A 57,671-nucleotide genomic window follows, 5' to 3' on the forward strand; every position below is an offset into this window, starting at 1 on the left:
GTATAAAGACTATTTCAGATACGAGGCTATTACTCCCTTTGGCTTACCTTCCCAGGTAATTCTCCTATAATCTTTAAGTCCACGTTGCAGTCCTACAACCCCGAGGAGTAAACTCCTCGGTTTGCCCTCCTGCCGTTTCGCTCGCCGCTACTAAGGCAATCGCTTTTGCTTTCTCTTCCTGCAGCTACTTAGATGTTTCAGTTCACTGCGTCTTCCTTCTCATATCCTTAACAGATATGGATACTAACCATTAGTTAGTGGGTTCCCCCATTCGGACATCTCTGGATCTGCGCTTACTTACAACTCCCCAAAGCATTTCGTCGTTAGTCACGTCCTTCATCGGCTTCTAGTGCCAAGGCATCCACCGTGCGCCCTTATTAACTTAACCTTATTAACCTAATTCTTTCAAATTAGAAAACTCATTAATTCACAGCGTTTTCGGTTTATTTTCTTGTTACTATTCTTACAATTCAATTTCTTGAATCGTGGAATTTGATATAGATATTCAATTTTCAATGGACAATCCTTAACATCTCTTCGATGTTAATGGAGCCTAGCGGGATCGAACCGCTGACCTCCTGCGTGCAAAGCAGGCGCTCTCCCAGCTGAGCTAAGGCCCCACATCTGTCTCTTCCTGAGACCACTCAAAACTAAACAAGACGCTACAAGTGCTTCCATTTCCTTAGAAAGGAGGTGATCCAGCCGCACCTTCCGATACGGCTACCTTGTTACGACTTCACCCCAATCATCTATCCCACCTTAGGCGGCTGGCTCCTAAAAGGTTACCTCACCGACTTCGGGTGTTACAAACTCTCGTGGTGTGACGGGCGGTGTGTACAAGGCCCGGGAACGTATTCACCGCGGCGTGCTGATCCGCGATTACTAGCGATTCCGACTTCATGTAGGCGAGTTGCAGCCTACAATCCGAACTGAGATTGGCTTTAAGAGATTTGCTTACTGTCACCAGCTTGCCACTCGTTGTACCAACCATTGTAGCACGTGTGTAGCCCAGGTCATAAGGGGCATGATGATTTGACGTCATCCCCACCTTCCTCCGGTTTATTACCGGCAGTCTCGCTAGAGTGCCCAACTTAATGATGGCAACTAACAATAGGGGTTGCGCTCGTTGCGGGACTTAACCCAACATCTCACGACACGAGCTGACGACAACCATGCACCACCTGTCACCTCTGCTCCGAAGAGAAGTCCTATCTCTAGGACGGTCAGAGGGATGTCAAGACCTGGTAAGGTTCTTCGCGTTGCTTCGAATTAAACCACATGCTCCACCGCTTGTGCGGGCCCCCGTCAATTCCTTTGAGTTTCAACCTTGCGGTCGTACTCCCCAGGCGGAGTGCTTAATGCGTTAGCTGCGGCACTAAGCCCCGGAAAGGGCCTAACACCTAGCACTCATCGTTTACGGCGTGGACTACCAGGGTATCTAATCCTGTTCGCTACCCACGCTTTCGAGCCTCAGCGTCAGTTACAGACCAGAGAGCCGCTTTCGCCACCGGTGTTCCTCCATATATCTACGCATTTCACCGCTACACATGGAATTCCACTCTCCCCTTCTGCACTCAAGTTCCGCAGTTTCCAAGGCGTACATTGGTTGAGCCAATGCCTTTGACCTCAGACTTACGAAACCGCCTGCGCTCGCTTTACGCCCAATAAATCCGGACAACGCTCGGGACCTACGTATTACCGCGGCTGCTGGCACGTAGTTAGCCGTCCCTTTCTGGTAAGATACCGTCATAGTGTTAACTTTCCACTCTAACACCCGTTCTTCTCTTACAACAGAGCTTTACGATCCGAAAACCTTCTTCACTCACGCGGCGTTGCTCGGTCAGGGTTCCCCCCATTGCCGAAGATTCCCTACTGCTGCCTCCCGTAGGAGTCTGGGCCGTGTCTCAGTCCCAGTGTGGCCGATCACCCTCTCAGGTCGGCTATGTATCGTCGCCTTGGTGAGCCGTTACCTCACCAACTAGCTAATACAACGCAGGTCCATCTTATAGTGAGACAGTTGTCCCTTTCAAGATATTAACATGTGTTAACACCTGTTATGCGGTATTAGCTATCGTTTCCAATAGTTATCCCCCGCTATAAGGTAGGTTACCTACGCGTTACTCACCCGTTCGCAACTCATCCGTCTAGTGCAAGCACCAGACTTCAGCGTTCTACTTGCATGTATTAGGCACGCCGCCAGCGTTCGTCCTGAGCCAGGATCAAACTCTCATTAAAAGTTTGAGTTCTTAACTCACTGTTTTGTCATCGCTGACTTATTGTTTTTCTTGACAGGTTATTTTCATAACCCGCACTTGCTTCGTCTTGTTCAGTTTTCAATGGACTTCTCCTATGAGACAACTTCTATATTCTAGCAAATCTTTAGTAACTTGTCAACTACTTTTTTAAAGTTTTTTTCAAGTCATCTTTGCCAGCGTCCCTCGCGAGACAACTTATATATCTTACCAAATCTTCCCTAAATCTGTCAACTACTTTTTCAAACTTTTTTTCTTTTTTCTAAAAAGGTAATTTCCCAAAGTAATTTCCACTTTAGCTTTCGAAGCGGAAGTTAGTCTAAAACGGATTTTTATGGTGGAATTAAGTCTGAGACGTTTGCGTTAGAAATGAGTCCTTACTATGACAAAATATAAACACCTTACCCTCTCAGACCGCAATGACATCCAACTTGGCTTAGAACGTGGAGAAACCTTCAAAGTCATTGGACAAACTATCCTAAAAGATCCTACTACCGTTTCCAAAGAGGTCAAACGTAACAGACAGGTCAAACCTCTACCAATGATGGGCTTCCTTGCCCTCTCCTTGATAAATCCCCATTTGTCTGTAACGGATGTCCTAAGAGAAGACAAAATTGTGGCTACAAGAAAATCTTCTACCTCGCTAAACAGGCTCAAAAACAATACGAACAAACCCTCGTTGAGGCTCGAGAAGGAACACCTCTCAACTCTCAAACGTTCTGGGACATGGATAAAGTCATCTCCGATGGTGTGAAAAAGGGACAGCACATCTATCACATCCTTAAAACTCATAACCTTGATGTCAGTTCCTCAACCGTCTATCGACACATCCGTAAAGGATACCTTTCTATCGCTCCTATTGATCTGGCTAGAGCTGTAAAATTCAAACCTAGACGAAAGGCTACACTACCTGCTATCCCTAAAGAAGCTAAAAAAGGGCGTTCTTATGAGGACTTCCAAAACTTCCTGACACATAGACAGCTGACCTCTTGGCTTGAAATGGACACCGTTATTGGACGGGTTGGTGGAAAAGTATTACTCACCTTCAATGTCTCTTTCTGTAACTTTATCTTCGCTAGACTTCTGGACAATAAAACCGCTCTTGAGGTCGCTAAACACTTCTATGTTATCAAGAACACGCTTTATGAGGCTGACCGAGATTTCTTCGATGTTTTCCCTGTCATTCTAACTGACAATGGTGGAGAGTTTGCCAAAGTTGATGACATTGAGATGGATATCAGAGGTGAGATTAAACTATTCTTTTGCGACCCTAAGCGCTCTGACCAGAAAGGAAGAATTGAGAAAAATCATACACTTATTCGCGATATTTTACCCAAGGGAACTTCTTTTGACAACTTAACTCAGAACGATATCAACCTAGTCTGTTCTCATGTGAATAGCGTGAAACGCGCTGCTCTGAATGGGAAATCAGCTTATGAGCTCTTTACCTTTACCTATGACGAAGAACTGGCTAAACTACTCGGCATTTCCTTAATTCCAGCAGAAGACGTCTGTCAGTCTCCAAAATTACTCCAACACAAATTCTAAAAACAACCTAATATAAGCCACTCAAACGTCTCACACTAACTTCCACCATAGCGGAACTTAATCTGAAACGCTTTCAGATGAGGGGATTTTGTGTACCCTTTTTGTCAACTAAATTAGCCTAAAAATGCAATAAATCAACCTTTATAAAAACCAGTGGAACTTACCCTGACACGGATTTCCACTGGTTGTTAGAGGTTTTATCAGATTAACTTCCACTTTAACAGACGGTGGAAGTTAGTTTGGGAATTTAGCAGTTTTTTTCATTAACTTCTTCGAGCTGATTTAGCACCTCATCATTCTAGCAAACCTTATCTTGTCTGTCAACCTGTTTTTAATATCTTTGATAAAAACAATCAGGGGGATCTTGACTAAGATTTTCACTGACATGGCGAGTCTTTGTCTAAGGTTATGCCCCCTAATAAAGAAAATGAAGTGGTAGATGTTTTTAGCTTTTCCACTTCTCTCAACTATTTCGGGCTATTTTTCTGTTTACGGCGAGTTCGGAAAAAAGTTTGCATAATAGCAGCACACTCTTTTTCTAGGATACCAGTCTCTACAGTAACACGATGATTAAGACGTTCATCCGTCAAAATATCATACAATGATCCTGCTCCTCCAAATTTTGCATTTTTTGCACCGTAGATAACTTGTGGAATCCGTGCTAGCCCGATTGCTCCGCTGCACATGACACAGGGTTCAATCGTCACAAACAATGTGCAATCAAGAAGTCTCCAATTCCCTACTCTTTGATTTGCTTCAGTGATAGCCATTATTTCAGCATGCATAATAGCTTGGTTGCGTTCTTCTCGTGCATTATGACCTCTACCAATAATTTGTCCATCTTTAACAATGACACAGCCTATTGGAATTTCTTCTTTCTCGAGCGACTTTTGAGCTTCTTTTATGGCTTCCTGCATGAAATAAGATTTTTCTTCTTCTGTAAACACTAACATTCTCCAATTTCCCAAGATTGATGTGGACTCGCTAACTCAACTGGGATATTTCCCGCATATTTTTGGGTTTCATTTTTGAGATACTCCAAGTGATTTTCTGATGGAATTCCTTGTGGAGGTAGGGGTGGCATATGAGTCAAGACTAATTTTTTGACTCCTGTTTTTTGTGCCAATAGCCCTGCTTCTTTGCTTGTCAAGTGAGCGATATGGTTTTCATTACCTTCATAAAGATAAACATCTGCCAGTAGTAAATCTGCGCCTGCGGCAAATGTTTCCAAATCTTCAAAATAACCCGTATCTGCCGTAAAGACAAAAACCTATCCTGTTGCTTCTTCAACAATACGAAAAGCATAACAAACCACTGGGTGAACTGTCTTAATAAATGTCACTGAAAACGGGCCAATTGTCTCGGTTCCCGACGTATTGTAAGCAATTCCTTGTGAAACACCTGGTAAGGTTAATTTTTCAAATTCTGATACATCTTCGTCATGAGCATAAATCGGTAACACCTTTGGCTCCCAGAGATGTTTCGGGTATAGTTGGAAATAATGGCGTAAAACACCCAAATCTGCCACATGATCAGGATGATAATGGCTAATAATAACCGCATCTAAGTCCAAGGGGCTGATTTCTTTTTCGAGTTCATTGACCGCACGGCTACCACAATCTATAAGAAGTTGAAAGCCATCATGTCCAGTCAATAAGTAAGCAGTTGTACCTTCATCTTTATAGGGATATGCTCCCCAACATCCTAAGGTTGTTAATTTCATTTTCTGTCCTTTCTTAATCTCCTATTCATAGTGCAGTTGCGGCCACTTCTCATGCCACTTCTTTTTCACTCGACGCTTACGATAAACGTCCATTCGCTCCTCCTCTGCTAAAAAATGTGGCGTCGGTGATACACGATAGTTAATAATATCATCCAAACCATAAGGAGCATATAACTCTAGCTTATCATTCTTTAGTCGCACCGCAATTGCCGTACACTTTTCTGGATATTTACTGATGGCATCACAGGCTGATTGATACGGCGCTGTATTTGGGCTGTGCTGGTGCATATCAACCTGATTTTTGACTTCCCAACGATAGTTAGGATAGCGGTTTGCTAATTGTTTTTGGATAACTAGAGTATCTTCATAACTTTTATTGGCATCGAAATAAACGACATCAATATCCGTCTCTTTATCAAAAGCAGGGCGGTTACTGAGGTCATTCCAAATAGCATTTCTCACTGAACCAGCAGCTAGCCAACAATCGGAAAGATTCAGCTCTGCTATTGCCCTTAAAACAGTCATCATGTCGGTATCAGCTTGAAGCAACTGCAATACATCGTCGTTTGTCATAATACCATTATAGCAAAAAGGGCTGGAAAACCAACCCTTTAGAATGATTATAGACTGTTCACTGTTGCGACAACATTGTCTACTGTAAAGCCATAGCGTTCGATAACTTCTGCTGCTGGAGCAGAGGCACCAAAGGTATCAATACCGATAACTTTACCATCGAGACCAACATATTTGTACCAGCTTTGTGTCGCTGCCATTTCAAGTGCTACACGACGGCGAATCGCATTTGGCAACACTTCTTCCTTATAAGCAGCATCTTGAGCATCAAAGAGTTCCATTGATGGTACTGAGACCACTCGAACTTTTGTTCCTTCTGCTTCCAAGACTTTAGCAGCTTTGACTGCCAAGTTAACTTCTGAACCAGATGCCAATAAGATAGTGTCAAAATCTTCGCTCGTTTGGTAAGTGACATAAGCTCCTTTTGCAACTTTAGCAAAATCAGAACCAGCTTCTACTTCAAGATTTTGACGTGTCAACACAAGCGCTGTTGGTGTTGTTGTACTTGTCAATGCATAGTGCCAAGCCGCTTGTGTCTCGCGTGCGTCTGCCGGACGAAGAACTGTCAAGTTTGGCATTGCACGAAGACCCGCAAGGTGTTCAATCGGCTCATGTGTTGGACCATCTTCACCAACCGCAATTGAATCATGTGTAAAGACATAAGTAACTGGCAATCCTTGAAGGGCTGACAAACGAATGGCAGCTTTGACGTAGTCTGAGAAGACGAAGAAAGTACCGCCATAAACACGGAGACCACCATGAAGTGCCATACCATTTAAAACGGTACCCATAGCAAATTCACGAACACCAAACTGAATGTTACGGTTCAGCGGATTTTCGGCGTCTTGCAAACCATCTGCCTTGATATAAGTCATGTTAGAGTGAGCAAGGTCCGCAGAACCTCCAAGGAAGGTTGGAAGCACTTCTGCTGCCGCATTGATGGCATCTTGTGAAGAGTTACGCGTTGCTTGTGAGAAGCCATCTTCATAAACTGGGAAATCTTTTTCTGTCACTGTAACTGGCGCTTGTCCAGCAACAATGGCATCAATTTCATCAGCAACTTCTGGATAGGCTACTTTATAATCCGCTACTAATTTGCTCCAAGCCTCATAAACAGCTTGACCACGATCAGCAACATTTTCTTTAAAATCCGCATAAACTTCTTCCGGTACTTCAAACGGAGCATAAGACCAACCAAGGTTTTCACGAGTTGCTGCAGTTTCTTCTGCACCAAGAGGAGCTCCGTGAACAGCATTTGTACCACCTTTTGTTGGAGCACCGTGACCGATAACTGTTTTCACTTCAATCAAGCTTGGTTTGCCAGATGTTTTTGCTTCTTCAATCGCTGCGCTGATGGCTTCAAGGTCTGTTCCATCTTCAACAAGGCTTGTATGCCAACCATAAGCGTCATAGCGAGCACGGATATTTTCTGAGAAAGCATCACTTGTCTCTCCATCCAAACAGATATCATTTGAATCGTAAAGAACAATCAATTTGTCAAGGCTTTGTTTTGCTGCATAAGACGCAGATTCTCCTGACACACCCTCCATAAAGTCACCGTCACCTGCAATAACATAGGTATAGTGGTCAAAGAGTGGGAAACCTTCTTTATTATACTTAGCTGCAAGGAAACGCTCTGCTTGAGCAAATCCAACTGCCGTTGAAATGCCTTGACCTAGAGGACCAGAGGTGGCATCAACACCTGCTGTATGACCAAATTCTGGGTGACCAGGCGTTTTTGATCCCCATTGACGGAAATTTTTAATCTCATCAAGAGAAACATCTTCATAGCCAATTAAATGCAAAAGCGCATATAGCAACATTGACCCATGACCTGCAGATAACACAAAGCGATCGCGGTTAATCCAATTTGGCACTTTTGGTGTTACACGGATGTGTTTTGTATAAAGGCTGTAGGCCATTGGAGCTGCACCCATCACCACTCCTGGGTGACCAGATTTCGATTTTTCAATGGCGTCAATACCAAGAAATCTTATCGCATTGACAGATAGATTTGACATAAATACCTCCTAGAGCGTCGAAAGAATTTGTTTACGTTTTCATTATATCATGAAATTCTCTCCATTTCCAACAAATATTGACATCTACACGACAAACGCATGAAGAAAATATGGCTTACAGAAAAGACTTTCATGGATGAATTCAAAATCCTTCGCTATAATAAAAGTGGAGGATTTTGTTATGGAAGACCTTTTAAATTTCTTGATTACTGTTAGAGACGACCGTTCCCCATGGAAAATTAAACACTTATTGTCAGATATCGTTCTTCTCATCTTCTTTGCTCGCTTATCAGGCGCAGAACACTGGGATGAGATAGAGGAGTTTGGTATTGCCTATGAGAAATCCTTACGCACCGTTCTCAAATTAGAAAATGGCATTCCCTCTCATGACACTCTACAACGTGTTTTTGCGACCTTAGATTCACAAGTTCTTGTAGAACTCACACAGATATGGACTTCTCTTCTTGAAGCGTGTGACTCATCATCTAAAACCTTACCACAACTTTCAAAACGTTTAGTAGCCATTGACGGGAAGACTATCCGTGGTAATGGCAGTCAAACTCAAAAAGCCCTACATATTGTCTCAGCCTATGCGACAGATTTAGGGATTTCGTATGGCCAGGTAGCGACTGATGAAAAAAGCAATGAGATTACAGCGATTCCACGATTATTAGACATGATTTCAGTAAAAGGGTGCATGATTAGTATTGACGCCATGGGCACACAAAAGGCTATTGCGGATAAGATTATCATGAAGAAAGCAGATTATTGTCTAGCAGTCAAAGAGAATCAAAAGAGCCTTCTAGAAGATATTCGTCCCTATTTTGAACTCTCTCAGAATTTTGACGATAGCTATGAAACGCTTGAGAAAGCGCACGGTCAGATTGAATTGAGACAGTATGAAGTCATTACTGATACAGAGTGGATACGTCAAGAGCATCCTGATTGGGGACATATCCAAAGCATTGGACGGGCGCGTATTCAGATAACAAAGAATGGTCAAGAGAGCGAAGAAACCCGCTACTTTATTTTAAGTTGTCAGGTTAGCGCTAAAGAGTTGTGTGACTATGTGAGAGGTCATTGGCAAATAGAGAGTATGCACTGGCTACTAGATGTTGTTTTTCGTGAAGATGCCAATAAGACTTTGAATAAACAACTCGCATTTAATTTAAATGTCATGGATAAATTCTGTTTAGCGGTATTAAAACAGTTAGATTTTGGAAAGAAGATGAGTCTGCGTCGTAAGAAATATGCCCTAAGTCTGTCCTTTGACAAGTATTTAAAACAATTGCTTTAGGGCAAAAAACTTTCAACACTTGCAAAATGGAAATAGAAGATTTCATGCGTTTGTCGTGTGACATCTACACTTCTTGAAAACATCCAAGTATCACACATCCAAATGTTCAAAACTGTTCTGATATTAAATCGCCAAAAAAGCTAGACGAATCTAGCTCTTCTAATTTATAAAGATTTACGGTAAGTTTCCATTTCTGATTTATTACCCCAAACAAAGTGTCCTGGTTTGATTTCAACCATTTCTGGTTTATCAACAGAATAATCGTGCATTTCTGGGTCGTAAGTAACCAATTCTTTTTGACGTTCCAAAATAGGATCTGGAATAGGGACCGCCGACAAGAGTGATTTTGTATAAGGGTGAATTGGATTCGTAAACAACTCCTCAGTTTCAGCCACTTCGACAATAATACCCTTATGGATAACAGCAATACGGTCAGAAATAAAACGAACCACCGATAGGTCATGAGCGATAAAGAGGTAAGTCAAACCTAACTCACGCTGGAATTGTTTCAGAAGATTCAAAACCTGCGCGCGCACCGATACATCAAGTGCAGAGATTGGTTCATCCGCAATAACAAACTCAGGTTGCATAACCAAAGCACGTGCAATACCAATACGTTGACGTTGTCCACCCGAGAATTCATGTGGATAACGTGTTAAGTGTTCAGGTAAAAGTCCAACATGGGTAATCATGTCACGAACCTTCTGCTGACGCTCTTCTTCATTTGCAAAAAGGTTAAAGTTATAAAGACCTTCCGAAATGATGTAATCTACCGTCGCACGTTCATTCAAACTTGCCGCTGGATCTTGGAAAATCATCTGAATACGCTTAATCACTTCTTTTTTATCAGAACGAGAAAGTTTTCCGTTGATTTTTTTACCATCGAAGATAATATCTCCGCTACTTGTATCGTTTAAACCAATGATGGCACGTCCAATTGTGGTTTTTCCTGAACCTGATTCACCAACAAGAGAGAACGTTTCCCCTTTATTGATAAAGAAGTTGGCATTTTTAACAGCTACAAATTTCTTTTTCCCTTCACCGAAGGAAATTTCTAAATCTTTAATTTCAACTAATTTTTCAGTCATTTCCTTCTCCTATTTCAACATTTTACGAGAAATTTTCTCATGAAGATTTTGGATAACTTCTGGTTTTTCAACTTTGGGAGCCTCTGGATGGAGCAACCAAGTTTTAGCCCAGTGGTGATCCGAAACTTTAAATTTAGGTGCCGGTTCTTCAAAGTCAATCTGCATTGCATATTCAGAACGAAGAGCAAATGCATCTCCTTTTATAGGCGCGTAGAGTGACGGAGGAGTTCCCGGGATAGAGAATAACTCACCAGACTCTGTTGCCAACTGAGGTAGCGAAGATAAAAGGCTCCATGTATAAGGATGACGTGGGTCATAAAAAATATCTTCAACTGTACCAAACTCAACAATTTCACCAGCATACATTACCGCAACCTTGTCAGCGATAGAGGCAACGACACCGAGGTCATGCGTGATAAAGATAGTTGTGAAATTATATTCTTTTTGAAGAGACTTCAAAAGATCAATAATTTGAGCCTGAATCGTCACATCAAGAGCCGTTGTCGGTTCATCACAGATAAGCACATCTGGACGACAGGCAAGAGCAATTGCGATAACGATACGTTGACGCATCCCTCCTGAATACTGGAACGGATAATCATTGAAACGTTTTTCCGCATTTGGGATACCAACTTTATTCATGTAGTCTATGGAGAGTTCGCGAGCTTCTTCTTTCGAAACTCCTTGATGCTTGATGATGACTTCTGAAATTTGAGCACCGATTGTTTTAATCGGATTAAGACTGGTCATTGGATCTTGGAAAATCGTCGCAATTTTTGAACCACGAATTTTTTCCCAGTCCGAATGTGAATTAATACTTGTTAAATCTTGACCACGATAAGTGATTTTTCCAGAAGCAACACGACCATTTGACTCTAGCATACCTGTAAAAGTTTTCGTTAAAACAGATTTCCCCGAACCTGATTCACCAACAAGAGCGAGAACTTCACCTTCTACAAGCTCTAAAGATACACTACGGATTGCTGTCAAAACACGGTCACGGACATCAAATTCCACGACCACATCTTCGGCTGATAAAATTACATTTTTAGTTTCTGTCATGTTATCTCCTTATCTGTGAGTACGTGGGTCACTGGCATCCGCCAAGTTTTGCCCAACAATGTAAAGCGGTAAGGACACCAATACTAAAGCTGTAAGTGGAATCCAGAATAAATAGGCATTGTTAGTCAAGTATTTTGAGTAGTTTGAAATTAAACGACCTAACGACGGTGTTGAAATTGGCAAACCAATACCAAAATAAGACAAGAAAGCCTCAGACGAAATATATCCTGGTAAACTTTGAGAAACCATAGTCATGATAATTGATACCAATTGTGGCAAAAGATTTTTCACCGCAATTTTCATAGGAGGTGTCCCCAAGGTCTGACTGGCAAGGTTATATTCAAGGTCACGATAACGCAAAATTTGAGTACGCATAGTAAATGCAGGTCCAATCCAACCCGTCAAAGTGAAGGCTAAAATAAGATTCCAGAAACCAGCCCCCAAAGCATAGGTTAAAACAATTGTAATCAGCATACTTGGAATGTTTGAGATAACATTATATATCTCAAGCATAATCTTATCAAAACTTTTAGAAACACCCCAAAAGGCACCTACAACAATACCGATAGCCATATTGATAACCGTTGCCAATACCGAAATCAAGAGCGAGTTTCTAGCACCATACCAGACCCCATCAAAAAGTGACTGACCATTTTTATCAGTACCAAACCAATATTGAGCATTTGGCCAAATGTAGCGTTTTGAGAAGTCATTAATGTCACTAACATCTCGGAAATCATAGCTAGAAAACATTGGATAAATAAAACTCATCAAAAGAACTGCAATCAAGATAATCAACATTGGTAATGTTGATTTCTTCGCAAAAAACTGTCGAAATACAGATTTCCAGTAAGAATAGGCCGGTGTATTAATAACCTCGGAGGCATTATCATCACGAGCCACAAATTGGAACTTAGATTTATCAATAGTTGACATTATTTGCCTCCTTTCTTAGTCGATAACTTAATACGTGGGTCAACAAGAGCCATTAACAAATCTCCTGCAAAGAGTGAGAAGATAGACAATGTAGTAAAGATGAAAGTCAATCCAACTACCATAGCATTATTTGAAGCACGGATAGAATCAATCAACATTTTACCCATACCAGGGACGATAAATACTGTTTCAGTTAGTGTCGCACCTGCAATTGTCAACACGATTGCCCCTGGAATGCCATGAACAACAGGAACCATGGCATTTTTAAATAAATGTGAACGATAAATTTCACCTTCCGATAAGCCTTTGGCACGAGCAAAACGCATCCAATCAGAATTTTGCAAATCCACTAGATAACGACGGAACCAAATAGCAAGTCCTGGAACACTCAAAAGCCCCAATACAATACTTGGCAAGAGGTATGAACGTACATCAGACGCCCCCAACAATGGGAAATTATCCGGAAGCCCGAGATGACCTCCAACAAAGCGAATAACATAAATCAAAGCAATCGATGGCACCGCTAAAACAAAAGTCATCAAAGAAGTAGACATAGAATCAAACCAAGTTGACTTGAAACGAGCCATGAAAAGTCCTAGAGGTAGACCTAATACGTAAGCAATAAAAATACCTGTCAAACCAATGCGAGCAGAGTTCGCAATCATTGATGGATCAGTATAACGAACTTTTGTAGCAGTATAATTATCCCCCTTACCAAAGTTTGCAACAGCTATATCATCTGCCTTGCTAGGATTTTGGTAAGTGCGGCTATAAATATCAACAGAAGACTTTTTAGTTACTCCTGTCGGGAAAGTAACATCTTGAGTTAGGGCTTTACCTTGTCCTTGTGTGATAACCTGAAGAACAGGGATACCACTAAAGGTCGGATAAGAATTACCAAGGTTAAAAGTGATAAAGTTTTGATGAATATATGGGAACTGGTTATTCACATAAACAAGATATTTATGCTTAGTACCAGAGCCAACAACTGACCAGCCAATCGCTGGATCATTTTCAACACGGATATAACGTTCTAAATCTGGATTTTCCTTATCTTTAATTTTCCAAGGATGGTCAATCACAACAAGGTTTGAGAAGAAATTCCATAGACGTTCATAAATCGGAATTTTACGAGTGGCATAAGCCTTACCGCTCTCTGTGAAGTTATGAAGCTCCCAACCATTTCCTACAGAAGCGATATATTCTTCGTAGATTTTCTGATTAGACTCAGTTGCTTCAGAAGTAACTCCCGAATCTATAGTTTTAGCCTTATTAACCAATTCCTTTGTATTATAGTACTGGATATAGCCCATACGTTCAAAAACCGTATTGACATAGTTATCCTTTTTATCTGGTGTTGTCGACATCTTATTATACAAAGGGTCTTGGTTAAAAATAAGTCGTGTCGGAACCAGTGTGTAGACAACCGTATAAGTTACAACCATAACCATAAAAATAGAAAATAACGATCGTAACGTACGAGTAAAGAGATATTTTTTCATTCGTTCCCCCAACAGTTCAAAAGAACTTCCTCAAGAAACGAGAAAGTTCTGATTGAACAACGTTTTATTTAGCTACGTGATCTGCAAGAGCTTTCTGTGCTTCTGCATTTGACTTAGCTTTTTCTTCAAGCCAAGCAGCCTTCGCTTTGTCATATTGTTTAGCTGTTACAGGCTCTTCTTGGAGCTTGATGCCTTTATAAACATCTGAACCTTTAACACCTGATACAGAGTAGCGACCTGAGAATGGTACTGCTTTAGATACACGTGGTGTACCACCAAGTGAGATTAGTGGAATAACGACAGCTTGATCAAGTAATTTCGCTTCTGCTTTTGCTTGTGCTGTAAAACGAGCATCAAGATCATCAATAATAGCATTTGCCGCTGTAAGATCAGCAGTAAAGGTATCAAGTCCAAGAGCTTTAGCGATATCTTGGTTCTTACCTGGCATTACACCAATTTTTTGAGCATTTGCTCCATTTTCAACATTGAAAATGTCTAGGTATGAACGTGGGTCAGCATAGTCTGGTCCCCAACCTGAGATTGTCAAGTCATAGTCTTGTTGTGAAACATCCTCAGCATAGTAAGTTGAGTTAAGGTATGTGTCATTATCAAGTTCAATAATATTAAGTTGCACATTCTCTTTTCCAAGTGATGCCTCAATAGATTGTTTCATTGATTGTGCACGTTGTACAGCAACAGTATCTGCTTGGTCCACTGGGAAATCAAGTTGGATTGGGTAAGTGACCTCGCTGCCAAGAGCCTCTTTTGCTTTAGCAAACTCAGCTTTAGCTTTGTCAGCATTGTAAAGACCATCTTGCGCATCATCTAATTTAACATCTTTCCATTCATCGCCGATAGATGCTAATTCTTTTTGAACGACTTGTCCGTAAGATTCTTCACCAATAGACACAAATGTTGGTGCTGTCAACATGCTACGAAGAGCTTTTTCTCTAGCATCTTCACCCGCACGTTGGGCATTCCATGAACCACGGTCAAAGGCAAATGTAATTGCTTGACGGAAATCTTGGTTAAGAAGAGCCTTCTTAGTTGACTCTTGAGCAGCTGCATCTTTCTTAGAATTCGTGAAGTTAGAACGATTTGTGTTGATTGATGCAAAGTAAGTGGTTGCATCCTGCATACCATAAGTGATAGCATCCGGATATTTCTTCTTAGCATCCGCATAAGTCGGATCGTTAGGGTTAAGGGTCGCTACGTTATAGGCACCCTTATCAAAGTTAGTATAAAGGGAACCGATATCTTCACCATCAAAATATGTCAATTTCACTTCGTCAAGAGTAAGGTTATCTACATCCCAGTAAGCATCATTTTTCGTAAATGACATTGAGGTTTTAGCTGTATATTCACTTAAGAAATATGCACCATTGACAAGGATTGATGATGGGTCAGTTGAACCAAAATCTTTACCTTTTGACTCAAGGAACTTAGCATTAACCGGGAACATGATTGAGTAAGTTGTCTTTGAATTCCAGTATGGTTCTGGAGCGTTCAAAGTGTACTGAACGGTACGTTCATCAAGGGCTTTGATACCAACTTCTTCAAATTTTACTTTACCTTCTTTGTACTCATTCAAATTTTTGATTGAATCTTGGATGACGTAAAGTGATTCTGAATCTTTATCAATCGCGTGTTTAAGACCTGTTACAAAGTCTTCGGCAACAACTGGTGCGTACTCTTCACCATCTGAAGTGTACCATGACACACCTTCACGCAATGTGTAAGTATATGTCAAACCATCTTCCGATACTTTCCAGTCTTCTGCAAGAGATGGTACCAAGTTACCATATTTATCATTTTCCAAAAGACCATCAACCATTTGTGTTATAAGCGCTGAAGTCGCAGATTGGTTAGTCAAAATATAGTCCAAAGATTTTGGATCTGATGCATATACATAGTTATAAACTTTTGAAGCTCCCTCAGATTTAGGTGCCGAAGAGTTTCCTCCACAAGCTGCAAGCACTGCTGCTGATACAAGAGTTACTCCAGCAAGGGCTAATAATTTACCTTTATTTTTCATAAAAGCTACCTCTATAAATTTCTTTTCTTAACCGACCGTCTCGTCGTGTTATTAGAAACCATTATATCATAAATTTTTCTTAAATAAAGCAATTTGTCAGAAAATTTGGTATATTTTTTTATTTTTTTGTGCTTAGGTTTGAATTTTCAGATATTTTCACAAATATTTCATCTTTTTTCTATATTTGTTAGGACAATTTTTGGTCATTTGTCTACAATTTACACAAAAACAGTCTCTTACGAGACTGTCTGTTAATCGGTTTCAACAATAAAGTTCGTTAAAATACCATTAATGAATTTTGCAGATGTATGGTCTGAATATTTTTTAGCAATATCAATGATTTCATTTACCACAACACGACCCGGCGTGTCTTCATATTGCATTTCATAGAGGGCTAAACGCAGTAAAATTTTGTCATTAAGCGTCAATCTCTCCAAACTCCATCCTTTTTTGAGGTGCTCTGCTATTTTTTCATCCAAATCCTTTTGATGATCCCAAACTCCTTTAATCAAATTAAGGAGAAATACTGGTACATCTTCGTCAGATTCTTCATGTTTGTCATAGCGATAAGCATTTTCACCAGCCTGTAGGAGGTCTCCGCCAAACTCAAGGCTAAAGAGAGCTTGGAAGGCACGCTCACGGATATCTCGACGAGAATGTTTTAATTTATCAGTCATCGAGGAAATCCTCATCAAAAAGAGCTTTTACGTCTGGTTTTGGTGTTTTGGCAGGAACCATTTTAACAACGTGAACATTAACGGTATCAATTGTCACTTCTGCCATATCATAAACTGCAGTTTTTACAGCTTGTTGAATCGCCATAGAAACAGCAGGAACATTAATACCGTATTGTAACTGGACATAGATGTCTGCTGATACAGTACCGTCTTCTGAAGTGTTTAGATAGACACCACGCCCTAGCGATGTTTTACTCAAGGTGTCTGCAACTGCTTTATTATGAAGGGAATGCACCCCCTCAACAGTTGTCGCTGCAATGCCAGTAATCACTTCAAGCACGCGCGGAGAAATAACGATTTCACCAATTGTTGCTGTTGACATATTCTTCTTTCCTTTCTAGGAGTTTTATATTTTTGATATTATTTCTGAAAGGGCACACATTGTAGTGCCACCAACCACTTGAAAACTTGTCTCAAAAAGAGAATTGCTTAAAAGCGTTAAATCCTATCAAAAAGATTAAGCACGTGATACGTAAGTACCTTCTGCTGTATTGATAACTAATTTTTGACCTGCTTCAATAAAGTCTGGAACGTTTACCACAAGTCCTGTTTCCATTGTTGCTGGTTTACCAGATCCTGTCACAGTTGCACCTTTGATTGAAGGTTGTGTTTCAGCAACTGTTAGTTCAACTGTTGTTGGTACAGTAACTCCGATTACTTCTGTTCCGTAGAATTGAATTTTAACATCAGCATTTTCCAAGATGTAAAGCAATTCATTTTCAACGTTTGCCACTGGAATTTCATATTGATCGTAAGTTTCAGTATTCATGAAATAAGCTGTGTCATCCATTTTGTAAAGGTACTGAGCTGGAACTGTCTCAATGATCGCTTGCTCAAATTTTTCATCTGGACGGTAAGTTGTATCAAATGTTGAACCTGTACGAACATCACGAAGCTTCATACGCATGATTGTGTTCCCTTTACCAGGTTTGTGGTGGCTTGCTTCAAGAACTTTAATCAATTTACCTTCTGTTTCAAATGTCATACCTGCTTTAAGCTTACTTGCTTCAATCATTAGTGAATTACCTCTTTATTTTCAATTTTTATCACTTCATTTTAGCATAAAAGCTAGTATTACTCAAGATTTTTATCAGAACTGCACGACAAACGCATGAAATCTTCTATTTCCATTTTGCAAGTGTTGAAAGTTTTTTGCCCTAAAGCAATTGTTTTAAATACTTGTCAAAGGACAGACTTAGGGCATATTTCTTACGACGCAGACTCATCTTCTTTCCAAAATCTAACTGTTTTAATACCGCTAAACAGAATTTATCCATGACATTTAAATTAAATGCGAGTTGTTTATTCAAAGTCTTATTGGCATCTTCACGAAAAACAACATCTAGTAGCCAGTGCATACTCTCTATTTGCCAATGACCTCTCACATAGTCACACAACTCTTTAGCGCTAACCTGACAACTTAAAATAAAGTAGCGGGTTTCTTCGCTCTCTTGACCATTCTTTGTTATCTGAATACGCGCCCGTCCAATGCTTTGGATATGTCCCCAATCAGGATGCTCTTGACGTATCCACTCTGTATCAGTAATGACTTCATACTGTCTCAATTCAATCTGACCGTGCGCTTTCTCAAGCGTTTCATAGCTATCGTCAAAATTCTGAGAGAGTTCAAAATAGGGACGAATATCTTCTAGAAGGCTCTTTTGATTCTCTTTGACTGCTAGACAATAATCTGCTTTCTTCATGATAATCTTATCCGCAATAGCCTTTTGTGTGCCCATGGCGTCAATACTAATCATGCACCCTTTTACTGAAATCATGTCTAATAATCGTGGAATCGCTGTAATCTCATTGCTTTTTTCATCAGTCGCTACCTGGCCATACGAAATCCCTAAATCTGTCGCATAGGCTGAGACAATATGTAGGGCTTTTTGAGTTTGACTGCCATTACCACGGATAGTCTTCCCGTCAATGGCTACTAAACGTTTTGAAAGTTGTGGTAAGGTTTTAGATGATGAGTCACACGCTTCAAGAAGAGAAGTCCATATCTGTGTGAGTTCTACAAGAACTTGTGAATCTAAGGTCGCAAAAACACGTTGTAGAGTGTCATGAGAGGGAATGCCATTTTCTAATTTGAGAACGGTGCGTAAGGATTTCTCATAGGCAATACCAAACTCCTCTATCTCATCCCAGTGTTCTGCGCCTGATAAGCGAGCAAAGAAGATGAGAAGAACGATATCTGACAATAAGTGTTTAATTTTCCATGGGGAACGGTCGTCTCTAACAGTAATCAAGAAATTTAAAAGGTCTTCCATAACAAAATCCTCCACTTTTATTATAGCGAAGGATTTTGAATTCATCCATGAAAGTCTTTTCTGTAAGCCATATTTTCTTCATGCGTTTGTCGTGTTGATATAAGCACACACAAACACCTGCCGTTCTGACAGGTGCCCTTTCTTTATTAAATTCGTGTATTTGTTTTGTTATAAGAATCATCAACTGAGGTTAGCAATCTCCGTTTCTGTACCGAGAACAATTATATCTTAGCATAAGGATACCTCCTACCAAGTTTTTGTTCGTCGAGCTTCAAGTGCTCATCACTAAACGATCATACAATTGATTAGATTAAAGACAAACTTATAAAGCTCTACAGGGTCTCTACCAATTTACGATTATCTTATTCTTGTCTTTTCAGTCTTCTGAGATGCTTCATTCTCCCACCCTACGTTTCAAGGCAGAGATGATAGCAGGCCATTTACTCCTGGAAGACCGTGATAGTCTCTTACCTCTTTAGGAAATCAAGATATATCAAATCATTTTCAATATACGTTAATATTTCTCTATTAATCTCCTTTTGATTTCCCTAAAGAAAATATCATCATTTTATCTTTATAGAGCTTTATCCGAAAAATAATTTAAGCTTAATTGTCACCGTTTTTATATCTTGCTATGCACATGAGACCCTCCTATTTGAGAAACTTACACACTGAGTTACTTTAACAATAAATCTAGGTTTGCATTGGTATCACTCCCTTGTCGCTATTTTATGCAACAAGGAAATTATCTCCATTTTTATATCTTGCTACGCACATAAGACCCTCCTATTTGAGAAACTTACACACTAAGTTACATTAACAATAAATCTAGGTTTGCATTGGTATCACTCCCTCGTCGCTATTTTATGCAACAAGGAAATTATCTCCATTTTTATATCTTGCTACGCACATAAGACCCTCCTATTTGAGAAACTTACACACTGAGTTACATTAACGATAAATCTAAAGTTGCATTGGTATCACTCCCTCGTCGCTATTTTATGCAACAAGGATAGTGTCTCCGTTTTTATACCGATTGAGATTAAATGCCATAAGATCACCTCTCTGACATCTAGATTGTAAAGTTTTCTTGCCTACTGTCTATCGAGGCTTGTCTCCGTTCTTATAGCGTCCAATGTCAAAGGTTAACATAGCGCCACCTCCTATAATTGAAAAACGATTGTTTGAAGACCTTTAGTCTCCATTTTTATACCTGTTGCGATTGAAGATTAGTATTAGAGTGACCTCCTTTCTTCTCTTCTTTCTTTATGGTTTAAGTATACCGTAAGCGCTTTCTTTTGTCAACTTTTAGCTGTTGTTCGTGTTTGTCGAACATTTTTTCTGAAAAAAATAGCTGGCGCTGATTTATCTGAAAATCGTTCCAATCGGACGAACTATAATCTTTTTTACGGGCTAACTCTTAACCTAAAAAAGTTTCAAAAACTTTTCAGAAAGAAAATAAAAACACTTTCTTTTAAAGCTCTGCTATTTCCCAAAAGAAAAAAGCTTTGGTACAATAAACCTATGATAAATTTGACTGATTATGGAATTGAGATGTGGAACGAGGAGAAAATTGCTGATTTCCGTCGTACCTTGCTGGCTTGGTATGACCGTGAAAAGCGTGATTTGCCTTGGCGTCGCACCTTTGACCCTTATAAGATTTGGATTTCTGAGATTATGCTCCAGCAGACACAAGTGGTAACTGTTATTCCTTACTATGAGAGGTTTTTGGACTGGTTTCCCACTGTAAAAGCATTAGCTGACGCTCCAGAAGAAAAACTGCTTAAGGCTTGGGAGGGCTTGGGCTATTATTCGCGCGTTCGTAACATGCAGGCTGCCGCTCAGCAAATCATGACAGATTTTAATGGTAAATTTCCGGAAACCTATGAAGGAATTTCTAGCTTAAAAGGGATTGGTCCTTATACTGCTGGCGCCATTGCCAGCATTGCCTTTGGCCTACCTGAGCCAGCTGTAGATGGTAATGTGATGCGAGTCATGGCACGCTTATTTGAAATCAATTACGATATTGGCGACCCCAAAAATCGTAAAATTTTTCAAGCTGTCATGGAAATATTGATTGATCCTGACCGACCAGGGGATTTCAACCAGGCTTTGATGGACCTGGGAACAGATATTGAATCAGCTAAAACGCCAAGACCTGATGAAAGCCCTATTCGATTTTTCTGCGCAGCTTATTTACATGGCACTTACGACAAATACCCTATCAAGGCTCCAAAGAAAAAGCCCAAACCTCTGCAAATTCAGGCATTCGTCATCCAAAATAAAAAGGGAGAATTCTTGCTTGAAAAAAATAATGACGGTCGCTTACTAGGTAGCTTTTGGTCTTTCCCCATTATGGAGACTAACTTTATCGCTCAGCAATTAAATCTCTTTGAAAAAGAAAACGACGTTTTAGAGACCGTATCTCAAAAGACATTATTTGAAGAGGACTATCAACTCAAGCCAATTTGGTCAGAGAGGACTTTCAGCCCCATCAAACATACCTTTAGCCACCAAAAATGGACGATAGAACTTTTAGAAGGCTTTGTGGAAAAAGCAGAGCTAACTAGCCAAAAAGAATTACAATGGGTATCACCAGACAATTTCGATAACTATCCCATGGCAACCCCACAGAAGAAGATGGTGGCAGAGGTGATGAAGCAACAGAGAAGATGAGTGACGGAAAGACAATTTGTAACTTCCAATACTCTCTCCTAGATAAAAAATAGTTTAAACTCACTGCACTCATCATTTTTTGAATAACCACTACTGACACTAGACAAGCATTTTGATTTGCATTACACACAATTATAGCTTCACCATTAAATACTTTATAGCAATCAAAAACTATTAGACAACGAAATCACAGATAGAACTCAGTTTATCAAGCTGAGTAACAACGTCAGAGTTTGACGAGTAGAAACTTTATTTAAGCTACTTTCAACTGTCTCCCCACGACTAAATACTTGCTCACAATCCTCTGATAAGTTACAATAGGTAGGTATTACTCAGAAAGGTTATTCCTATTTTTATGAATTATCTATTGACGTTTCTTATTTCAATGATTCCTCTCATTGAACTCCGAGGAGCTGTTCCATTTGGTATTGCTTCTGGCATTCCCTTCACTCAGGCATTGGCGATTTCAGTTATTGGTAATATGATACCTGTCCCTATTATCTTCTTCTTTGCTCGTAAAGTCTTAGAATGGGGAACTGATAAACCTTACATTGGTAACTTTTTTACTTGGTGTCTTAAAAAAGGGCACAGCGGTGGCGAAAAACTATCAAAAGTTGCTGGTAGTAAAGGGATTTTTTGGGCGCTCCTTCTATTTGTAGGTATCCCACTTCCAGGAACTGGAGCATGGACAGGAACCCTTGCTGCCTCTATCCTTGACTGGGATTTCAAGCGCAGCGTTTTTGCTGTCATGCTAGGCGTTATCTTGGCTGGCATCATCATGGGCAGCCTATCTCTTATCTTTGGACTAAACACCTTCAGCCATTAAGATTTTTTGGAACATAGCAAAGCAGAAAATATCTCATTACTGACAATCCACATGGAAAGGCAAACCTTTCCATTTTTTTGTTATAAAAAAAGCTGGATAAAAACTTAAATTTCAGCCTTGCTGTTGAAATTTGAACAAAATAAAATAGCTTAGAATCAACGTTTTTTGACGACGTTACTCTAAGCCATTTACTATTTTTAAGACTTTTTACTCAGCCTCAATCCAAGGTATTATACCGACACGGAACATCTTGCTCCTATCATTTTATCTCTTGTTTCCTCTTAACAGTTTATAGCACAATAAACCAATCACCATCATCGCTGAGGTAATGTAAAATGGGGTAATATAGCTTTCAAGAGAAAGGGCGGACACCATTTTCGTTAACAAAACAGGGGTCAGGATGACACCGACATTTCCAGCTGTAATTGCCATACTGGTCACGAAATTGATTTTCTCTGCTGGGTAACTTTTAGCGATGGCGTCAAAGATAGCTGACATACCACCGACAAAACTAAAACCAATCAGAACTGCACCGACATAGAAGAAAATCATATGATTGCTAACAGTAAAGAAGAGATTACCTACTAACATCATAACAAGCATAAAACTCAAGGTCTGCTCTGCCATTTTTTTCGCTAAAAAACCAAAGGAGAGTCCCGCTAAAATCCCACTAAAGGCTAAAAGCGTCAAAATATGGCTTGAAACTAGCTCATCGTAACCATAATGCGTCACCAATAAGGTTGGAATTTTGATGGTTGCGCCAATGTAAGCCACTCCGATGAAGAAGGTAATCAACATCCACAGGATAACACGCCTATCAAAGACGACAAGTTTAGACAATTGTTGCTCTGTAAGCGGCACTTCTTCCACAAAATGATGAAACAGGAGAAAGACGGGAATCACAAGAAAATAGACTAAATAAATATAGGACGCTCCCATTAGCATGGCATAACCTACGATGAAGGTAGTCAGAGTCTTTCCGACGTTCATCGTAGCTGTCCGTAGCCCTATGAGACAAGCTCGCTGGCTCCCTTGGAAATAATCACTAATCATGGTAATTGATAAAGGATTATAAAGTCCTATTCCTACACCTAGAAGCAAACGACCAAGTAAGGCTATGTTAAAATCGCTTGCTAGAAACGATAAAAGCCCCGATAAAAAAATGAGAACCAATCCTATTTCAACTGTTTTCTTTTTACCAATTTTGGCAACAATAACATTTCCCAAAACAACGGTTACCATAATCATCATAGCAGGGATGGTCACCAATGTTTCCACAGACGCCAAGCTAACCCCAGCCCCCTTAGCCTGATAAAAAGCATAGAGCTTGGGAATTGCTGGCGCTATGGCCAAATGAGACATGATAAAGAGTGATACAGACAACAAGGAAATTTTTAACCAAACGTTTTCTTTCATAACACCATTAAGCTACTACCTGTGCTCTAGTAGCTATTTAACCTATGTCAAGCGAGCACAACTTGATAACACTCATCAATCACAATGAAAAAAGCAGGTTCCCCTGCTTTTTTCAATTTGTAAACTCTAATGAAATTAGTTTCCAAGAGCTGCTGCCATTGTAGCTGCAACTTCCGCTTCAAAGTCATTTGAAGCTTTTTCGATACCTTCACCAACTTCAAAACGTGCAAATGCAACTGCTTTTGCGTTGACGCTGTCAAGGTACGCTTCAACTGTTTTGCTGTCGTCCATGATGTAAACTTGAGCAAGAAGTGTGTAAGCTTGGTCAACTTGAGTGTTGTCAAGCATGAAACGGTCCATTTTACCTGGGATGATTTTGTCCCAGATTTTTTCTGGTTTGCCTTCAGCAGCAAGTTCAGCTTTGATTGCTTCTTCTGCAGCTGCAATCACTTCGTCAGTCAATTGAGCTTTTGAACCGTATTGCAAGAGTGGAAGTGCTGGTTTGTCAACCATAGCACGTGATTCATTGTCTTGCTCAATTTTGTGGTTCAATTGTGCCAACTCATCTTTAACGAATTGCTCGTCAAGTTCGGTGTATGACAATACAGTTGGTTTCATTGCAGCGATGTGCATTGATACTTGTTTAGCAAGCGCTTCGTCGCCACCTTCGATAACTGAGATAACACCGATACGTCCACCGTTATGTTGGTAAGCACCGAATGCTTGCTCGTCAGTTTTTTCAAGAAGAGCGAAACGACGGAATGAGATTTTCTCACCGATTGTTGCAGTTGCATTGATGTAAGCTGCTTCAAGTGTTTCACCAGTTGCAGTTGTCAAAGCAAGTGCTTCTTCGTTGTTAGCTGGTTTACCTTCTGCGATAACTTTAGCTGTTTCGTTTACCAATTCAACGAATTGAGCGTTTTTCGCAACGAAGTCAGTTTCAGCGTTAACTTCGATAACCGCTGCAACGTTACCGTTAACATAAACACCAGTCAAACCTTCAGCGGCAACACGGTCAGCTTTTTTAGCTGCTTTTGCCATACCTTTTTCACGGAGCAACTCAATTGCTTTTTCGATGTCACCGTCAGTTTCTACAAGTGCTTTTTTAGCGTCCATAACGCCGGCACCTGATTTTTCACGCAATTCTTTAACGAGTTTTGCAGTAATTTCTGCCATGGTTTTTCTCCTATAAATTTTATTTTTTGCAATTTGCTGTTAATGGTCCGGCATGCCAGCAAATCTGCGGTTTCATGGCTAAATCTAGCTCTTAAAGTCTCCAGATTTGCCTGCAAGGCTAGCCAAGCTAATCTTACTTTGACCACAGAGCAGCAATTGCCCGACCTGCTGACGCTTCCATATTCAAACGTCAGCTCTTGGGCGACAAAGTTGCCCTTAACATGTTTAATAAAACAGAGGGCAGAGCAGGAACGCTCTGCCCTCTTGGGTTGGTTCAAGTTTTACAATTCAGCATACTAGCTAAATTGTTCATGGACGAAAGTCCTTTGTTACTTATTTACCTTCTACAACTTCTACCAATTCTTCGATTGATTCAGTTGATGCTACTTCTTCTTCGAATGATACTTCTGCATCTTCACCTTGACGACCTTCAATAATAGCGTCAGCCATTTTCGCAGTGATCAATTTAACAGCGCGGATAGCGTCATCGTTAGCTGGGATGATAACATCGATATCATCTGGATCAGCGTTAGTATCAACCATCGCTACTACAGGGATACCAAGTTTTTTAGCTTCTTTAACAGCGATTTGCTCTTTATGTGGGTCAACAACGTACATTACGTCTGGGATACGTGGCATATCTTCGATACCGCCCAAGAATTTTTCAAGACGTGCACGTTGTTTGTTAAGAAGTGCAACTTCTTTCTTAGGAAGAACTTCGAAGACACCTTCTTCTTCCATACGTTTGATTTCTTTCAAACGAGCAATACGTTTTTGGATTGTTCCCCAGTTAGTAAGAGTTCCACCCAACCAACGGTGGTTGATGAAGTATTGACCTGAACGTGCAGCTTCTTCAGCAACTGCTTCAGCAGCTTGCTTTTTAGTACCTACGAAAAGAACAACTGCATCGTTTGCTGCTGCATCACGAATGAAATCGTAAGCTTGATCAGCCAATTTTACAGTTTGTTGCAAGTCAATAACGTGGATTCCGTTACGCTCTGTGAAGATGTATTTAGCCATCTTAGGGTTCCAGCGACGAGTTTGGTGACCAAAGTGAACACCAGCTTCGAGCAATTGTTTCATTGAAATTACTGCCATGAGTAGTTTCTCCTTTTATAATGTTTTTTCCTCTCTCAGACTTCGACTTGCAGCCCAACCTTTCGGCAACAAGACCACAATTGGTCTAAGATGAGTATTTGTTGTTAGACAACCATTATATTTTAGCAAAAGTATCTTTAAAATGCAAGCCAAGACTCGCTAATTTCTCCAGTAATTTAGCGTAATTTCTCACAACTTTTTCCAGTTTAAAATTGTCTTTTTCTCAAAACTTCGTTAAGATAATCTTATGACAACTTTTAAAACTCGTTTTTTCTACCTCATAGCTCTCGTAGCGATTATTTTCTTGGGACTGCTCTGCCGTAAAATCAGCAGCCTTCCTCTTTGGATTGGCGACTCTCTTTGGGCTGTGGCTGTCTACCTTGGTTTTCGCCTTTTTTTCATAAAAATAAAGCCAGAGGCTACCGCCCTTATCTCTCTTGGGATCTCTTTTATAGTGGAATTCTCACAACTTGTGAGCTGGGCTCCGCTAGATACTATTCGTGCCACTACTCTAGGACATCTTTTCTTGGGGCAAGGATTTTTAATTAGTGACCTTATCGCCTATACTTTTGGTATTTTTCTAATCTTTTTACTTGATAAAATGGCTCATCGAAAAGGAATTAAGGATTTTTAACCAATTTTCCCTCTTGACGAGAAAGCGATTTTAGGGTAGAATATTCTTTGTTATGGCGGTATAGCCAAGTGGTAAGGCACGGCTCTGCAAAAGCTTGATCGTCGGTTCAAATCCGTCTACCGCCTTTCAGTACCTGATTTAACAGGATTTAACCCAAAGAAAAGCCCGTAAAATCGGGCTTTTTGATTTTCTGTTGGGTTAAATTAGGTTAACTTTAAAAATAATTTTGAGCGGACAATTTTCATAGGCCAATTTTTAAAAAGGTTTATATCAAAAAACAGCAAAATCAAGGGATCCGTAAATATCTCCCCGACAAATCAACGCCTTTGGGCATGGTCTTATTGTTTTTCCTTTGGGTTACTGGTGGCAAAGAGAAAACAACTCTCTTAATACCTTCATTTTTCTATTGTAATCTAGAATAATTCTGTTACAATAATCTAAAAACTTTTTGGAGGTTGCTATGAAACCATTAGTCAAAGGAAATCATATCCGCATTGTTAGCCCATCGTCTTCTATTGAGCGTTTAGGTGGCTTTGAGGCTAATTTAGCCGCCAAAGAAAAACTAGAAGAACTGGGATTTAATCTCTCATTCTCAGAACATTATTTTGAAAATGATATCTTCTTTTCATCATCAATTGAAAGTCGCGTGGCTGATTTGGAAGCAGCCTTTGCTGATCAATCTGTTGATGCTGTTATGACCACCATTGGTGGCTTCAATTGTAACGAACTGTTACCCTACCTCAACTATGACCTCATCGCTCGTCATCCTAAAATCTTTTGTGGTTATTCTGATACGACTGCCCTACTTAATGGGATTTATGCTAAGACTGGGATGCCAACTTATATGGGGCCGAGCTATTCAAGCTTTAAAATGATTCAAGGCCAGGAATATCAAAGTAAGATGTGGCTTAATGCTGTTACTCAAAATGCCTATGAGCTTGTTCCAAGTCCTGAGTGGTCTAGCGATGCTTGGTACGACCCAAGTTTACCGCGCAGCTTTTTCCCAACTGAATGGAAGGTTTATAACCATGGCAAAGCTTCTGGAACTGCTATCGGTGGCAATATCTCTACCTTAAACCTTCTCACAGGGACTGACTATGCTCCCAAACCTGAAAAATACGTTCTCTTTCTCGAAGAAGCAGAAGACGATAACTACCTCATCATCCTCCGTCACCTCACAGCCATTTTACAGGCTTATCCAAATCCTCAAGCGGTCATCTTTGGCCGTTTCCCTAAAGAAACTGAGATGACACATGAGATTTTAATGGCCATTTTTGACAAACACCCTATCTTGAAACAGGTACCTGTGATGTATGACTTGGATTTCGCACACACCCAACCACTTTTTACCATCACTATTGGTGGAGAGGTTACTATTGATACTCAAAAACAATCAATCCAGTTTAAAACTCATTGACATAAGAAAAGACTAGCTAGTTCAGCAATGAACCATAGCTAGCCTTTTTCTTTTCCATTATTTCAAACGTTCTACATCACGCGCAATCACTAATTCTTCGTCAGTAGGAATCACAAGAACTTTCACTTTTGAGTCTGGCGTTGAAATATCGCCTGAGATACCACGAGTTTCGTTTTTCTCTGGATCAATATGCATGCCAAACCAAGACAATCCTTCGATAACATCTTGACGCATCAAAGGTCCATTCTCTCCCATACCTGCTGTAAAGACAATGGCATCTGCACCGTTCAACACAGCTAGGTATTGACCGATGAATTTCTTGATACGGTCCACAAAGACATTATAAGCCAAAACAGCATCCTTGTCCTTACGTTGAAGACCTGCTTCAATATCACGCATGTCACTGGAAATGCCAGAGACACCTAAAAGACCTGATTGTTTATTGAGCATATTCACTACTGCTGCCGCATCTTTAAGCTCTGGGTCATGCTCAACCAAGTAAGGGATAATGGCAGGGTCAATATCTCCAGAACGTGTTCCCATCATTGGTCCAGCAAGCGGTGTGAAGCCCATCGAAGTATCAACAGATTGACCATGGTAGTTAGCTGTGATAGAAACACCATTACCGATATGAGCTGTGATGAGTTTTAATTCTTCTAATGGTCGTCCAAGATATTTTGCAGCTTCATGCGCAACATAGTAGTGACTAGTCCCATGTGCCCCATACTTACGCACTTTGTAGTCTGTGTAATACTTTTGTGGAATTGGATAGAGATAGGTGTGTGGCTGCATGGTCGTATGGAAAGCCGTGTCAAATACTGCCACAGAAGTAATATCTGGTAAGATTTCTTTAAAAGCTCGAATACCTGCTGCATTGGCTGGATTATGAAGCGGTGCTAGTGCTGACAATGCTTCGATTTTCAAAAGAGCTTCTTCATCAATAAGAACAGATTCTTTGAACTCTTCGCCCCCTGCAACAACACGGTGACCAACGCCTGTAATCTCGTCATAACTCGTAATAATATTAAATTGAATCAGGTCATCAAGTAAAATTTTAACCGCTTGAATATGATCTGCAATATTCAACGTCTGCGTCTCTTTTTTACCGTCAAACTTCACCGTAACCACAGAGTCATTTAAACCGATACGTTCAATAATACCAGCAGCCAGAACCTGTTCTTCAGGCATCTGGTAGAGTTGCCATTTAAGGCTTGAACTTCCTGCGTTAATTGCAATTGTTTTTGACATTCATCCACCTCTTCGTAAACGTTTTCTTTTGTTTTCATTATATCAAAAATGCCCAGTCCTGACAACTGAGCATTTAGGGCTTATTTAGCTTTCAAGCGTTCAACATCACGCGCAATAACAAGTTCTTCATCGGTTGGAATAACCAAAACTTTGACTTTAGAGTCTACGGTCGAAATCTCACCAACTGCTCCAAAGACATTTTTTTCTGGATCAAGTTCCATACCAAACCATGTCAATCCTTCAACAACTGCTTGACGAACTGGGGCAGAATTTTCACCAACACCTGCTGTGAAAACAAGGGCATCTGCACCATTTAAAACACCGAAGTATTGTGAAATGTATTTTTTCAAACGGTCAATGTACATGTCAAAGGCAAGCGTCGCATCTTCATCACCTGCTTCGTAGCCAGCAATAATGTCACGCATGTCACTTGATTTTCCAGAAATACCAAGCAAACCAGATTCTTTGTTTAGAGCATTAACAACAGCTGCTGCATCTGCCAATTCAGGACGTTCAGCCACTAAGTAAGGGATCAAAGCAGGGTCAATATCACCTGAACGTGTTCCCATCATAGGGCCTGCAAGTGGCGTGAAGCCCATTGAGGTATCAACAGATTTTCCACCGTCAACAGCCGTGATTGAGACACCATTTCCGATGTGAGCCGTAATCACTTTCAACTCTTCAACAGGTTTGCCAAGGTACTTAGCCGCTTCTTGTGATACATAGAAGTGACTTGTACCATGTGCACCGTATTTACGCACTTGATTTTCAGTATAGTAGGCTTTTGGCACAGGGTAGCGGTAAGCTTTTGCTGGCATCGTTGTGTGGAAAGCCGTGTCAAAAACAGCAACGTTAAGCACTTCTGGCAAGACTTCTTCAAAAGCACGAATCGCTGCAACGTGAGCTGGGTTGTGAAGAGGCGCAAGTGCACTCAGTGCTTCAATCTCTAAGATTTCTTTTTCACCAATGATTGTTGATTCTTTAAAAATCTCACCACCAGCAACAACACGGTGACCAACACCAGTGATTTCATCATAGTTAGCAATGATTTCAAAGCGGATAAGATCATCTAGAAGGATTTTTACAGCTTGGTGATGATCGTGAATATCAAGTGTTTCACTTTCTTTGTTACCAGCAAATTTAACTGTTGAAACTGAATCCTTTAATCCAATACGTTCAATTAGTCCTGATGCCAAGACTTCCTCTTCTGGCATGTTATAAAGTTGCCATTTTAGGCTGGAACTTCCTGCATTGATTGCAATTGTTTTAGACATGATTTACCTCTTTACTAAATTTGCTTTTATTCTATCACATTCTTGTTCAAATTTCACATAGTCACTCCGACCATTTTTTGAATTTGGTCATAAACTCTACTATAACATCTTGATTTTGTAAATCTGTTATAGGATAGACGAAAGTTTCTCTCGGTTGACTGCTCTGCTTTTGCAAAATAAAGATAGCTTTAGACTTATCTTTTCGTCCAAAGAGGGTCTCAGGTAATGTGATAACAGCAAGGACACTAGCATAGCCGCTCAGCCATTTTTTCAAAAGAGGAGACTGAGGACTGGTTAGAAGGTCAGTTGGAGCTAAAAACAATGCTAAGCCGTCGGCTTTTAGATACTTAAGCGACTGTTCCATCAGCAGGTGGTGGGCGTAGGTGTGCTCATCCGTGGCAGCTACTGTATAGCGGCGCGCAATCTCATCATTGGGATAATAGCCAACAGGGAGGTCACTGATGATGACATCACTCTCTTTTAGAATTTGAGGGCGAACGGCATCTTCTTGGACAAAGCTGACGCTAGACCCCATGACATCTGCAATTGAGGCAGAAAGGTCAATCAGTAAATCATCCAGTTCAATCCCCATATAATCTAGGTGTTTACGGCTATTAGTCACTAACGTATGGGCAAGGTTACCCGTTCCCGAACCAATCTCAATGACATCAAGTTGTTCCTTATCTGTCAGGGTCTCCATTAAAAAGAGTAGGATAAAACCGATGCTGTCTGGTGTAAATTGATGATTTGCCTGCAACACTTCAGTTTGCCCAGCCTTGATAAAGATAAATTGGAAGGCACGGCGCCATTCTTCCTGTGTGAGGTCAAGTGCTTTTAACGTCTCATTATTTTGAGCAACCGTCTCAGTTGCCCCTTCAGCACCAAGATAAAAACTATTTTGCTCAATCAAAGCGTCATAGATATTGGTTCTAAGGTCATTCTCAATCAGTTGGATGTTTTCTAAAATCAGCTCATAGGCTGTTTCAATCTTTTCAAAATTCATGGTTCTATGATACCAAAAAAGCCAGAGATTGACAAAATCTCTCGCTTTATTTCTCCACGGTATCAGCTTTTTCTGCTGGTCACTCGGATTTATGTTCTGAAGCGCTACTTTCTTCTATTGAGATATCTTTTGTGGCACTCTCTTCAGATTTTCTCCTTCTCTCATCTTCTGTTTTTACAAAATCGTATTGGTAAACGTAGCCGTCTGGTAGTGTCACAGAGATGGTCAGTTTTTCTCCTCTACGCTTCCAGGTACTACGTCCTTGATTAAAGGTTAATGCACCGCTTTTCTCATCAGCATCATCCACGGTCAATTGAGCGATGAGGTAGGCTTTGGCAGCCGATAGTTGAACATGATTCTGGCGTTCTGCTGCCTGCACTCGGCCAAGATAAAACTGCAAAAGTAGAGCAAAGATAGCTGACATTAACAGGGCGTAGAGGAGTACCCCTGCCCTAACTTTCTTTTTCAAAAGCATAGACAAAACTCCTCTCTAAGCCATCTGTGAATGTCATATCAATCGTTACCAGATTACCATTTTGGGACATAGCAGAGCTTTCAATGCCAAAAATCATGGGCTGATACCCTCGACCATCTGCATTGGTTTTCCTGAAATCCCCTTTTTGAGATAGCCCGAATGCTAATTTTTGCCCTCCTTTAAATAGGTAGAGTTTGTTGTTTTCAAGTTTGATAAGTTTTGTCCCTTCAAATTCTGCCTGTAATTGCTGGCAAAAGAGCAACCAATCTTCTTGTCGATTATCTGACAAATAATGCACCTGACTAGACAACACCTGCGTCAAGCCTTGATAAACTTGCACAGACCCAATAATGACTAATAAGGAAACCAAGCATTCTAGGAGCGTAAAAGCAGGTAACTTAATGTTTCTCAAGACAAATAACCTCTTTTCCATTTTCTGTCACCAAAATCCCTGCCTCTGTTCTTGTCACGTCTACAGATACCCCATTAAGGGTTAAATGAGACTGTTTGGCCTGCACCGCCATTGTCGCTACCATTAAAAACCTCTTGCTCATGAAGTCTCTTAACGAGGTGCTCATGATTGCGGTTAATCTGATTGAGAACCAAAGCCACAATGGTAACAAGCACTCCCAAAGCAATCAAACTTTCAAGTAAAATATAGGCTTTAAGTTGTTGATTTTTGATATTTACCACTCCCTAGATACAACTGATAGGTGATTGTCTCATCCTCAGTTACAAAATTTATCTTGGCTAAGCTATTATTGCCGCCTTTGGTATCAAACTCTAGAATTTTTTCTTCTAAAAGGCTGACGCTTTTAGGCAGAGAGAGTTTGGTTATACCATTACTAATCTCTTGTGAGGTAACAGTCAACTGCAAGTCACTTTTTTGCGCCGCAGCTAACTGTTGACTATCACGATAGATATTTTCAAAAGAGAGGAAGAAAAGCTTTTCTTCCACATCTTGAAAAATGCCTTGCACAGAACCCGAAAGAGAGATGGCTAAAAAACTGATAATAAAAAGGCTAATAAGGCTTTCAATTAAGGATACTAAAATTCCTAGTTTCTGACACAGACCTTACATGAGCCTCAATCTCCTTGCTACGCTTTAGCAACTCACAGGATAGCTGGTAGTTATCTAGTTCCTCATCTGCCAGGACTAACTGCCATAGCTTGTAAAACTGCCCTCTGTACTTGATGCAGACTCTGCACCAGTGCTCTACGCCATAGCTAGAGTACTCAATGCGGTCAAGTTTGATACGTTTGATTTTTGTCATTTTATTTCCTCCTTACCTAGATATTCGTAAAAAGTCACAAAAAATGCAAAAAAGCCCCTAGGTTGTTACACCTAAGGGCTTTCTGTGTCTTATCTTAAACTGGTTTTTTTGAAAGTGTGTAGGTAACTCCATTGATAGAAATTTCAATCCCCTCAATGTTGACCTCAATCTTGTCTGTGCTACCGACATCTGTGACGGTAGCAGTATCATACTTGGCTAGTGATCCATTTTCAGCCTCAATGGCTTTCAGACGGCTTGACATACCTACCAGGTAATTATCATAGCCTGTAGCAGCGTAGTCATAGACTGCACCGCCTGTCTTAAACATGCCTTTGATAGCCTCGCTAAAGGTTTTGGCTCCTGAAACCTTGTAGCTACCTCCTGAGCGTAGCAGGTAGAACCAATCTGTAAGAAAGTCATCTACAGAGGCATAGTGCATATAATGTCCACCCTCATTAGCTGGTCTTGCTGTTCCTTGGGTGACAGTCACACCACTTGGACGCTCTCTTTTGCCAGTCCATGTCATGCCTCCCCAGTTGTTATCTGCCTTACCTACGGCTGAGGTACCCCAAAGCCCCTCAAAGTGTAGAACGGTAATAGCGTAGCTAGGTAGGATATTGTGTTCCTTACACTTAGCAAGGATAACATCAAGGACAGATTTTTTCAGGATTGCACCGTTAAAGGACAAGTCACCATCTTCTTTAGTGATTTTGGTATCTGTCGCTTTCTTGGGTTCCGTGGTGGAATTTACCACCTCACTTTTTGGAGCGTCTGAGGGTGTTTTAGGGGTATTTCCTGATGTGCTAGCTTTCAGGATTTCAGTTACACGTTTTTGGACTGCGTCATAGTCAGGACCAAGGGATTTTTTACGGTCTTCACCGTTGCCATGTTTCCCCTGGATCACTTCTTGAGCCAGTTGGTCAACAGTCTTTTTAGATGCCGTAGCTTTGCCATTGATGACTGCCATGACAGCCTCATATTGATTACCAAGAGCTGCCTTGCGTGCCTCTCCATTGCCGTATTTACCTGCCAAGGTTTCTTTAACCAAAGTATCAAGGTTTTTTCCTTGGGTAGAAGCTCCGCTTTTTAACCTATAAGCATACCAATACATCCAACCGCTTGCGGCTGCCGTTTGGTTATAGTCATTTATTGTAATGCCGTTGTTAGCATAATTGCAGTGAATAATGTTATCAGGATCAATAAAGATACCAGTATGGCCACCAGCACCGCTAGACTGGCCACGGCGCCCCCATATAAAGACATCACCACGTTTTGCATCCCAAGCAGTATTTTCAGCAATTAATTCATAACCATTTTTGATCAGCCAGTCGTGCTCATACTCAGTATTGACTGCCCAACCAGCAGAGATAGCCCCTGTTGACATCAGAGCATAGTAAACAGAGCTAGAGCAGTCATAAGACCCTGGACCGTTGCGGTAGTCCATTGAGTAGGTCACTTTGCCAGCTCGTGCTGACATCCAGGCAATAGCTGCCTCAATATTTACTGTCATTGTCTTCCTCCTTTAGGAATAATTCAATAAAAGGGGAAAGCATGAGGAGCAAAAAAGAAAGAGGCACTAATGATAATACCCCTGTAATTATCAAAATGATTTTTCCTAATTTCCTCATGCTATATCTCCTATTTAGGCTCGTGATAGCCTAGTGCTTGCTCACTATCTGATACCCCTGCTGTTGTAGGGTCTGAAACAATCCCAAGCAAAACAAGCAAGGTAAGAGCTGTGTTAGCTACATCATTGATGTTGTCAGGCAATTTAAACCCCATCTGTTGAGCTAACAAGATAACTGTAGCAATAATTGCAGCAAGCGTAGCCTTGTTCTTAAAGCGTAGTTTCCAGTTAATTTTCATGATTGGTCTCCTTTCTCAAATTCATCAATTCGGTTGTTCATTCGTACCATTTCTTTCTGGATGTCACCTACCGTGTGAGTAATTGTACTTAGCTCCTCGGTTGTTTTTTCCAGATGTGTCATCAAACGTTCTTCTCGCTTATTACTGTCAGCTTTAGATTGCTCGTGGAAATCCATCAGCTTCTTTTCTCGCTTGTCAGACGTTCGGACAAGATACCCAGCGGCGACTACAAAGAGGATAATAAAAAGGATTTCCCAAGTGAATTGACTTTCAGCGATTTTTCTTGCTTCGTCAAACGGCATAGGCTACTCCTCTTTGTCAGTCGTTTCAGTTCCTACGCTTGATACTTCTACGAGCGCACGCACTTTCTCGCGGAATTTTTTAGGTACTTGCTCAAGTGTAATCCATCCAAGCTCTACTTGCATTGCAAAATAATTAATCATCATTGTTGTTCCTCCAATATAAAAATTTTTAATTTTATTCAATAGTTTCTTCATCTTCGACATCCCCCATCATACCAACGATGAGTTCGTTAATAGTGCCTGTTGTGACCTTGATAAGCTCTTCGACTTTTGTAAATTGAGTCTCCGAGCGCTCAATGGCATCATCAATTTGTGCTAATTTAGCAGCGGTAAACTCAAGTTGCTCCTGCATTGCTTGACGTAGCTTCTGGCCTTCTTTGATATTTAACTCAATCTCATCAATTTTAACGACTGATTCAGCCATAGCACGCTCTGCATACTCGCTTTTAAAGTGCGCCTCACGAGCCAACTCGACAAGCTCTTGCTCTGATTTATCCCGTTGGTCACCAATCGTGCGCTCTGTGTATGTAGCATATGAGCCAGTCGTTGACGCAATCGTAATGTCCGTATGCGACACTTTACCTTCGTCGTCATAGACCGGGTATTTCCCTACGACGTTCCACGCTCTCATTCTGTTACCTCCTCGTTTTTTGGTTGTGTTTGTTGGTCAAGCAGAGCTTCCAACTCTGCGGCTTTCTGAGCAAGCTCTTGATTGACTTGCTGTTGTTGCGCTAGTTGCGCTGTTAACGTCGCTTTATCCAAGCTTAATTGCGCTATCTCAAGCGCTAAGTTTGATTTAATTTGTTCGTCCATAGTGTCTCCTTAATCAAAAAAGCCTACTCCAGAAACATCATCAGTAAAGTGAGTTTCTCTGCCGAATGCTCCTGCTCTGTGCAGTTTATTCATGTTGTGGATAAGTTTGTCAAGTATCCCTAAAAGGTTATAATCTCTCGTCATAGCAGCTGCTTGGAATACCATTTTTTTGGAGTTTTTTGCGTGTTTAAAATAGATATAATCTCCATAAATCTCGACATAATCTGACATGTCATTATCTCGATTAGCAACTATACCAGCAAATCTAGCAGTATCAATTGTTTGCGATGCATTTCCAGACGTCGCACCTACTATTACATTGACACCGCCACCTGTAGAGTCTTCGATTTTTAAAAATCCAGTATTTGCACCTCTTGTACGATGAATTGTATTATAAACAGAATTAAAAGCGATAGACGCATTTGCTTTGAAAGTTATATTAGCTTCATTAAGATTGATTTGCATCGCTTCGTTTTTAGCAGTAATCACTTTACCTTTCATCCAATCGATCATCGCAGTCTCAATTTTTGCTTTAATAAAGTTTGCGTCTAAACCGACAATCTTGCTTGCGTTAAGATTGATAACATTGACTCTGCTTGCATCAAGCGTACCTGCTGTAATCTTAGCAGCATCTAAGCTAGCAATCTTAGCAGAGGTGATAACACCGTCTTGTATGTACGTCGTACCAGTGATTTGCACTAGTTTACCGTCAATCTTGACTGAGCCATCTTTATTGAGATTTAGCTGATTAAGCACAGTACCAGCGCTAGTCAGATTTTTAACCGCCCAAGAGCCTGCAAGTTGGCTCATTTGGGTTTCCGCCGCTAACTGCATGGCAGACGTGCTGTCCACAAAACTAGTCGGTGGCACGTCGCCTCTTACGATAGATATTTGACCAATAGCTACTGTCCCGTTTTTACGTATCCAAACGTGCAAGCCATAGTCGTCTGTCGTTGTGGTTGTTTTAGAGACAGTAACAGTACCAGTAAATATTTGCGATGACCCTGTTTGGGTCAACCTGATAGGAAAAACTGCAATCTTATCAGTACCGTTTTTTATCTCAATTCCCACGATGTCGTCTGGTAAAACGTCCACCCAAAGATTAACTCGATAACTTAATTTTTCGCCTGCTGTAAAGCTTTGGGTGTGTAGCGGTACCTGGAATCCTTTCCATTTTGGCGAAGACAAACCTGTCTGCGTAATACGCAAGAGTTTATAACTGCTTGTACCTGTTAGTGCAAGAGTTGAATTAGATGTTCTAGCTTTATATTTCGAAAAATTTGTCGGGTCGTAAACTAAATTTTGACCGTCTGACAGACTTGATACACGACTTACAAGGCCTTTGGCCGTCTCAATCGCTTGATAAATGTCACCACCAGCCACAATCGACCGCTCAAACTTACTAGCCGACTGAATAGCCTGTGAAATCGCACTCCCATCACCAATCACACGCTTGTGAGCATCTACGGTGTCTTTGACTGTGTTAAAAGCAGTGACTACCGATAGCTCTTTTACCGATGGGCTCCAAGGTTGCTCAAGACGACCCTCAAGTAATTGATAACCTGCAACGCTAAAACCTCCGACGTCACTAGCCAGAATCGCAAATCTCGCTCTGATTTTGCCTGAGCGCGTTGGTACAAAATGCAATGTAAACCGTTTAAAATCAGTACCAACATCATCAATATGGTGGTTACGACGAGTTGTACTTGTGATATCGTCACCACCAAAATTATAGAGGTAAAAGTAAACAGTCCCTGTTGTCTCTTTGGCGACATACGCGCTAAAAATGTACTCTTTACCAGCCTCGACTTGCCAGGTTAACGTCGGTGATGCTTTGTTACCACTTTGCCAAGTCAACACATCCGCTCCTGCGACAGTACGACCGTCTAGTCGCCAATTGCCATCAATCCAAAAGTGAGACCCGCTAAAATCCTTTGTCCCGTCTACGAGATTGACGCTTGTTGACGTTGGTATCAGTGCTTTTGTCTCGGTGATAGAGCGCTCAAAACTGCCTGCTGTCTCTGTGACCTTATTTTCAAGCACTGTTGAGGTCACATAAGGCTGTAACGCTGATGATGTGATATAGCCACGACCTGTGATGTTACTGTCGACTTGCGCTTTGGTCTGATAGCCCTTGCCAGATATGGCCTGCTCAACCTGCGTGCTAGTCAATCGTTTGGAAATTTCGTCAGCATGTTGCTCTACTGATGTTTCTAGCGTTGATAGTCGTCCTGTCGCAGTGTTAAAGTCTGTCTTAGTCACAAGACTGGCAATCTTGTCAGTCGCAACTTTTAACTCTGCTTTCGCTTGAGTAATTGATTGAGCGTTAGCCTGTGCTTTTGCCAATGCGTCACTAGCTGTTGATTTGACGTTATCTACTAGCGTTTTTTCTGCTTTGAGTGCAATCTGTCCTGTGTGCTGAGCAATCAGCGTTTCGGCATTTGTCAAACGACCCGTCGCAGTATCAAAATCACGTTGAGAGACTTTGCTTGACACATCGTTTATCAGTTGTCTGATGCTAGTCTCAGCAGTCGTTACTTTACCCTCAGTCTGAGATAAACGTGTTGATAGTTGCTCTTGGCCTTGTGCTGTTTGGGTGATGAGCGTCTTAGCATTTATCAGTTTGTCCTGTAGCTCTTCTGGCGCTACGCTGTGCGCTGTGGCAATCTCTCCTATTTCCAGCTTTAATTTATCAATATACAAGATACTGTTTGTCGTGAAATTGTATCCATAAACATAAAAAAGGACACTTTTGCCAAAGTCGCATGTAAATTTATCAAATGGTACTTTAACATTAACACGTTGCCATTTGTTAAACGAGTCTACAATTAGATTAAATTGCCCTGCGTGGAATTTTCTTGTTCCTGATTTGTCATAGTAGTATAATCCACCGAAGATTTTTGTGCCTGCACCAGTTGCAAAAACATCGACCGAAAACATAAAATTATCAGTCGTTTGAGGTATTCGACTAGTTATATTCTGAGAAAAACCTTTCCAATTTCGTTGGCCATTACTTTCATTGAAAACTCCTACAGATTGTCGCTCTGCTCCATCTCCAACATAAGCATGATAGCTTGTTGCAGGATTAGAGATACCACCATTGTATGTATTCCAGTTTTTTGCGCTTTTATCGTAAGCCTGACCGCCAACAACAAACGCAGTAGTTGTTGCTGTCTGCTCAAACGAGCTATTAAGCAATAAGTTAACTCCACCAAATTCCTTTGGTATTAAGCCTTTTGTCTCGCTAATCTCAGTCGTGATACGATTACCTAACTGAGTAATTGAGCTTTCAGCAGTCGTCAAGCGTTGTTTTGCTTGGTCAAAATCACTTGTTTTGACACGGCTTGCGATTTCCCCAGCCTGGACTTGCAAGGTGGATTCAGCGGATGAGACACGACCGGTCAGTGTGTCAACTGTTGCTCTTGTGGCAAGTAGCTTGATGTTTTCCTTTGTCTGCGTAAGCTCTGTTGATACCCCATCAATCTGACCTGCTAAGAGACTTTTGGTCAACTCGATTAACCTGTTAGCCTCTGCCACTGCTTGACTTTTAGCTGTGGCCAGTTTACCTTCTGTCGCCTGTCTCTCAGCTATATCTAAGCGTTGCGCCTCTGCTATTGCCTCAGACTTGTACTGCAAAGCTTTAGTCAAGGCATTAGCTGCGTCCGATTTAGCTTGCGTGCCAATTTGTTGCGCTTGCTGGGCTAGCGTCTTTGCGTCTGTCGCTTGTGCACGGATGTCGGAGACTTGTCGGTCATGCTCAGCGCTGCTTGCTTCGATTTGGGCAGTGACTTGAGCAATTTCTTTCGCAATTCTATCACGCAAGGCTTCGCTGTCATAGGTCCTCAAGATTTCTTCCCAGACTTCTCCTGTCCATCTGAGCATAATCTTATGACCTTCGTGCTCAGAGTCGGGCTTGTACCAAATGTCATTGATAATGACCTTCCCTGGGTATTTCTTGCTAGGGTCTTCAGCGCCATACCAGTTATTGTTAAAACCATCAGCACTTGGCAGAAAGTCTGGGAGGTTTTGCACAAAGTTCGAGAACTCGTTGGCCACAAAGTTATCAATAGCCTTGTCAGCAATGATCTGAGCTTTTGCCTCATTGCTTTCTCCTACTCTGTCCCCAAGCTTGATGTCGCTTGACTGATTGTTGAGGCGGTTGAATGTAATTTCAAAAATACGGGTGTCATAGTCCAGTTTTTTGTCGTGGCGAACCACTCGGATAGTGTCTCCGACCTTCACGCCTCGTAGATAGACACTTGATGTCTTCAAGGTCAGTTGTGGCCGTGCTGTATCAATCAGGGTCTTATAGGTTCGTTCTGCTAAAATCTCTGGGTCTTCCTCTTCAGGAAATTCCACAAATCCGATTTTGGGACGCATTGAACCGTCAGCGTTTTTGATACCGTACAACTTCGTCATTGCAGGTAGTTCAAGATACTTCTGCCCCTTTGGTTTATTGACTGGTTTTCCTTTAGCTGTTGACCAGACTACATCCTCAAAAGTGATTTTACGTCCGTAACCGTCTGATTGTTGCATCGCTTGTGTTGTTTTGTTTTCGCTCGATGAACGTTCTGCTATATCCCCCGCAGAGCTGACTTGCACACCTTTACCACGTCCTACAAGAGCTGTAAAAATGTTTGTTCTTTCAATTTCTTGGATGATTTGTAGAGCGTTATGGCCGTAAACCACTCGCTTACCGATGGCTTGACCGATTTTTTTCTTAAAATCAATGTAACGGGCACCGATTTGGTTGCCGTTCATCTCAACGAAAAATTGCATTTCCAGGTCCCAGACTTCGCATACCTTTTTCAGTGCGTCAAAGGTTGAAACATAATAAAAATTGGTGCTGTGTGGAGTTGTTTCGCCAATAAATCGAACTTGCCAATTTGTATCTTTTAGCAAATCATTGATGACCTCTCTGGCAAAAGCATTTTGAGGTCGTTTGTCATAAACAACCGTTTTTCTAAGCTCCTCGATACCAGACTGGACACCGATTAATGATGTCAGATTATCAGAAGTCTTCTGAGCAACGTAAAAATAATGAAAAGTGTGAGCATCTTCTATGGTCTGTATGGCCATGTACTCCACTTTTTCCAGTTCGTCAGCGTTTAAAGCTTTCATCTCGACAGTCAACCTGTCAGAAACATAGCGCTCACTGGTTAGAGTATACTTCTGGAGAGCTGTCTTGATAGCAGGTTTATTGACAATTTTAAAGAGTTTCTCGTCTTTATCAAATAAATAAATCACGCTCGTTCGTCCCTCCAAACTACTTTTTTTACCGTGGCGTTTTTGGCTGTAATAGTATCACCATTTCGGACAGTGAATTGTTCCAGCGGACTGAATCGCTCTAGCTCGCTGAGAATATTCCTGCCGTTGTAGGTAGCGGTCACTTCTTCGACTCCAAAAGTCACCACAATGTCTTTTCCTGCTGTATATGATCCTGAAAAAGATAAAATCTTTGTGCTGTTGATAATCTGTACCTGGCTAACCGTCCCAGTCGGTGTGACTGTGATTGATTCAGGTAAGACTTCCGAGGCATCTGATAAAGAAACAAGCCCAGTTGAGTTCTGGGCTGATTTTTTCTTATATCCGTCTGGTACTAGCAGGGTGAACTTGCTGACAATGGAAAGTGATTTTTCCTCAATATCATCAGCGCCACTGAAATAACCGTAATAGGTGTAACCAGGTTCATCCTTAAATGTGATTTCAAGATAACCACTACTAGCATGAGTCCGCAAAATCTTGTTCAGTTTTGCAAATTTATCCCGCATTTCAGCACTGTTTTTTGCTTCAAGTTGGTACTTGATTTCTAAAGTGCGCTCATCATCTGAAATATCTTCCACCCAAACACCACGACGACCAGGTACAGAGGTGGTCTTGACACTCTGCCCAACAATGCCTCTACCCGTCACCGTCAAATGGCGGTACCCCTCAACCAAGTGGTTAAGAGGTGTACCGTTAATCGACATATTATCTACAGGTTCAACAGGAGCACGAATACCCTGTGAAACTGTTGTATCTACAAATGTATACATAAGAATCCTTTCTAATAATCACTTAAAATTAATTCCAAATCTTGCATTTCTGTGATGTCTTCGGTAAATGTTCTAAAGCTATGATTACCAAGCGTTAAATTAAAGTGAGCCGCTTCCTTAGTTTGGTTTAGCTCGTAAGTTGCCGACAAGCTACCAGAAACGTTGTTGGTGAATCTGCTTTGGAGTGCGTTGGACATACTAGCTACACGGCTACTAGCATCTTCAAAGCCTGCTCTGATAGAGCCAGCCATGCCTGAAACTGTGTCTTGAACATTTCCAAAACCAGTCTCTAAACCACCGTTTAAACCACCCATGATAGCTTTACCAGCTGGAATCAAGAGTTTTTTATCGTAAGAGATAGGACCTTTGTGCGCTTTAATCCAACCAGCAATACCACCTACAAAATTTTGAACAGCTCCCCATGCAGCTTTCAAACCGCCTAAAAATCCGTCCATGATTGCTCTACCAGCTCCTGATAAATCAATGTTTCCAAGGCCATTTAAAATATTTTTAACTCCAGAAATGGCGCTACTAACACCAGATTTCATGGCGTTCATTGCGTTAACAAAAGCTGACTTCATAGCATTTCCGACATTTGTAACAATGTTTTTGGCTGCATTGATGTTATTTGTAATAACAGACTTGATTCCATTCCAGACGCTTGTGATTACAGATTTGATAGTGTTCATCACTGTTGTGATAACTGTCTTGATACCGTTAATCAATGTAGTTATAACAGACTTGATTCCATTCCAGACAGTTTGAGCTACTCCTTTGATAGCTTCCCAAGCGCCTTGCCAGTCGCCTTTTATCAAAGCTGTAGCTGTCTTGATGATACCTGCAATGACATTTAATGCAGTTGATATAACCGTGGAAATGACATTCCACACAGTAGAAACAATAGTCTTAATGACGTTCCATATCGTACTCCATACCGTTTGAATAACGGTTAAGCCTGTTGAAATGACGGTTTTGATATTTGCTAAAATCGTTGAGATAACAACCTTAATATTCTCCCAAGTAGTTGACATAATTGGTTGCAATACAGCCCAAGCAACGTTCCAGATACTTTGCAATACCGACATACCTGTCTGAATTATAGTCGTAACTACGCTGATAGCTCCAGAAATCACCGCTTTAATAGCTTCCCAAGCCACCGAAATAACTGGGGCTAATGTATTCCAAGCCACAGTAGCAACTTGAATAATGCCATTCCATAGCGCTGACATGAACTCCTTGAATGAATTCCAAATAGATTTTAAAGCCTCAACGATTGGGGCGATTCCTTCTGTGAGCCCATTCCACGCAGTAATTGCGGTACTCTTAATACCTTCCCAGAGAGTTGTAAAGAATTCTACTAAAGCATTCCAAACATTTTTCACACCTTCGATAATGGGTATTAGTCCTTCTGTGAAACCGTTCCATGAGTTTGTAGCAGTCGTTTTTATGTTTGTCCATAAAGTTGTAAACCATTCAACGAGTGTATTCCAAATCGTCTTAATTCCTTCGACAACTGGCGAGATAAACTCTAAAAATCCATTCCACGCCGTGCTTGCCGTTGACTTAATGGACTCCCAAAGCGTACCAAACCATTCTACCGCACTATTCCAAGCCGCTTTTATACCTTCCCAAGCTTGAGAGGCTACATCTTTGATACCATTCCAAATTGAAATGCAGGCGCTTCTAAATGCTTCTGACTTGTTCCACAAAAGAACTAACGCAGCAACTACCCCAGCAATACCCAAAACTATCCATCCGATAGGGGTTGCTGTAAAAGCAGCACTAAGCGCAGTCCAAGCTCCAGAGAAAGCACTAGCTATCGCAGAACCTGCTGCGGTAGAAGTAAAGAATCCAGAAATTGCAGTTCCTGCAGTCGAAGCCCAGCCTCCGATTTTACTGAAAATGTTTAATCCACCTAAAGCCCCTTTAGCAATTATAGAGCTATCAGCCATAAAAGTGAGAGCCGATGCTGCCGATTTAGAACCTTTAGCCATCCCGATCAACGCACTACCGACATTTTTAGCGTTTTTCAAGCCAGATATACCTTTTTTAGCTAAATCAAACGAACCTTTGACACCCTTAGCAATATGACCAGCGTTCATCATTGCGCCACCTACTCCAGTAAGAGCTGGCCCCACAACTGGCATTAGCCCAACAAAGCCTCTAGTCACTTTAGCCAAAGCGCTATCTGATTCTGTAGCCCATTCTAAAATACCAGAACCGCTATCAAGAAGCCCTCCAGTTATCTTAGATTGGCTTTGACTAGCTTTGTAACTCAGTGATTCCCAAGAACCTCCTAATTGTTCAATTTTAGAGCCTACGTTTTGTTGCATGTCATTAGCTGAATTTTTGAGGAATCCCACTGCTTTGTCATGAGAGCCCGATGCTTTATCTAATTCTGCGCTATATTTAGCCCACTTAGAACTTGCATCATCAGTACCTTTTCCAATTGAATCCAACAACGGTCGCATAGCTTGCAAACCTGCTGTATTAAACATCGCTTTTAAAGCTGCGGTTTTCTGCGATTCACTCATCCCATCAGTAGCTTTAGCCACTTCTTCAAGGATTTGCGGAAAAGGCTTCATGTTCCCTTGTGCATCAGTAAAACTAATACCTAATCTATCAGCCATCTTTGCCGCTTTTTTAGTTGGAGCTTGCATCATCAAAAGAGCATGATTCAAGTCTTGGGCAGCCTGTGCCGAACTCATACCGGTATTAGTCAAAAGACCTATAGCGGTAGAAGTATCTGCTAAACCAATTCCGGAAGCTGATGCAGTAGGACCAATTGTCGCTAAGGCTTGTTGCATTGACTCTATCGAAGCGTTAGACAGGTTGGCCGACTTAGTAAGGATACCCGCCGCTTGTTGAGGGCTTTCTAGACTAGAACCCCAAACTGTCATAGCTTGTTGAACCACCCCTGCTGTTGTCCGCAAATCAGAACCTGCTGCAACCGAAGCTTGAGCAACCGCTGGGAAAATTTTCTTTAAATCTCCCACACTTGCACCATTCTGAGCCATCTCAATCATGGCATAGGCTGCATCGTTAGCAGAAATAGGCAAATCTCTACCCATTTTCATAGCAACTGCTGATAAACCTTCCATGTCACCTTTTAGTGATTGTCCGCTTGATCCTGCTACTACTGCAGCCTTGTTTATTGCTGATTCAAAATCACCGTAACTGTTTAAAGTTTTTACACCTACTGCTGTAATTGCTGCACCAGCTACCGCCATCGGCTTCCCGACCGCTTCCATAGCTCCAGTAACTTTCTGTCCAAAGGTTTTCCCTTGGTTTTCCGTAGCCTGCAACTGCCTTTGAACATCTTTCAAAACGCTTGTCATCGACCTGTCGACCGCTGTCAATATCGCTTCAACTGAGTAACTTTCTGCCATCTATTTACCTCCTTTCCTTTAAAGATTTGCTATTTTAAGGAGTTCAATATCTTCTTTTGAAAGCTGATGTTTTTTAACTTTTTTCTCTTTTGATTTATAAAAGTCGTTATACTGTCTATATTGCGGAGTTTTACCATCTCTCTTAACGGACTCAACTTGACGATTCAACCAAGCTAAGCGGTGTATTTGCTCGTTTTCGTCTTCTTTTCTCAGCAATACTCCAGTCATCAACAATTCATATTCATAAAGTGTCAATTGACCAATTTCATCAATATTTGTCATATTGAGATAACGAACACAGTCAACAACAATCCTTTCATACGTTTCAATAGATGATAGATTATCTTCTATGCCTCCAGCTTGCTGTCCAGGTCTTTCATTGCTAACTTACCCGCGTTTGATTTCCTCAATTCTGCAATTGTTTCATCAAACAGCGCTTCAATATCTTCATGATCTTCAACAAATTCTTTCACATCGTTAAACGACGGTCTTGGACTTTGTTTGATTGTTCCCATATACAAAACATCTGTCAAAGAAGCGATATTGTAACCAAGTAATTCTGGGATTTTTGCAGATAGAGAAAAACCGAATTTCAACCCATTTTGTTCTACTGGATGCATTTCGTCCAAAGCACGAACAAAGTCCACGCCGAATTTAACGTTATAATCTTTATCTTTAATTGTTAATTGCATTGTTTTACTCCTTAAATCTCAAAAAATAAAAAGGGCTTAATAGCCCTTAGTGTTAACGTTGTGAACTTACGTCAGTAGTTTCTGTGGTGACTGAACCCGCTGTAGTATCAGCAAATTTATATTGAACCACTTCCGCTTGGCCCTCTGTCAATGTAGCTTCACCTTTAGCGCCAACACCGTTGATACCGAATTCCATTTCAAGCTCAACTAAATCTTCTGAGTTTTTAGTTTTGTTGAACGAAGTGAGATACCCTTGGTAATAGGTTGCTGAGAATTTGCCGTTTTTCTGTTTAGCGCCTTTTTCGATTTCCCAGATTTCTACAAGGTCACCGTTATCCATAGCCTTTTCAAGTTCTTCAACTAATGGATCAGATTCAGCCATAATTGAAGTTGCTGATAAGGTTACTTCTAGACCTCCAAGAGATTGCAGAAGTCCATCTTTTGTTTGTTGGGTATTTGTATCACGGCTTTTTTCTGTTGAATGTTCAGTTTGAAAAGCTAACTTAGCAGCTGCTTTACTTGCAGCAGTCTTTAATACACGGAATAACAGGATTGAATCAATCCCTTTTTTTGCTGTTGGCATGGTTGCCCTCCTTTTTAAAGTAATGTAAATACCAATCGAATCCGCCCACGCTTGAGAGGAATAACTGCGGTATTATCGTCAAATAGTGATATATTTGATTGATTAGGTTTAAGCATTAAACGATATCCACTCGCTTCGTTGATAGTCATTGCCTGTGAAAAAATAGCAGATGCCATATCTGACACCTGCTTTCTTTTCTTTTGCAATCCCCAAATCGATAAAACGAGTTCAATATCCCCTTTAATATCTGTCTTATTTGTTTTAAAAGACGTTGTTGTATCTTCAAATTCAACAAATGGATAAGGTGCATTGTCGTCTGGTTTATAATCATAAACGGTATAACCCAAAGCTAGTGTGCGCTTGAAAACCTCATCAAATATTGCTTGTTCTCTAGTTTTCATTTCACTAGGTCGCTCATATCTTTCTTAAATTGATTTACTTGGTCCATGTAAGCAGGCCCTATAAACGGTTGCGCTGACATCTTACGAGTTCCTAACTCAACGTAAGCAGCGTATTCTGTGCCTGGCATAACACGATATTTAAATCTGCCCAACTTACCACTTGAAAACGAGATAGACCGTTTTGTCGCTCCAGTTGGTTTGACAAACCGCTTCTTTTTGCCCCAGCCTTCATAGTGCCCACGAAAGTTTTCAGCGTTTCTAATTGCTTTTTTCTGCATAGCCACACCGTTATCTTCAATGATTCTTTCAACTTCCTTGAGTTGGATAGCTTTTAGTAACTTAGCTTGTAATTTATCCAGTCCGTTGAACTCAACCTTTATTCTGTTAACCAAGGCTATCATCCCCTTCCAGATAAAAGACTGTATCAGACTGCTTTTCAGCGGTGACTTTGTAAGGTTTGCCTTTGTACAAGATTTTCGAAAAAACAAAAGACGGCTTTCTTTTCAGAAATACCGTCTTTGTATCTTTTTTAAATTCGCCGTAAACAAGTTTTTGCCGATCTAAACTCATATCCATTACATAAGCCGGCACTCTCAAAGATTGTTCATCTTTGCCTACATACTCGCCCAAATCGGGGTCGTAACGCTCTTTTGTGACTGCGACCAAGTCAACTCTGTCTGCAAATCTCATAAGACAAAAATCCTGCCTTTCTGAGATTGCCCAGATTGACCAAAAGCCTTTTGGAGCATGTCGTCATAAGGTAAAAACTCATTCTTGTTTTCGTAATAAGAAACAGAGTGACCTTCCACACTTTCTGATGACGCACCTTCTGAGCCACGTCTATTAAAGCGTTTAATAACGCAATCTTCAAAGATAAAAGAATAGGCGTCATCTATTTCAGACACGCCGTATTCTGCTTTGAAATGCTTGATTACACGCTGTAAAAGCATATCTAATAAGTCATCTTGCAATATATCGTCGATATCTAAATCTAGTTTAACATTGTCAATTACTGCCCGTTCGTCCAGTTGCGTCATGTAACGCCTCCTGACTATTCAGCGTCAGCTGCTGCATCTGCTTTTTCAAGAAGTTTGATAAAAGTAGCTGGTTTTGAAGTTTCTTTAAATTCGATACCACGCTCAGTTAGCAATTCTTTCAATTCATCTGCCGACAAACCTGCATATTTCGAAACTACCTTCTCGCCTTCCAAAAAGCCTTTTTCGACTAATTCTGTTTCTCGGTCGCCTTCGTACTCGTCACCAATCACATAAATAACCTGTGTTTCCTTATCACGGAAACCTGCGATAACTTTAGCCATGATCTACCTCCTAGATTTCTGGTGTCGTAGAAAACATATAGCAATCATCCAAGTTTTCAAACGATGGCAATGCAATCATAGATACTTTTGTTTCAACGTTTACTGGGTCTGTGTGCTTAGTTGTAGTGATTGCGATACCTTCATCGACAATCTTAACAAATGCACCAGTATTACCGCCCATCAAGTCGCTTTCTTCTGGTGTTGTACCAAAGACTGTGCGACCAAGAGCTGAGTTAGGTGCAAGCGTTACACGCGCGTCTGGGAAGTATTTCTTAACTTTGCCGTCTGCGTCCTTGTAAGTACCAGATTTAACAACAATCTTCACGCCATAATTATCAGCGATGTAATCTTTCAATTCTTGGGCGGTTACGCCGACACCGTTAGGCGCAAGAGGTTTGATAACTGTTGCTGTTGATTTAGCGTTTTTAAGCTGTGCAAATGTCACAGAGTTCATATAAGCGACTTCTGCTTTACCGCCTAGATTTTCAAGCGCTGCAAAAGCAGTATCCAAGTCAGCAAGTGGTGTCGCTGTCTCAGCATCTGACCAAGCTGTCTTGACTTTACCTTTGTGGTCTTCGGCAACACCATAGTCAAAGTCTTGCGGTACGCCATTACCGATTACAGCAATCTTACCAGTTGCCAAAACCTGCATGCGCATCGCTTCAAGTTGAGCACGAGCACCTGTCAAGAGCGTTGTTGCGTCGTCAAAAAGACCACGAGTAATTGTGTCAATCAAGGCTTGATTACCAGTTTGTGCGATAAGGTTAAGTTGCTGACGATCCGATTCTTTTACGAGCATTGACTCCTTGAAGAATGGCATTTCTTCCTCTGATAGAGTCACATTCATGCGTTCACGAAGTGTAGCCTTTGTGTCGAACGCTGACGGTTTAAGCACAACTGGACGACCAGAAGCACCTTTTACAAAAGCGAGTTTTAAGCCAAGCTGTTTCTGTGCTGGGAAGATTTTTTCACCCTCAGTAGCGTTTACCTTTGATTGTTTAGTATTCCAGTAACCAGCCACATTAGGCGCTGTTACGATATCATAAATTAATGGCATAGATTATGCTCCTTTCACAAATTGAATGTGTTTCAAGGCTGTTTTAGCGCCTTCTGAAACAGTACCGCCGTTTACTTTGTCCTCACGAAGAGTACCACGATAAACCAGCGTAGCAACTGCGTCACCATCAGTGACATCAACGTCGTAAAGTAGCACGCCGTCTGGTGCATCAGCATTGACTTTCACTTTCTTGCTACGGTCTTTAAAGATTGAAGCGCCGTCACCAGCAAGCAAAGCGCCAGCTTTCAAGATTTTACGTGCGTTTTCATCAACTGTTCCTGTTGTTGTCTTGTCAACAGTCACAGAAATAGCTTCATAAGGCATATTGTGCAGAATCTCCGCATTGCCAAATAGTGTTTTTTTGGACATGTTAGTCCCTCCTTAAATTAAAATAGTTCTCCACCAGTTGCTAGCGAACCCTCAGCAAGACGAGCGCCGTAGTTCGTTTGAGAAGAACCGCTACCACCCTCTTGAGGTGCTGGCTGACGTAGTGATTCCTTAACTTTTGCATTAACAGCAGCATTAAACGCCGTTTCAAACTTTCCAACCTGCGCAAGAGCTGTTTCAGCGTCTCCAACCGCAAGCATTTCAGCAAATCCAGCAGGTAACCCTTTAGCGACAAGGTCTTTTTCAACCTGTACCACAAGTTTTTCATGCTCAAATTCTGCTTTTTCTTTGGCAAATGCAGCTTGCTGGTCTTCAAATTCTTGTTGAGCCCGCTCAGCAGCCGATAAATTAGCGTAGTCTTTTTCTTTTTTGATGGCTTCCGCGATACGCTGTTGTTCGCCTGCTTTGTAATTCTCTAAAGCTTTTTGTACAGCTTTATTGGTAAGACTGTCTAATTCTGACTGTGATTGCGGTGCTTTAAAACCATTTGATTCCTCAGCTTGTGCTTGCTCTGCTTGTTCTTGTGAGCTTTCCTCAGCTCCTACTTCTGCACCTCCACCATTTCCTGTGTCTGGTGCCATCTTAAAAAGTTTTGCTAAAAGTTCTTTGTTCATTTTTTCCTCCCATGCTAGTCCCGTTCTATTAGATATAGCTATCACGTTCATAGAGCCACGAAAACAGGCGCCTAACGCTTTCTAGTCTCGTCTGAATATAAATCTATACCTAACACAAACAAGCCACGCTAGTGACGTTTATTTGCCTAGTTTTACGTCATGCGACAGGACAAAATAAAAACTGGTCGATTTCAACCAGTTTTTGAGTATTTTTGAATAGTTTTTATATTAGATAAGCTTGATTTTTAATCCTTTGGTTACTGACCAACCAAGAGATTTGGCGAGGTCAAATGTTGCAAGTTTCTTTTCTTGATGGGTTGATCCAAAATATTCAAAGTGCAATTGACCATGCTCTTGGCTGAACATGACATCCTCAACATTCTCGAAAGCAAAAGTTTTACCGCTTGCCAAAAAAATAACGATTTTATGATTCATTTTGATTTCTCCTAATCTGCGATTTTGTTTGTCATTTTGCATATATTATCAAAGTGTTATCTGCAGAGATGTCCACAGCTACCACCTCTAGTTGGCAATTTAAAAATTCGTTTGGGAAGTCACCGACTAAGTACTTACCATTAGAAACTACATTTAGCGGTGTGTATTCGTTAAACACTTTAGCGAGTTCTTTTACTTTCATTCTGCCACCTCGTAAGTTTCGGCAAAAATATCTGGTTTGCAAGGATAAAATTCACCTCGAATACCTTTAATGATATAATCTCCTTTTTTAGCTACCATATCGCCTTCTAGTGTATCAATCCAGAGTGTGCCTAAATCGTCAAACCAAATATCAGATTTTGCAAACTGGATAAGCTCTCCAAAATTATCGCCTGTCCATTGAATCGCTTCAATCACGACTGGCTTCTTGCGATATTTCATTGCTTTTCTCCTTATTTACGGCCAAACAGGCCTTTTTTCTTGTTTTTTCTAAATTCAACAATCGCTTCATCTAAGTCCACTCGCATTGACTTATTTTCAGCTTCTAAATCATCAAAGCGTGCGTTCGTTGCCTGCACATCGCGTTCTCCGATATCTTTTAACTCTTCGATAAGGTTATTCTGCCTGCTCACAGCTTCCGTGAGTAAAGCATTGCTAGCCATTAATTGCGCTACTACACTTTCAAGTCTCTCAACACGAGACCATTTCTTTTTAATTCTTTTGTTCATTTTTTAATTCCTTCCTTGAAACCTTCAAAGGTTGCTTCTGATAATTTGTTATATAAAACAATCGAAGGATTGGGTGGTGCCAGCTTATTTCTAAGATATTCAATGATTTTCATTTAAAAATTACATCTCCTTGAAAAATATAATCAAAAAATCAGCTAGTCCTTTGATTGTTGACAACAATAAAATAATTGAAAGTGCTCCTACAACCACAAAAATTGCAAATTGCAGTATTAGCCAAGTCAGACTTAAAATCATATCTCCTCCTGTTTTTGGGTACAAAAAAAGCACCTAGATATAATCTAAGTGCTTGAATAGGTGGGACGGGACTTCCCCACTTTTCAGATACCCTAATGGGTGCGTAGTTCCCGATGTTTTTCTACTTCTATTCCTCACCTATATTATACACTTTTTGATTAACAATGTCATATTTTTTTACTTTATCTATGATTTTTCTTAAACGTTTATTGTTTTTCTTTTCGCCACGTAGCATAAAGTGAAATACAAATTGACCACCTTTATCTTCAATGCCTGCCTCTAAAAACCTATTATCTGAGATTTTCTTATTTAATAAAAATGTATTCTTGTGTCCTCTTATATCTTCAGATATAAAATCTGGATTTTTTACAACTTCTTTTATCTTCAAAAATTCATCGAGAACAATCTGATTTTGATGGGCAGTCAGTGCATAAGCTATCATATGGTCTGGAATAACAACATTTTTACCACTATATTCTCCAAAAATCTTATGCTCAAATAATTTACCAACATTGTAGCTATTCTTAAACAATTTCTGTATCTCTTTTTTGGTAGCATTAGGTTTCTTTCCAAGAAAGTCGAAAGCGTTTGACACATCTTCCTTAAATTCAGAATAAGAAGCTGTTCTATCGACATAAGGCACTGTCGTACATTTACAATTTGGATGAAACGGCGGTGCGTTATGACCTGGTGCCATGTCGTCAACTTTGTAATGTTTGCTATCATATGGCTTACAGATGTTACAAGCTCCGCTTTCGGCTAGTATCTCGTAATACTCAAAATCATTAGCTTTATAGTTCGCTTTCTGTGCTTCGGAATAAACCCTCGCTGTCTCTGTTACCGCTAAACGTCTAGCGTATCCATAAGATACTTTGAACTCTTTTTCTAGCTGTTTGATAAGTAATTGAGTCCCCTTACCACGTAAGATAGTATCCGCAACACTTTTTCTTACAACCTCTCTAAGGATGTGTTGACGTTCCCAAATCTTAGTTGACCAGTTAGAGCCGTGGAAGTTAGCGTAAGCTATCGTCTCAGCGCTTGTTTTAGACGTCTGATAGCTTCCTAGCGTGTCCTTTAATATTCCACTAGAATATAAGTTCTCTTGCCGTACAGCCTCGATTAAGTGCCTTTCTGTGGCTTCTAACTCATTCATAGCCAGTTCATACTGATGCAACTTCAAATTAGCCTGTAAGACTTCTAAACGGCTCGTTTTCATCTTGAGGTTATAAAGCTTCATCAAGTCATTTTCAGCCTTAGTAAAGTCTTTCTGTGTGACCTTACGACCTTCTTTGCGCCATTTTTCAGCTCTTGCAACTAATTGCTTAGCTTTGTAGCTAACAACGTCCATATCAAGGTTATCAGCCTGTTTTTTAGCTTCTAACTTAGTAATGCCATTCTTATCAGCGTACCGTTGCCAAAAAGCGTCTATTTCTTTCTGGATTTCAGCGATGTGTTGTTTGTAGATAGCATCTAACTGGCGTTCTAGTTCCTCGTCAGACTTTGCTCTACGCTTTTCTTCTGCCTCGTAACGTTCTTTCCAATACTTACTCAGATCTATTGTCATCAGCTACCACTTCCTGACTTAAATCTTTATCGCTAAAACGCTGATTTTGCTCAATTTGTCGTGCCAATTTGCTTGCTGCTTCCTCAGCGCTTTCTATCCGCTCCATTTCAATCTCTTTGGTAACTCCTGTAACAGCTTCGAGCGTTCCCAAAACAGTCTCATCGCTGACCATTCCATAAAGATTTTTAGCGTTGTTGATAATATCTGTTGTATTTGTTGGCAAGTTAGGTGTAAATGTAAACGACAGCTTTGTAATATCAAAATTAGTAAGTTCTTTTGCAACTGTACCAATAGCAGCAATCAACTTATATCTGCGACGTAGCGACTTCTCAAACAAGGCCTGCATGTCCACCCTCGCTTGGTCTAACGCAAAGGTCTTCCAAGCTAAAGCAACACCGGATTGATTTCCTCCGAAGTTTTCGTCTGACATGTCTGGAAACATTGTAAACTTGTGGATATCATCTACCACACGCTTTTTGTAGGCTTCTGTTCCGCTAACATCGTACTGTTTATACAAATACTTAGCATCTACATGTCCCTCACGTCCATCTGCGTCTACAGGCGGTTCAAGATTTAACAAACGAGCCTTGCGCATTTTTCGCATAAACTCAATCTGTTTTTCCGCTGTATCACAATCTTCTGGAAATGAGATACGCCCAACAATCGCTAAAATAGCGTCTGACAAGTCTTGCATGTAGTTAGCTGTGTCTGATTGAGATGAATCGTATAGATCAATTAAACTAAGCTCAGTTTCATAGTCCCCGAGACCGTCGCTGTTGTTAAGGTATTCCGTAATCGGTACCATTCCAAAACTGTGTGGCGTTTCGTTTGTCTGTGCTAAATCTTTCGACCAATCGAATTTGATGATCTTATCAGCAGTGTAGACTTCCACTGTTTTTTTGCTGTCGTCAAATTGATTTTGATTATAGTAACGCACACCAGCGACTGAGTGCTTTTCTGTTGTCGTGTCGTAAATAACAAAAGTGCTTAAAGGGTCTAGCTTAACTGATTTTGTAACGTCGTCAGTCGAGCGGTAAGTCAGCTCATACGCTCGTCCCGTCTTAGACAAATCAAGGACAAGCGTTCTGTTAAGCTGGTGTAATCCCGCTTTGTTTTCGAGTTCGTCCAGCGCTTCCTGAACAGCTTTATCCGATTCCTTGTTACCGCTGTTATACTCAACTTGGATAGGCTTGCCGACAAGATAGCCTTGCTTAAATGTCGCAATAGCCTTACCAAAATTGTGTATCGCTCTAACATCTGCCATGTCCTCCTCACGTCGTCTACCTACTTCGCTGACTTCATGGTTATTTCCTTCTGCATAATCAAGCAATTCTTGGATACGTGGACGTTGTATGTTTTGGTGATGTTCCAAAATTGTTTTTAGTAATTTGTAATTATCAGCTAGTAAAGCCTCGACGGATTCAGCTTGGTATCTCAATCTAGCTTCACGGTGGAAGCGTAGTTCTAAGGTTTTGCTCTTTCCCGTGCTGTCCACAAGCGTTTCTATATATGTCATATTTTCCTTTCTACAAACCAAAACCAGCTCGCAAAGTGTCGAACTGGTTAGCATTAGCTTGTTTATTTCCGATTTGTTTTAGATGTGGTATCCAGCCGTATTGACCAGCGTTTATCGTATGGTCGTTTCGGTCTTCTGGCTCATCTTTATTTTCTTTCCAACTGTACACTTCCAGCTCGTGGATATGTTCGACACAGTCATCTACAACTAGATAACACCCTTGCTTCATCCACCCTGCCATGAGATTGATACGGTCGATAATCTTAATACTTTTATTAGCATTCATAAACTCGTAGATTAAACCATATTTACTGGCATACTTGCGTAATTCCATCACTGTCGCTTGGTCCGCGCTATCAACATAGATTTTTCTCGCAAACCCCCAGCTGTCCTTGCAATTATCAAGGAACTTGTGCAAAAAACGCACAACATCAGACGGTGCTATCTTATCACCGTTTAAATCCTTGTTGTTGTAGACTTTTTCAGCAAGTGTGACTAACTTCCCGTCTTTTGTAATCCCTTGAAACATAAAGGCAATTGTATCGTTCGAATGCTCTGAGTAAGACGTATCAACACCGCACGAATACTTGACGTAATCAAATTTCTTAGCTTGACTGCGTGCGATAACATTTCTTTGTCTTTCAAACATCGGAAAGATAAGACCTTCAGCACGTCCACGTAAGCCTAAGATTTTGTTTTTGTAAATCTTGGTCCCAACCGCAACCGTGCCGATGATCTGTTGTTTCTTTTCCTCTGGTAGTCCTGCGTTGTGGTCAAAATTAAAAAACCAGTACGTCCAATTTGGGTGCGCTGGTTGCTTATTTAATTCGTCCTGTATTTCTTTTGGCGTGTCATTGATATATTTGTCAAGACTTCGAAAACGGTTGATATACTGCTCGTAAACGGGCAGATTAGGGTCGTCTGGATTCATGGTACACATCCAGTAATCACAACGCATAGTGGATTCTTGGATAAAATCCGTATCCGCTGTGTTTATCTCGTCTATATATCCACAACCAAACTGCGAACCAAGAGCTTTTTTCCATTTTGTCTTATCTTCGTAACCCAAAATAAAAATAATCTTGTCGTGCTCTGGGTTATCGTCAACGTGATAGACCAAATGAGAAATCTTGTAATCAATGCTACCGTTGCCTCGATACTGAACCAAGTCCCCAAAAATATCAACGATACCTAAATCTGAATTGATAATGTTTTTTTCTGCGTCACCGATTGATTTCGAAGCAATGAAATGGAGCTTTTTCGGAGACTTAGCTACTTTAAGCATAAACTTAAAAGCACCGACTGTTGTCTTTCCTGCTGCGGTCGTCCCTTCGAGCGCCTCGGCCTCTGCGTTGTGCCTCAGAAACTCTTTATATTTTTCTGATAAAATTAAGTCGCTCACAAGCTATCACCTTCTAACTGCGCTAGGATGTTGTCTAGTTTGTTTGTTGACACATTAGCAGAAACTTCTTGCTTGTCTGTCCACATCGCGTATCGTTTACCAAGTAATTCAAGAGCTTTGTTTCTATCGCTATTTTTAGTAGGATATTCAACTAACTGGGGAATTTCGTCATAAACTTTGACGGATTTTCCGCTAATCGGGTCTTCCTTCAAAACACCAACCTTTGTAGTCACGACTGCGGTTTCTGTAGCTTGACCCAATGCAATTTCAGACAACATGACGAGGATTTGTTTTTGGGTCAAGATTTTCTCATCTTGCAATTCCTCCATTCGCTTTTGCAAATATTCCCGGATGTCAACATTTGTCAACAATCGTTGTCCTATACTTCTAGCTGTCTTTTCTGAGTAGCCTGCCTTTTTAGCGGACTCTGTTGCGTTACCTGAGATGATGTACTCATCTGCAAAGCGTTTCTGTCTCTCGTTGATTTTCCATCACCTCCAATCAAAAAAAGCCACTCAATGAGTGGCCATTGTTGTCGTCTAGCGACCTTAAAATAATATGTTGTCATCTTGAGGTGTGACCTAACCTAACAGGCTCTGTAGGATTCGAACCCACAAAGCTTTACGCTCCCCATTTGCTTGGGTGACCATCTACCAATTCTGAGAACTCTCCATAACAGGCAAGACACTTACTAAGTGCCTTACCCTTATTTCTTGATGATACTATAATAGCACGATAGTTACTGCAACG

The 57,671-nt window shown here is 40.8% G+C and carries 55 protein-coding genes, 2 tRNA genes, 2 rRNA genes and 3 pseudogenes (1 of these 62 cut by a window edge); 7 read left to right on the forward strand and 55 right to left on the reverse strand.

Going from position 1 to position 57,671, the window contains the following annotated elements:
* The 3 genes from AB6M99_RS10020 to AB6M99_RS10030 form a co-directional block, all read right to left on the reverse strand.
* Positions 1-388 (reverse strand): 23S ribosomal RNA (locus tag AB6M99_RS10020) (it extends 2,512 nt beyond the left edge of the window).
* Positions 389-547: 159 nt separating this feature from the next.
* Positions 548-620, reverse strand: a tRNA-Ala gene (locus tag AB6M99_RS10025).
* Between the two features lie 66 nt (positions 621-686).
* Positions 687-2,235 (reverse strand): 16S ribosomal RNA (locus AB6M99_RS10030).
* Together the 16S and 23S rRNA genes with 1 tRNA gene alongside form the textbook arrangement of a ribosomal RNA operon.
* Before the next feature lie 399 nt (positions 2,236-2,634).
* On the opposite strand from AB6M99_RS10030, the pseudogene AB6M99_RS10035 reads away from it, so the two are divergent.
* Positions 2,635-3,800: pseudogene (locus AB6M99_RS10035) on the forward strand (IS30 family transposase).
* Between the two features lie 467 nt (positions 3,801-4,267).
* Here the strand turns inward: AB6M99_RS10035 and tadA are convergent.
* The 4 genes and pseudogenes from tadA to tkt all read right to left on the reverse strand — a co-directional run bounded on the left by tadA (position 4,268) and on the right by tkt (position 8,117).
* Positions 4,268-4,753 carry a tRNA adenosine(34) deaminase TadA gene (gene tadA / locus AB6M99_RS10040; protein ID WP_121836460.1) on the reverse strand — a complete coding sequence of 162 codons (486 nt, stop codon included), beginning with the start codon at positions 4,751-4,753 and terminating at the stop codon, positions 4,268-4,270.
* Positions 4,747-5,523, reverse strand: a pseudogene (locus tag AB6M99_RS10045) (MBL fold metallo-hydrolase). Before AB6M99_RS10045 ends, tadA begins: the two are co-directional and overlap by 7 nt.
* Positions 5,524-5,544: 21 nt before the next feature.
* Positions 5,545-6,096, reverse strand: coding sequence for a nucleotidyltransferase family protein (locus AB6M99_RS10050; RefSeq protein ID WP_183121699.1), 552 nt, complete (start codon positions 6,094-6,096; stop codon positions 5,545-5,547).
* Positions 6,097-6,143: 47 nt separating this feature from the next.
* Positions 6,144-8,117, reverse strand: a complete 1,974-nt coding sequence (tkt, locus tag AB6M99_RS10055) for a transketolase (protein WP_121836458.1) — start codon at positions 8,115-8,117, stop codon at positions 6,144-6,146.
* 136 nt (positions 8,118-8,253) lie between these two features.
* On the opposite strand from tkt, the gene AB6M99_RS10060 reads away from it, so the two are divergent.
* Entirely contained in the window at positions 8,254-9,414 is a 1,161-nt protein-coding gene (locus AB6M99_RS10060; RefSeq protein WP_121836465.1) for an ISAs1 family transposase, read from the forward strand.
* A gap of 164 nt (positions 9,415-9,578) precedes the next feature.
* Here AB6M99_RS10060 and AB6M99_RS10065 read toward each other — a convergent pair whose 3' ends face one another.
* From AB6M99_RS10065 to AB6M99_RS10105, 9 genes are all read right to left on the reverse strand, one after another.
* The gene (locus AB6M99_RS10065) at positions 9,579-10,502 is read right to left on the reverse strand and encodes an ATP-binding cassette domain-containing protein (RefSeq protein ID WP_121836457.1); all 924 of its coding nucleotides are present in this window, start codon (positions 10,500-10,502) and stop codon (positions 9,579-9,581) included.
* Between the two features lie 9 nt (positions 10,503-10,511).
* On the reverse strand, positions 10,512-11,564 hold the full coding sequence (locus tag AB6M99_RS10070; protein ID WP_121836456.1) for an ABC transporter ATP-binding protein: 1,053 nt from the start codon (positions 11,562-11,564) through the stop codon (positions 10,512-10,514).
* 9 nt (positions 11,565-11,573) lie between these two features.
* On the reverse strand, positions 11,574-12,500 hold the full coding sequence (gene oppC, locus AB6M99_RS10075; protein ID WP_121836455.1) for an oligopeptide ABC transporter permease OppC: 927 nt from the start codon (positions 12,498-12,500) through the stop codon (positions 11,574-11,576).
* Positions 12,500-14,002, reverse strand: a complete 1,503-nt coding sequence (locus tag AB6M99_RS10080; RefSeq protein ID WP_121836454.1) for an ABC transporter permease — start codon at positions 14,000-14,002, stop codon at positions 12,500-12,502. The genes oppC and AB6M99_RS10080 overlap by 1 nt, the downstream gene beginning before the upstream one ends.
* A gap of 64 nt (positions 14,003-14,066) precedes the next feature.
* Positions 14,067-16,037 carry a peptide ABC transporter substrate-binding protein gene (locus tag AB6M99_RS10085; protein ID WP_369350711.1) on the reverse strand — a complete coding sequence of 657 codons (1,971 nt, stop codon included), beginning with the start codon at positions 16,035-16,037 and terminating at the stop codon, positions 14,067-14,069.
* A 251-nt stretch (positions 16,038-16,288) separates the two neighbouring features.
* Positions 16,289-16,714 carry a transcription antitermination factor NusB gene (nusB, locus tag AB6M99_RS10090; RefSeq protein ID WP_121836452.1) on the reverse strand — a complete coding sequence of 142 codons (426 nt, stop codon included), beginning with the start codon at positions 16,712-16,714 and terminating at the stop codon, positions 16,289-16,291.
* Entirely contained in the window at positions 16,707-17,096 is a 390-nt protein-coding gene (locus AB6M99_RS10095; RefSeq protein ID WP_369350713.1) for an Asp23/Gls24 family envelope stress response protein, read from the reverse strand. The genes nusB and AB6M99_RS10095 overlap by 8 nt, the downstream gene beginning before the upstream one ends.
* Before the next feature lie 135 nt (positions 17,097-17,231).
* Positions 17,232-17,789, reverse strand: a complete 558-nt coding sequence (gene efp, locus AB6M99_RS10100; protein ID WP_121836450.1) for an elongation factor P — start codon at positions 17,787-17,789, stop codon at positions 17,232-17,234.
* A gap of 142 nt (positions 17,790-17,931) precedes the next feature.
* A complete protein-coding gene (locus tag AB6M99_RS10105; RefSeq protein ID WP_121836465.1) occupies positions 17,932-19,092 on the reverse strand; it encodes an ISAs1 family transposase in 1,161 nt (386 codons plus the stop codon).
* Between the two features lie 1,479 nt (positions 19,093-20,571).
* Here AB6M99_RS10105 and mutY point away from each other — a divergent pair.
* Entirely contained in the window at positions 20,572-21,723 is a 1,152-nt protein-coding gene (gene mutY / locus AB6M99_RS10110) for an A/G-specific adenine glycosylase (RefSeq protein ID WP_121835568.1), read from the forward strand.
* A gap of 355 nt (positions 21,724-22,078) precedes the next feature.
* A complete protein-coding gene (locus AB6M99_RS10115; RefSeq protein WP_369350715.1) occupies positions 22,079-22,549 on the forward strand; it encodes a COG2426 family protein in 471 nt (156 codons plus the stop codon).
* Positions 22,550-22,813: 264 nt separating this feature from the next.
* On the opposite strand, the gene AB6M99_RS10120 is transcribed toward AB6M99_RS10115, so the two are convergent.
* The 3 genes from AB6M99_RS10120 to rpsB form a co-directional block, all read right to left on the reverse strand.
* Positions 22,814-23,965 (reverse strand): MFS transporter, encoded by a 1,152-nt coding sequence (locus AB6M99_RS10120; RefSeq protein WP_121835572.1) that lies wholly within the window; start codon positions 23,963-23,965, stop codon positions 22,814-22,816.
* A 135-nt stretch (positions 23,966-24,100) separates the two neighbouring features.
* Positions 24,101-25,141, reverse strand: coding sequence for a translation elongation factor Ts (tsf, locus tag AB6M99_RS10125; protein WP_121835574.1), 1,041 nt, complete (start codon positions 25,139-25,141; stop codon positions 24,101-24,103).
* 333 nt (positions 25,142-25,474) lie between these two features.
* Positions 25,475-26,239, reverse strand: coding sequence for a 30S ribosomal protein S2 (gene rpsB / locus AB6M99_RS10130; RefSeq protein WP_121835576.1), 765 nt, complete (start codon positions 26,237-26,239; stop codon positions 25,475-25,477).
* A 247-nt stretch (positions 26,240-26,486) separates the two neighbouring features.
* On the opposite strand from rpsB, the gene AB6M99_RS10135 reads away from it, so the two are divergent.
* The 3 genes from AB6M99_RS10135 (at position 26,487) to AB6M99_RS10145 (ending at position 28,290) form a co-directional block, all read left to right on the forward strand.
* Positions 26,487-26,873 (forward strand): DUF2809 domain-containing protein, encoded by a 387-nt coding sequence (locus AB6M99_RS10135; protein ID WP_121835578.1) that lies wholly within the window; start codon positions 26,487-26,489, stop codon positions 26,871-26,873.
* 54 nt (positions 26,874-26,927) lie between these two features.
* Positions 26,928-26,998 (forward strand) — tRNA-Cys (locus AB6M99_RS10140).
* A gap of 335 nt (positions 26,999-27,333) precedes the next feature.
* Complete coding sequence (locus AB6M99_RS10145) at positions 27,334-28,290, forward strand: S66 peptidase family protein (RefSeq protein ID WP_121835580.1); 957 nt, start codon at positions 27,334-27,336, stop codon at positions 28,288-28,290.
* A gap of 57 nt (positions 28,291-28,347) precedes the next feature.
* On the opposite strand, the gene AB6M99_RS10150 is transcribed toward AB6M99_RS10145, so the two are convergent.
* From AB6M99_RS10150 to AB6M99_RS10325, 36 genes and pseudogenes are all read right to left on the reverse strand, one after another.
* On the reverse strand, positions 28,348-29,538 hold the full coding sequence (locus AB6M99_RS10150) for an acetate kinase (protein ID WP_121835582.1): 1,191 nt from the start codon (positions 29,536-29,538) through the stop codon (positions 28,348-28,350).
* Positions 29,539-29,618: 80 nt separating this feature from the next.
* The gene (locus tag AB6M99_RS10155; RefSeq protein WP_121835584.1) at positions 29,619-30,812 is read right to left on the reverse strand and encodes an acetate kinase; all 1,194 of its coding nucleotides are present in this window, start codon (positions 30,810-30,812) and stop codon (positions 29,619-29,621) included.
* A 61-nt stretch (positions 30,813-30,873) separates the two neighbouring features.
* Positions 30,874-31,815, reverse strand: coding sequence for a class I SAM-dependent methyltransferase (locus AB6M99_RS10160; RefSeq protein WP_121835586.1), 942 nt, complete (start codon positions 31,813-31,815; stop codon positions 30,874-30,876).
* Between the two features lie 79 nt (positions 31,816-31,894).
* Positions 31,895-32,290 (reverse strand): competence type IV pilus minor pilin ComGG, encoded by a 396-nt coding sequence (comGG, locus tag AB6M99_RS10165; protein WP_121835588.1) that lies wholly within the window; start codon positions 32,288-32,290, stop codon positions 31,895-31,897.
* Positions 32,268-32,723, reverse strand: coding sequence for a competence type IV pilus minor pilin ComGF (comGF, locus tag AB6M99_RS10170; RefSeq protein WP_121835590.1), 456 nt, complete (start codon positions 32,721-32,723; stop codon positions 32,268-32,270). The genes comGG and comGF overlap by 23 nt, the downstream gene beginning before the upstream one ends.
* Positions 32,689-32,983, reverse strand: a pseudogene (gene comGE, locus AB6M99_RS10175) (competence type IV pilus minor pilin ComGE). Before comGE ends, comGF begins: the two are co-directional and overlap by 35 nt.
* A complete protein-coding gene (comGD, locus tag AB6M99_RS10180; RefSeq protein WP_121835591.1) occupies positions 32,955-33,362 on the reverse strand; it encodes a competence type IV pilus minor pilin ComGD in 408 nt (135 codons plus the stop codon). The pseudogene comGE and the gene comGD overlap by 29 nt, the downstream one beginning before the upstream one ends.
* 296 nt (positions 33,363-33,658) lie before the next feature.
* Positions 33,659-35,074, reverse strand: coding sequence for a peptidoglycan amidohydrolase family protein (locus tag AB6M99_RS10185; protein WP_121835595.1), 1,416 nt, complete (start codon positions 35,072-35,074; stop codon positions 33,659-33,661).
* Positions 35,075-35,202: 128 nt separating this feature from the next.
* Entirely contained in the window at positions 35,203-35,430 is a 228-nt protein-coding gene (locus tag AB6M99_RS10190; RefSeq protein WP_121835597.1) for a phage holin, read from the reverse strand.
* Positions 35,427-35,732 carry a hypothetical protein gene (locus AB6M99_RS10195; RefSeq protein ID WP_121835599.1) on the reverse strand — a complete coding sequence of 102 codons (306 nt, stop codon included), beginning with the start codon at positions 35,730-35,732 and terminating at the stop codon, positions 35,427-35,429. The genes AB6M99_RS10190 and AB6M99_RS10195 overlap by 4 nt, the downstream gene beginning before the upstream one ends.
* A 3-nt stretch (positions 35,733-35,735) precedes the next feature.
* Entirely contained in the window at positions 35,736-35,876 is a 141-nt protein-coding gene (locus AB6M99_RS10200; RefSeq protein WP_183121663.1) for a hypothetical protein, read from the reverse strand.
* Positions 35,877-35,907: 31 nt separating this feature from the next.
* Positions 35,908-36,363: a DUF1366 domain-containing protein gene (locus tag AB6M99_RS10205; protein WP_121835603.1), complete on the reverse strand. Its 456-nt coding sequence runs from the start codon at positions 36,361-36,363 to the stop codon at positions 35,908-35,910.
* Positions 36,360-36,545 carry a hypothetical protein gene (locus AB6M99_RS10210; protein ID WP_121835605.1) on the reverse strand — a complete coding sequence of 62 codons (186 nt, stop codon included), beginning with the start codon at positions 36,543-36,545 and terminating at the stop codon, positions 36,360-36,362. Before AB6M99_RS10210 ends, AB6M99_RS10205 begins: the two co-directional genes overlap by 4 nt.
* A 9-nt stretch (positions 36,546-36,554) precedes the next feature.
* Positions 36,555-41,792 (reverse strand): phage tail spike protein, encoded by a 5,238-nt coding sequence (locus tag AB6M99_RS10215; RefSeq protein ID WP_121835607.1) that lies wholly within the window; start codon positions 41,790-41,792, stop codon positions 36,555-36,557.
* A complete protein-coding gene (locus tag AB6M99_RS10220; protein ID WP_121835609.1) occupies positions 41,789-42,580 on the reverse strand; it encodes a distal tail protein Dit in 792 nt (263 codons plus the stop codon). The genes AB6M99_RS10215 and AB6M99_RS10220 overlap by 4 nt, the downstream gene beginning before the upstream one ends.
* 11 nt (positions 42,581-42,591) lie before the next feature.
* Positions 42,592-45,969 carry a phage tail tape measure protein gene (locus AB6M99_RS10225; protein ID WP_369350721.1) on the reverse strand — a complete coding sequence of 1,126 codons (3,378 nt, stop codon included), beginning with the start codon at positions 45,967-45,969 and terminating at the stop codon, positions 42,592-42,594.
* 18 nt (positions 45,970-45,987) lie between these two features.
* Positions 45,988-46,251, reverse strand: coding sequence for a hypothetical protein (locus AB6M99_RS10230; RefSeq protein ID WP_121835613.1), 264 nt, complete (start codon positions 46,249-46,251; stop codon positions 45,988-45,990).
* Positions 46,252-46,316: 65 nt separating this feature from the next.
* The gene (locus tag AB6M99_RS10235) at positions 46,317-46,661 is read right to left on the reverse strand and encodes a tail assembly chaperone (protein ID WP_121835615.1); all 345 of its coding nucleotides are present in this window, start codon (positions 46,659-46,661) and stop codon (positions 46,317-46,319) included.
* Between the two features lie 52 nt (positions 46,662-46,713).
* The gene (locus tag AB6M99_RS10240; RefSeq protein WP_121835617.1) at positions 46,714-47,244 is read right to left on the reverse strand and encodes a phage major tail protein, TP901-1 family; all 531 of its coding nucleotides are present in this window, start codon (positions 47,242-47,244) and stop codon (positions 46,714-46,716) included.
* Between the two features lie 14 nt (positions 47,245-47,258).
* Positions 47,259-47,645, reverse strand: a complete 387-nt coding sequence (locus AB6M99_RS10245) for a phage capsid protein (protein WP_121835619.1) — start codon at positions 47,643-47,645, stop codon at positions 47,259-47,261.
* Positions 47,642-48,037, reverse strand: a complete 396-nt coding sequence (locus AB6M99_RS10250; RefSeq protein ID WP_220702229.1) for an HK97-gp10 family putative phage morphogenesis protein — start codon at positions 48,035-48,037, stop codon at positions 47,642-47,644. Before AB6M99_RS10250 ends, AB6M99_RS10245 begins: the two co-directional genes overlap by 4 nt.
* Positions 48,030-48,335, reverse strand: coding sequence for a hypothetical protein (locus AB6M99_RS10255; protein ID WP_121835623.1), 306 nt, complete (start codon positions 48,333-48,335; stop codon positions 48,030-48,032). Before AB6M99_RS10255 ends, AB6M99_RS10250 begins: the two co-directional genes overlap by 8 nt.
* A complete protein-coding gene (locus AB6M99_RS10260; RefSeq protein WP_121835625.1) occupies positions 48,332-48,682 on the reverse strand; it encodes a phage head-tail connector protein in 351 nt (116 codons plus the stop codon). The genes AB6M99_RS10255 and AB6M99_RS10260 overlap by 4 nt, the downstream gene beginning before the upstream one ends.
* Positions 48,683-48,696: 14 nt before the next feature.
* Positions 48,697-48,963 (reverse strand): hypothetical protein, encoded by a 267-nt coding sequence (locus AB6M99_RS10265; RefSeq protein WP_121835627.1) that lies wholly within the window; start codon positions 48,961-48,963, stop codon positions 48,697-48,699.
* A gap of 10 nt (positions 48,964-48,973) precedes the next feature.
* Positions 48,974-50,020 carry a major capsid protein gene (locus AB6M99_RS10270; RefSeq protein WP_369351235.1) on the reverse strand — a complete coding sequence of 349 codons (1,047 nt, stop codon included), beginning with the start codon at positions 50,018-50,020 and terminating at the stop codon, positions 48,974-48,976.
* Between the two features lie 3 nt (positions 50,021-50,023).
* Complete coding sequence (locus AB6M99_RS10275; protein WP_121835631.1) at positions 50,024-50,389, reverse strand: hypothetical protein; 366 nt, start codon at positions 50,387-50,389, stop codon at positions 50,024-50,026.
* A gap of 17 nt (positions 50,390-50,406) precedes the next feature.
* Positions 50,407-51,021, reverse strand: a complete 615-nt coding sequence (locus AB6M99_RS10280; protein WP_121835633.1) for a DUF4355 domain-containing protein — start codon at positions 51,019-51,021, stop codon at positions 50,407-50,409.
* Between the two features lie 228 nt (positions 51,022-51,249).
* The gene (locus AB6M99_RS10285) at positions 51,250-51,456 is read right to left on the reverse strand and encodes a hypothetical protein (RefSeq protein ID WP_121835635.1); all 207 of its coding nucleotides are present in this window, start codon (positions 51,454-51,456) and stop codon (positions 51,250-51,252) included.
* Between the two features lie 31 nt (positions 51,457-51,487).
* The gene (locus AB6M99_RS10290) at positions 51,488-51,658 is read right to left on the reverse strand and encodes a hypothetical protein (RefSeq protein WP_183121664.1); all 171 of its coding nucleotides are present in this window, start codon (positions 51,656-51,658) and stop codon (positions 51,488-51,490) included.
* A complete protein-coding gene (locus AB6M99_RS10295; RefSeq protein WP_121835636.1) occupies positions 51,655-51,897 on the reverse strand; it encodes a hypothetical protein in 243 nt (80 codons plus the stop codon). Before AB6M99_RS10295 ends, AB6M99_RS10290 begins: the two co-directional genes overlap by 4 nt.
* An 11-nt stretch (positions 51,898-51,908) precedes the next feature.
* Entirely contained in the window at positions 51,909-52,184 is a 276-nt protein-coding gene (locus tag AB6M99_RS10300) for a hypothetical protein (RefSeq protein WP_183121665.1), read from the reverse strand.
* Positions 52,185-52,566: 382 nt separating this feature from the next.
* Positions 52,567-54,003: a minor capsid protein gene (locus AB6M99_RS10305; RefSeq protein ID WP_121835638.1), complete on the reverse strand. Its 1,437-nt coding sequence runs from the start codon at positions 54,001-54,003 to the stop codon at positions 52,567-52,569.
* Positions 53,984-55,519 carry a phage portal protein gene (locus tag AB6M99_RS10310; RefSeq protein WP_121835640.1) on the reverse strand — a complete coding sequence of 512 codons (1,536 nt, stop codon included), beginning with the start codon at positions 55,517-55,519 and terminating at the stop codon, positions 53,984-53,986. Before AB6M99_RS10310 ends, AB6M99_RS10305 begins: the two co-directional genes overlap by 20 nt.
* 10 nt (positions 55,520-55,529) lie before the next feature.
* The gene (locus tag AB6M99_RS10315; RefSeq protein WP_121835642.1) at positions 55,530-56,921 is read right to left on the reverse strand and encodes a terminase family protein; all 1,392 of its coding nucleotides are present in this window, start codon (positions 56,919-56,921) and stop codon (positions 55,530-55,532) included.
* Positions 56,918-57,370, reverse strand: a complete 453-nt coding sequence (locus AB6M99_RS10320; protein WP_369351270.1) for a terminase small subunit — start codon at positions 57,368-57,370, stop codon at positions 56,918-56,920. Before AB6M99_RS10320 ends, AB6M99_RS10315 begins: the two co-directional genes overlap by 4 nt.
* A complete protein-coding gene (locus AB6M99_RS10325) occupies positions 57,301-57,489 on the reverse strand; it encodes a hypothetical protein (protein ID WP_369350729.1) in 189 nt (62 codons plus the stop codon). The genes AB6M99_RS10320 and AB6M99_RS10325 overlap by 70 nt, the downstream gene beginning before the upstream one ends.
* Between the last annotated feature and the right edge of the window lie 182 nt (positions 57,490-57,671).

The organism is Streptococcus hillyeri, assembly GCF_041081565.1.
GTDB lineage: Bacteria > Bacillota > Bacilli > Lactobacillales > Streptococcaceae > Streptococcus > Streptococcus hillyeri.

Coding starts and splice junctions, on each gene's coding strand:
- comGF (WP_121835590.1), bottom strand. CDS start 32,723: ATGGAAAAGAGGTTATTTGTCTTGAGAAACATTAAGTTACCTGCTTTT.
- tsf (WP_121835574.1), bottom strand. CDS start 25,141: ATGGCAGAAATTACTGCAAAACTCGTTAAAGAATTGCGTGAAAAATCA.
- AB6M99_RS10155 (WP_121835584.1), bottom strand. CDS start 30,812: ATGTCTAAAACAATTGCAATCAATGCAGGAAGTTCCAGCCTAAAATGG.
- AB6M99_RS10050 (WP_183121699.1), bottom strand. CDS start 6,096: ATGACAAACGACGATGTATTGCAGTTGCTTCAAGCTGATACCGACATG.
- AB6M99_RS10240 (WP_121835617.1), bottom strand. CDS start 47,244: ATGCCAACAGCAAAAAAAGGGATTGATTCAATCCTGTTATTCCGTGTA.
- mutY (WP_121835568.1), top strand. CDS start 20,572: ATGATAAATTTGACTGATTATGGAATTGAGATGTGGAACGAGGAGAAA.
- AB6M99_RS10310 (WP_121835640.1), bottom strand. CDS start 55,519: ATGACATATATAGAAACGCTTGTGGACAGCACGGGAAAGAGCAAAACC.
- AB6M99_RS10325 (WP_369350729.1), bottom strand. CDS start 57,489: ATGACAACATATTATTTTAAGGTCGCTAGACGACAACAATGGCCACTC.
- AB6M99_RS10120 (WP_121835572.1), bottom strand. CDS start 23,965: ATGAAAGAAAACGTTTGGTTAAAAATTTCCTTGTTGTCTGTATCACTC.
- AB6M99_RS10115 (WP_369350715.1), top strand. CDS start 22,079: ATGAATTATCTATTGACGTTTCTTATTTCAATGATTCCTCTCATTGAA.
- AB6M99_RS10265 (WP_121835627.1), bottom strand. CDS start 48,963: ATGGCTAAAGTTATCGCAGGTTTCCGTGATAAGGAAACACAGGTTATT.
- AB6M99_RS10280 (WP_121835633.1), bottom strand. CDS start 51,021: ATGAACAAAGAACTTTTAGCAAAACTTTTTAAGATGGCACCAGACACA.
- AB6M99_RS10210 (WP_121835605.1), bottom strand. CDS start 36,545: ATGGACGAACAAATTAAATCAAACTTAGCGCTTGAGATAGCGCAATTA.
- AB6M99_RS10205 (WP_121835603.1), bottom strand. CDS start 36,363: ATGAGAGCGTGGAACGTCGTAGGGAAATACCCGGTCTATGACGACGAA.
- AB6M99_RS10065 (WP_121836457.1), bottom strand. CDS start 10,502: ATGACTGAAAAATTAGTTGAAATTAAAGATTTAGAAATTTCCTTCGGT.
- efp (WP_121836450.1), bottom strand. CDS start 17,789: ATGATTGAAGCAAGTAAGCTTAAAGCAGGTATGACATTTGAAACAGAA.
- oppC (WP_121836455.1), bottom strand. CDS start 12,500: ATGTCAACTATTGATAAATCTAAGTTCCAATTTGTGGCTCGTGATGAT.
- rpsB (WP_121835576.1), bottom strand. CDS start 26,239: ATGGCAGTAATTTCAATGAAACAATTGCTCGAAGCTGGTGTTCACTTT.
- nusB (WP_121836452.1), bottom strand. CDS start 16,714: ATGACTGATAAATTAAAACATTCTCGTCGAGATATCCGTGAGCGTGCC.
- AB6M99_RS10185 (WP_121835595.1), bottom strand. CDS start 35,074: ATGACAGTAAATATTGAGGCAGCTATTGCCTGGATGTCAGCACGAGCT.
- AB6M99_RS10260 (WP_121835625.1), bottom strand. CDS start 48,682: ATGACGCAACTGGACGAACGGGCAGTAATTGACAATGTTAAACTAGAT.
- AB6M99_RS10200 (WP_183121663.1), bottom strand. CDS start 35,876: ATGATGATTAATTATTTTGCAATGCAAGTAGAGCTTGGATGGATTACA.
- AB6M99_RS10255 (WP_121835623.1), bottom strand. CDS start 48,335: ATGAGATTTGCAGACAGAGTTGACTTGGTCGCAGTCACAAAAGAGCGT.
- tkt (WP_121836458.1), bottom strand. CDS start 8,117: ATGTCAAATCTATCTGTCAATGCGATAAGATTTCTTGGTATTGACGCC.
- AB6M99_RS10245 (WP_121835619.1), bottom strand. CDS start 47,645: ATGAAAACTAGAGAACAAGCAATATTTGATGAGGTTTTCAAGCGCACA.
- AB6M99_RS10220 (WP_121835609.1), bottom strand. CDS start 42,580: ATGTATACATTTGTAGATACAACAGTTTCACAGGGTATTCGTGCTCCT.
- AB6M99_RS10105 (WP_121836465.1), bottom strand. CDS start 19,092: ATGAATTCAAAATCCTTCGCTATAATAAAAGTGGAGGATTTTGTTATG.
- AB6M99_RS10145 (WP_121835580.1), top strand. CDS start 27,334: ATGAAACCATTAGTCAAAGGAAATCATATCCGCATTGTTAGCCCATCG.
- AB6M99_RS10275 (WP_121835631.1), bottom strand. CDS start 50,389: ATGTCCAAAAAAACACTATTTGGCAATGCGGAGATTCTGCACAATATG.
- AB6M99_RS10085 (WP_369350711.1), bottom strand. CDS start 16,037: ATGAAAAATAAAGGTAAATTATTAGCCCTTGCTGGAGTAACTCTTGTA.
- AB6M99_RS10295 (WP_121835636.1), bottom strand. CDS start 51,897: ATGAAATATCGCAAGAAGCCAGTCGTGATTGAAGCGATTCAATGGACA.
- AB6M99_RS10095 (WP_369350713.1), bottom strand. CDS start 17,096: ATGTCAACAGCAACAATTGGTGAAATCGTTATTTCTCCGCGCGTGCTT.
- AB6M99_RS10160 (WP_121835586.1), bottom strand. CDS start 31,815: ATGAATTTTGAAAAGATTGAAACAGCCTATGAGCTGATTTTAGAAAAC.
- AB6M99_RS10150 (WP_121835582.1), bottom strand. CDS start 29,538: ATGTCAAAAACAATTGCAATTAACGCAGGAAGTTCAAGCCTTAAATGG.
- AB6M99_RS10235 (WP_121835615.1), bottom strand. CDS start 46,661: ATGCAATTAACAATTAAAGATAAAGATTATAACGTTAAATTCGGCGTG.
- AB6M99_RS10270 (WP_369351235.1), bottom strand. CDS start 50,020: ATGCCATTAATTTATGATATCGTAACAGCGCCTAATGTGGCTGGTTAC.
- AB6M99_RS10230 (WP_121835613.1), bottom strand. CDS start 46,251: ATGACAAATATTGATGAAATTGGTCAATTGACACTTTATGAATATGAA.
- AB6M99_RS10285 (WP_121835635.1), bottom strand. CDS start 51,456: ATGAATCATAAAATCGTTATTTTTTTGGCAAGCGGTAAAACTTTTGCT.
- AB6M99_RS10190 (WP_121835597.1), bottom strand. CDS start 35,430: ATGAAAATTAACTGGAAACTACGCTTTAAGAACAAGGCTACGCTTGCT.
- tadA (WP_121836460.1), bottom strand. CDS start 4,753: ATGTTAGTGTTTACAGAAGAAGAAAAATCTTATTTCATGCAGGAAGCC.
- AB6M99_RS10225 (WP_369350721.1), bottom strand. CDS start 45,969: ATGGCAGAAAGTTACTCAGTTGAAGCGATATTGACAGCGGTCGACAGG.
- AB6M99_RS10135 (WP_121835578.1), top strand. CDS start 26,487: ATGACAACTTTTAAAACTCGTTTTTTCTACCTCATAGCTCTCGTAGCG.
- comGG (WP_121835588.1), bottom strand. CDS start 32,290: ATGCTTTTGAAAAAGAAAGTTAGGGCAGGGGTACTCCTCTACGCCCTG.
- AB6M99_RS10080 (WP_121836454.1), bottom strand. CDS start 14,002: ATGAAAAAATATCTCTTTACTCGTACGTTACGATCGTTATTTTCTATT.
- AB6M99_RS10300 (WP_183121665.1), bottom strand. CDS start 52,184: ATGAACAAAAGAATTAAAAAGAAATGGTCTCGTGTTGAGAGACTTGAA.
- AB6M99_RS10060 (WP_121836465.1), top strand. CDS start 8,254: ATGAATTCAAAATCCTTCGCTATAATAAAAGTGGAGGATTTTGTTATG.
- AB6M99_RS10290 (WP_183121664.1), bottom strand. CDS start 51,658: ATGAAAGTAAAAGAACTCGCTAAAGTGTTTAACGAATACACACCGCTA.
- AB6M99_RS10305 (WP_121835638.1), bottom strand. CDS start 54,003: ATGACAATAGATCTGAGTAAGTATTGGAAAGAACGTTACGAGGCAGAA.
- AB6M99_RS10070 (WP_121836456.1), bottom strand. CDS start 11,564: ATGACAGAAACTAAAAATGTAATTTTATCAGCCGAAGATGTGGTCGTG.
- AB6M99_RS10195 (WP_121835599.1), bottom strand. CDS start 35,732: ATGCCGTTTGACGAAGCAAGAAAAATCGCTGAAAGTCAATTCACTTGG.